The following is a 56543-nucleotide window of genomic DNA, read 5'->3' as shown; positions in this document are numbered from 1 at the left end:
GAGAAGCGGGCGGCGCTCCGGCACCTGTTCCTCACGCGCACGACGACGATGCAGCGGCGGGCGGTCGGGCGGCTCCTCGACCGGGCCGGCCTCCTGCTGCGGCCGGAACCGTCTGCGTGCCGAGGCGACGCCGCGGCCCTGAGCCGGCGGTTCCTGGCCGGGGCGGCACACTCGGACCTCATCGCCTTCGTGGAACGCCTGGGGATCGAGACGCGTCCCGTGCTGGTTCTGGCCTGGGCCCTCGGTCTCGCGCGCGCGGCACCGGGCCAAGCCCTGCCGTGTCTCGAAGACCTCGACCCGGACCTACCCTTCGTGACACCGATAGGCCCCAGCCCTATGGAAGCGGTCATCGACCTCGACGCCATCCTCGAAGAGGCCGATGCGGCCAGCCTCGGTGCATCAGTCGAATTCTCTTGAGGGTGGTGAGCGGTCTTCACCTCATGGCCGGAAAGCGGTTCTTGGCTCCACTCTCACTACGTGAGGTTCAAACCTCCATCTGAGAGCAAGATCTCCCCGGTGAGATAGTCCGACACCGCCAGCAGTGCGACGGCCTGGGCGATATCCTCCGGCTTGGCAGCCCGGCGCATGGGCGAACGCTCCCGCCACAGCGTCTGGGCGGCCGTCCAATCCGCCGTCAGGGGGGTATCCACCAAGCCTGGGGCGACGGCATTCACCCGGATGTCCGGGGCTAACGATACAGCGAGCAGACGGGTCATGTGGTTCAACGCCGCCTTCGATGCGGCATAGGGGATCGATGCGCCTTTGGGTCTGACCCCGGCATGCGAACTGACGTTGACGACGCAGGCCGGCCGACCGCGCCGGGCGGCAGCCCGCAAGGCGGTTTCGGCTTCTGCCACGAGGCGGAACGGTGCCACCACGTTGACCTCGTGCAGCTCGTGCCAGACCGCCGGCGAGGCGGACTTGAGGTCGGCGTGAGGGATGACCCGGCTGATGCCGGCGTTGTTGACCAGAACATCGAGACGACCCCAGCGGGCGGTGGCCTGCCGCACCAGCCTGACCCTGTCGGCGTCATCGGCAAGATCGGCCTGGACGTAGGCGGCCTTCCCGAGTTCGGCGGCAAGCGCGTGTCCCGTGTCCGCAGAATTGCGCGAGTGCAACACGACCGCGTAGCCATCGCTGGACAGCCGGCGAGCTATTGCCGCCCCGATGCCGGAGGTGGACCCGGTCACAAGGGCGACGGGCGGCTCATCATCAGGGGTTTGGCTCAAGGGCTATCCTCCACTCTGCGGCGATGCGGTCTCGGACCTAATGGCGAAAGCGCGGCGGCGGCGTCGGCATCGGATACCAGAGTTAGCGTGCCCAGAGGCAGACATTCAGGACGGCTGCTCCGGGTCGCAACCAGTCGTTGGGCAACCGCACGACCCGTGCGGACCCCGCGGCGGAGCCGCACGGTCAGCCCTTGTCGGGTCGGTTGCGGCGGGGCACCCACAGGGCCGCAGCGAAGCAGAGGACCCCGCCGCAGGCGGGGTTGCGGCGTCGCAGCCGGCCCGGCACCACTCACGCCGCCGCGTCCGTCTCCGCCACCTTCGCGCGCTTGGCCAGCTTCGCGATGGTCGCCCGGCTGCATCCCGTAGCCGCCTGGATCGAGGACCAGGACTTCCCCGCCTGAAGCAGAGCGACGATGCCGGCATTCCGTTTCACGTCCTCGGCCCGGCCCCGGTAGAGGCCCGCCGCCTTGGCCTTCGCCTGCCCCTGGGCCTGCCGGCGGCGCCGGTCGTCGTAATCCTTGCGCGCCACCGCTGCCAGCATGTCGAGCATCATGCCGTTGATGGCATCGAACATCCGGGCGGTGAACGCGTCGGCCGGCGCGCTCGCCATGGGCCAGGAGGTCGGCAGGTCCATGGCGACGACGCGGATGTGGCGGGCGGCCATCTCGGCCTTGAGGCGCTCCCAGTCCTCGGCGGTGAGGCGGGAGAGGCGGTCCACCTGCTCCACCAGCAGCGCGTCGCCGGGGCGGGCATCCCCGAGAAGGCGGAAGAGTTCGGGCCGGGCGAGCTTCGTGCCCGAGGCGGTCTCGACGTAGCTCGCCGCGATGGTGAGGCCGCGCTCGGTGGCGAAGCGCTCAAGGTCGGCCCGAGCCCGGGACGCATCCTGGTCGTCGGTGGAGGCGCGGAGGTAGGCACGCACGAACATGGGAGGACCGCTGAGTTCGGTTAGGATGGTTCACATCCTACCAGTTCAATTTGAAACGGCCAAGCTCGGAAAGTGAACCGGCGTGAGGGCGGTACGTGAAGGGCATACCCAAAGCGGACCGACTGGGCGGCCGCTCGGGGGAAACGGACAACACGCTTAAGGTGCGTCCGCTGTCCGCAGCAAACTCCGCCATACCGCGATCAACTCCGACTCGCCGACATCTCGGACCGGCTTCAAGCGCACCGCGGTGTGCACGAGCACCAGGTGCGTGGCCGGGTCGATGAAGATGCGCTGCCCCTCGATACCCTCCATGACGAAGGTCCGCCGGGGGGCGGGCATCAGCCAGACCTGATAGCCGTACCCCCAGGGATGCGGCTTCTGCTCCACCGCGAGGGGAGACCCGGCCGTCACCGGCTGCGTCGCGTCCAGCACCCATTGCCGGGGAACGATCTGTCTGCCGTTCCAGGCACCATCATGCGCGAGCATGAGCCCAAAGCGCGCGTAGTCCCGCAGCGTCGCGTTGAAGCAGCAGTAGGCGATCTCCTGGCCGGTGTGGTCCACGATCCAGTTCGCGTCGGCCTCCGCTCCCATCGGCTGCCAAATGCGGCTCTGGAGGTATGCTGACATTGTCATGTGCGTGGCGTGGGCCAGGACCAAACCCAGCACTTCCGGATCGGTGTTGGCGTAGTGCCAAAGGGTGCCGGGCGGGCTGACGCGGGTGTTGAACCGCGATACTGCCTGGACGGTCGACACGTCAGACGGCCCGAACAGCAGCCGGTTCAGCGTGGCGTCGTCGTCAGAGCCGCTGTAATCCTCGCTGAACTGGATGCCGGAACTCATGTGCAGCAAGGCGCGGATCGGCGTGCGGCCGAGTTCAGTGCCGGTCAGTTCCGGCACGTAGGTCTGCGCAGTGTCGTCGATGGAGTGGATCGCGCCCTCGTCGATCGCGATGCCGATCAGCATGGCCGTGATCGTCTTGGCCATAGACTGCGAATAGAAGCGGTCATGGTCGGTGCGACCGTATTGGTAATGCTCGAACAGGATGGTGTCGTCCCGCGCGATCAGCAGGCCGGTCGTTGGGTTGCGGTCCAGGTAGTCCTGGATCGTGTGGCGCTGTCCCTGGAAGGTGTAGGTCAGCGCTAGTTCCTGAGAAGCGCGCGAGAGCGACGATGGCTGGCCGGATGCGGCCACCAGATGCGTCGGCTTGAGCTGATCGGCATGGCTGTAGTTGCCGACCATATTACTCTGTCGCTTGAGTGGCTGAGCAACCGGATAGCCTTGCGCAATACCATAAGCCGCGGCATCAGGCCCGGACTGCGAAAAGACTGGAATTGCCCCTTGTGCTAAAGCCGATGTAGCCGCCCCAAACAAGCATGGGCCGAGCGCCGCCAACACAACCAGCTGGACCCCAGCAAACTGACGCATGGTGGTTAATCCCGTCCAGAGCAGTAGGCAGATATAGAGCACGGTGGGGCCTTCGTCCGTCAACTCAGGAGAGGCATCTTGCTCGGGCGAATGCCGTGTCAACGCCCTCAAGGACGGGGCGCCTGTGGCTGCGGAGACTACCACCGCTTCCTTCGCCCGCTAGGTGGACGAAGTCGATGCCACTATGGCTCGGGGTCTCGTGGTCAGGGTGATGCTGTACGGCACGGGCGCCGCAGTCGAGGAAGCGTACTGAAGCCACGGGGTCGGCCAATTCATCGCCCCGGCGGGCCACGTTGGACGCCTGACGATGGTGATGGAGGGGGCGCCGTCGAGGCGATGCCGTCCTAGCTCTCGGTGACGATGGCGCAGGACCGCCACAAGGAGGCCGTCTGACCTAGCGGATGGCCCGACGAAATGTCCGGCCCGAGATGGTCCCGGACTGGCACGGGAGCCAGCGAGGCGACGCCGAGACGCCGGGATGGCGACGTGATCACGGGGGCTCCGCAGTCGGCTTGGCGAGCCGGCGGGCGATGGCTCTTGGAAGCCGGCCAAGGGGGCCTGGGGGCCACGCCGCGAGCATCCACGTCTTCCGGGGCGGGAGAGCGCGCAAGGCCCCCCTGGCGGCTTTCCTGGGCGCAAAGGTGACTGGGGCAGCCGGCACCACGGGGCACGGGGCCAAAGCGGTTCGGGGCGGCATCGGATCGGCGGATGGGGAATTACGGCGGTACTCGCCGTAGGCGAGGTCTACGCGCACGCGCGACGGGGCCTGGGCCCCGGCATCGATTCCGTGGGCGTTCTTCGCAGCCCGCGGGCGCTTGACGACCGCGCACAGGGTCTCCTCACCCGCAACCCTCCTTTTCGCGATGGCAACCACCCGACCCGCCTCCACCGCCGGTCCTGGGCGCTTGGCAGCCTTGCAGCGGGGGCCAAGGTCCGGACGCTCTTCGACCATGACGCGGTGGCCCTCGCGCCAGACCTTCTTGCCCTCAAGGGTGCCACGGTAGACGCGGAAGGCCCCGGCTGGCCGCATCAGGCGGACCCGCGGCAAGTTCCAGACTTCCAGGATAGCCTCTTCGGGCCACGTCATGATTTCGCGGTGGTCGATGACGCGAGAGACGCAGTAGTTCGCTGCGGCGCCCGGCCTCTTGACCTTGTTCCCGTCCATCCACTTGTCCGCGAACTTCGTGCCGAGGCCCATCCACATGGCATCGACCTTGTCGTCCGCTACGGCCCACAGGGCATGGGCGTGGATATCCCACAAGCCGAGCGTCACATCGTAGCGGATGTGGACGACCGACAGCATCGGGCGGATCGTGCCGGCCGTGACGAGGCGCCCCACGCGCCGGTCGTAGTCCCGGGCGAAGGCGGCAAGCGCCTGGGCGAGGGTCCCGGGTCGGGCCTTCCCCTGCCGGGGCCGCAGGCCGATGAGGCGCAGGTTCCCGAGGTCGTGGCGCTGGCGGTAGGCGTCGAAGGTCAGGCACATGGCCGCCGCCCGGCACCGCAACTGGGCTGCGAAGAGTGGCCTGTCCCGGGTCTCCTTAAGGGGATACTGCGCCCCCGTGGAGAGGGCCACAAGGACGGTTTCGTAGGCAGGGCGGAAATCGATGTTGTGGGCTTCGAGGATCGTGCAGGTGCGGGTATCGGCACGGGCCGCCTCGGCGCGGGTCAGCGCGGGCTTGCGCGACCGCCGTCGTTCCCTGCGCGCATGGGGCGCCGAGCCGTGGTCGGGAGCAGCGGAGGATGGGTCGAGGAGCATGGGCGGGCATCGGCAGCCCGCCACGGCGACGGGGTATTACCCAAGCTTGACGATTTGCATGCATATGTCGATGGCCCGTTCCCACCGCCATCAGCGTCGCGGCTTTCTGGCCCTTCCCGCACGCGTTGCCTTCAACTGCATGTCCCGCTCGGCGAGGGCGACGAACTCCCTGCGCTCCTCGGCCGCGCCGGGCGCCGCCACGCCCCGAGGACCGTGGTAGTCGAGATGGGTGAGGTCCACGCCGATCTCGATGCGGTCGAGGGTCTCCTTGAGGTGGCTCATGAAGACACCCTTGGCGTAGCGCTGGCGCTCGCTCGCCCGAATAGGGCTGTCGTGACCCGTGATCTCGTCGGCCCAGCCCATGTTCAGGCCGGGCATGTTCTGCAAGTCGGTCGAGACGTTGTGCCGGAATGAATGGAAGTCGACCAGCGCCTTGTAGGTTTCGGTCCTCACTCGGTAGTACGTGAACCACCCAGAGAATGCCGCAGAGCGGCGCTTTCCTGGACCTTGCGGGATCAGCTCAGGAAACAAGGGCTCCTTCGGGTCGCGCCCGAAGTACCGATGTTCAAGAAAACCCATGCGGAGCAGGGCTTCGGGAACCGGAAGGTCGCGCGGGCTTTCTACGGTCTTGCTGGCCCGAATGCGCAGGATGGCGATGTTGGCAACGAACTCAATATCGCCCACGACTCGCGAGCAGATCTCGTCCTCGCGCGCACCTGTGAGCCGCCCCCAGAGCGTGACCCAGAACCGGGCATCCCGGTAGACCATCGATCCTGCAACGGTTCGACGTTGTAGATTCTTGCAGCCCGAGAACACCGGTGAGGTGAAGAGCTTCTCGACCATCGCCTGCGGCCAAGCATCCCGCTCGTGCCGGGCATGCCGCCCCTTGGGCTTGGACTGAATGAAGCCTTCGAACGGGTTCGTGTCCGCCTGGGGAACGTGACCGTTCGTATGCAACCAGTCCCAGTACTCCTGAAGGTTGCCGAAGTGCTTGTCCACGGTGGCGAGCTTAAGGCGAGCCACGGGCTCAACCCCGGGTTCGGCCACCGCATCCCGAGCGTCGGCGGACTGGATAATCTCGCGCACGGGGAGGTCACGCCAGTCGCGTGCCTTGTCGTAGAGCCGTGGGAGGCGGAACAGGAGGGCACGCCACTCCGACGCGTCCTGCCGCTTCACCGCCGACGCCGCCTTCTCGCCCATGAGCCCAAGGAAGAGTTTGCGGGACGAGGCCGCGTTCGAGGCCGTGTCGGCCTTCCAGCGGCCGTCGTTGCGCTTCGCTGTCTCAAACTCGGTCCACCGCGACAGGAACGGGATCGAGGGTGGCGGGGCCGCCGGCTTCTCAAGCCGGCGGGGCGCCACATGGCGCGGTACAGGCGTGAGGCTGCCACGCTCGGCCTCGGCACGCTCGTCAAGGAGGGTGGCAAACCCCCGCAGGATGGTTCGGGCGAGGAAGTGGCCGTCCGGGCTGTCCCGGTCGATCTCCGGCGCGATGTCCTCCATGGCCCCCGCCACGACGGGCTCAAGGCTCTGCAACGCGTCGGGCCGGCGCCCCGAGAGCGCCGCCTGGGCCGTGGCCTTCAGCCGGGGGCGGACCATCATGTCGCCGACGACCCGCATCAGGTCGTCCATCTCCCGAGACTGGGCAGGTCCCATCACCTCGCCCTCCGCCTTCGTGAAGTAGGCGAGGCCGCCGGTGGTGGCGATGTTCACCTCCCACTCCTGAGCGTGCCGGTCGATCCAGCCGCGAACCAGACGGTCGGCTTCGGGACGGTCGAGGGTCAGGGCGAGGTCGGTCAAGAGCGGATCCAGAGCTACGCGGAGCGCCCGCGCCCGCGTGATAGCGAGGGGCCGCGAATTCGTCTTCAGGTTCACGACAATCTCGCCCGGCAGGGTGAATGGCGCAATCCCGGCCGGCAGTCGTACCCGGAACCGGTAGCGGTCGCCCCGCTTCTGAAGGTAGTGCCCGTGCCGCACCCCGAAGCCCCTGATGTGGACCAGCGATGTGGACCACTCAGGCGCCACCCAAGGGTGGTTCCGCCTAACCTACGGGATCGGCACGCGAAATCGGGGGATGGCTGGGGCGCCAGGATTCGAACCTGGGAATGGCGGTACCAAAAACCGCTGCCTTACCACTTGGCGACGCCCCAAGGTGAGCGGAGGCTGTCTAGACGCCGCGCCCGCCCCTGGCAAGCGGCGGATCGCGGCCTCCCGGCCCCCGCAAGCCGTCGCTCAGCGGCGCTCGGGCGTGCCGTCGATCCGGCGGGGCAGGCCCAGCGGGTTGGCGGCCTGGAGCGCCGCCGGCAGCAGGGCGTCGGGGACGTCCTGGTAGCTCACCGGCCGCAGGAACCGGTCGATCGCGAGGCTGCCCACCGAGGTCGTGCGCCCGTCCGAGGTCGCCGGGTAAGGCCCACCATGCACCATGGCGTGCGCCACCTCGACGCCGGTCCCGAACCCGTCCACCAGGATCCGGCCGACGCGGCGCTCCAGGAGCGGCAGCAGGTCCCGGGCGGCCGCGTGATCCTCCGGCGCGAGGTGCAGCGAGGCCGTGAGCTGACCCTCCAGACGCTCCAGGACCGCCCGCATCGCGGCGAAGTCCGCGCAGCGCACCACGAGCCCCGAGGCGCCGAACATCTCCTCCTGCAGCTCGGGATCCGCCAGGAACACGTCCGAGTCCGCGGCGAACAGGGTCGCCCGGCCCTGGGTCGCCCCGCCCTCCGTGCCCTCGGCGATGCGGGTGACGGCGGCGTGGCCGGCCACCCGCGCCACGGCCTCGCGGTACGCGCGCTGGATGCCGGGCGTCAGCATGGTCGCGGCCGGGCTCTCGCGCAGGGCCGCGCCGGCCGCCTCGAGGAAGGCGTCGAGACCCGGACCCGGCAGCGCCAGGATCAGGCCGGGATTGGTGCAGAACTGCCCGGCGCCGAGCGTCAGCGAGGCCGCGAATGCCTTGCCGATCGCGGCACCCCGCGCGGCGAGCGCGCCGGGGAACAGCAGCACCGGGTTGATGCTGCTCATCTCGGCGTAGACCGGGATCGGCGACGGGCGCCCGGCCGCGATCGCCATCAGGGCGGTGCCGCCCCGGCGCGAGCCCGTGAAGCCGACGGCCGCGATCCGGGGATCGGCCACCAGCCCCTGCCCGATCGACTGGCCGGCATCGAACAGCAGCGAGAAGGTCCCCTCCGGCAGGCCGCAGGACGCAACCGCCTTCTGGACGGCGCGGCCGACGAGCTCCGAGGTGCCGGGATGGGCGGGATGGGCCTTGACCACCACCGGGCAGCCCGCCGCCAGGGCCGAGGCGGTGTCGCCCCCCGCCACCGAGAAGGCCAGCGGGAAGTTCGAGGCGCCGAACACCGCCACCGGGCCGACGGCGATCCGGCGCAGGCGCAGGTCCGGACGGGGCAGCGGCTTGCGGTCCGGCAGGGCCGGGTCGATCCGCGCCTCGACGTAGCTGCCCTCGCGGACGACGCCGGCGAACAGGCGCAGCTGGCCGACCGTCCGGGCGCGCTCGCCCTCGATCCGCGGCCGGGGCAGCCCCGTCTCGGCCATGCAGCGGGTGACGAGGTCATCCCCGATCTCCAGGATGTTCGCGGCGATCGCTTCCAGGAAGCCGGCCCGCGCCTCCGGGTCGGTCTCGCGGAAGGTGTCGAAGGCGGCCTCGGCGAGCGCGCAGGCCCGGTCGAGGTCGCTCCGGCTCGCGCCCGGGAAGTCCGGCTCCAGGGCCTGTCCGGTGGCCGCCTCGACGGCCCGGAAGGCCGCCTCGGTGCCGCGCCGCGCCTCGGCGCCGATCAGGTTCTCGCCGCGCAGGGTCATGAGCTGCTCCTCTCGGTGGGGGTGCGGGCGGGCCGCACCGGGACGGCGCGCGTGCGGGCGGTCAGCCCCGCTGCGCCGCCAGGGCCTTCTCGCGGATGGCCGCGAGGGTCATGGTCGGGGTCAGCGCCTCGGGATCGACGAGGCAGTGGATCATCGCCGGCAGCCCGGAGGCGAGGCCGCGCTCGAAGGCGGGGGCGAACTCCTCGGTGCGCTCCACCCGTTCGCCGTGGCCGCCGAAGGCGCGGGCCAGCGCCGCGAAGTCGGGGTTGCGCAGCTCGGTCGCCGAGACGCGGCCGGGATACTCGCGCTCCTGGTGCATCCGGATCGTGCCGTACATGCCGTTGTCGAGCACCACCACCACGACGGCGATCCCGTACTGAACCGCGGTCGCGAATTCCTGCACGGTCATCATCACGTCGCCGTCGCCGGCCAGCGCCACGACGATCCGTTCCGGGCGGCTGCGCTTCGCCATCACGGCGGCGGGCAGGCCGTAGCCCATCGAGCCGGAGGTCGGTGCGAGCTGCGTGCCGAAGGCGCGGAACCGGTAATAGCGGTGGACCCAGGTGGCGAAGTTGCCGGCGCCGTTGCAGATCACCGCGTCCGGCGGCAGCCGCTCGCGCAGCCACGCGATCGCCGCGCCGTACTGGAACGCGCCGGGCTTCGGCTCCGGCGTCTCGGACCACGCGCGGTAGGCGGCATGGGCCTCGGCGGCGCGGCCGGTGCCGGTGGCCTCGAACTCCGGCAGGACCGCGCAGAAGGTCTCGGGCGCCGCCTCGATCGCCAGCGCCGGCTGGTAGACCCGGCCGAGTTCCGCCGCGTCGGCGTGGACGTGGACCAGCGGCAGGCCGGGATCGGGGATGCCGAGCAGGCCGTAGGACTGCGCCGGCATCTCGGAGAGGCGCCCGCCCACCATCAGCAGCAGGTCGGCCTCCCGGATCCGGGCGAGCAGCGCCGGGTTCGGCCCGATCCCGAGCTCGCCCGCGAAGTTCGGGTGGTCGGCGGGGAAGAGCTGCGCCCGCCGGAACGAGACCGCCACCGGCAGGTCGTGGCGCTCGGCCCAGGCGGCCAGGGCGGCGACGGCGCCTTCCGTCCAGCGGGAGCCGCCGAGCAGCACCACCGGCCGCCGCGCCTCCGCCAGCATGGCCCGCAGGCGCGCGAGATCGTCCCCCGACGGGGCCGGCGCGGCCGGGACGACGCGCGGCGCGTCCGGCACGGCCGCGACGTCGTCGAGCATGTCCTCCGGCAGGGCGACCACGACGGGGCCCGGGCGGCCCTGCAGCGCGACCCGGAAGGCCCGGGCGAGGATCTCCGGGATGCGCGCCGCGTCGTCGATCTCCACCGCCCACTTGGCGACGCCGCCGAACATCTGGCGATAGTCGACCTCTTGGAAGGCCTCGCGGTCGCGCATGCGCCGGGCGATCTGGCCGACGAACAGGATCATCGGCGTCGAATCCTGGCGGGCGATGTGCACGCCGGCGGAGGCGTTGGTGGCGCCGGGCCCCCGGGTCACGAAGCAGATGCCAGGGCGGCCCGTGAGCTTGCCGGCGGCCTCGGCCATGATCGCCGCGCCGCCCTCCTGCCGGCAGACCAGCACGTCGATGCCGCTGTCGCGCAGGGCGTCGAGCACCGCGAGATAGCTCTCGCCGGGGACGCAGGTCACGCGCTCGACGCCCTGCGCGCGGAGCTGGTCGACGAGCACCTGCGCGCCGGTGCGTGGGGGCAATCCGCTCAAGCCGTTCCTCCCTGGCGCTCGGGCCGCGTCCGGGGCATGGCGCCGGGATCGGCCGTGGATCCGCCCGCCGCTGAGATGCGTCTGATATCCCAGTCTCAGGATAGGGGCGGGTTCGGGGCGGTCAACCTGTCAGACCAGGGGGCGCCGGTCGAGGGCCCGGCGCGTCATCCGGTCGAGAAAGTCGAACAGCGTCCCGATCCCGGCAAGGGCCGCCCCCGCGTCGCGCGCCGCGATGCCCGACACGATCGCCGCGTGGATGGCGGCGCAGTCCGGGAAGCTCGCGGTCGGCTCGTAGGTGTACCAGAACCGGCGCGACTGCGCGTGCAGCGCCGCCATGGTGCCGGCGAGCGTCGGGTTGTAGGCGGCGCCGACCAGCCCCTCGTGCAGGGCGCGCTTGTGCCGGAAATACGCTTCCCGGTCGCGGGCCTCCGCGGTGCGGCGCAGCCCGCCGACGCGGTCCAGCAGCCGCGCCATGTCGTCCTCGGTGCCCCGCGCGATGGCGCAGCGGGCCACGGTCTCGTCGAGGGGCCGCCGCACCTCCAGCAGCTCGAGGTGCCTGATGATGTCGACCTGGGTGACGAGGACGCCGCGGCGCGGGTGGACCTCCACGAACCCGATCGTCTTCAGCCGTGCCAGGGCCTCGCGGACCGGGGTCCGGCCGAGGCCCAGCTCCGCGCCGAGTTCGCCCTCCGAGACCATCGCGCCCGGCGCGAGGCGGCGGCTGATGATCATCTGCTCGATGGCGTCGTAGGCGGTCTCGGCGAGCGAGCGCGGCCTGCGCGCCTCCGCCGCCGAGGCGCTGCCGCCGCCCACAAAGTCCAATTCGGCCAAGGGCTTCCCCGTCGATCTCCGCCCGTGTCTGTCGCGACCCGCGCCGGTTGACAATGGCGCGGCGCCCCGTGTTACTCAAGAGCTGGGATATCAGTCCGCGCCCAGCGCGGGCGGGAGCCAAGGCCGGCGCAAGCGACGCGTGATTGTCACCGTCCGCGGGTGCCGAGACCGAGGCCCGGGGAGGAGAAGCGGATGTCCGGGTTGTCCCCTGAGACGCGCGCCAAGCTGAAGACCGTCAGCACGGCCACGCTGATGACCGCCCTCTACAAGCGCGGCTTCCGCAACCAGATGATCCAGGGCGTGCTGCCCCTGAAGGCCGGCGGCCCGACGATGGTCGGCGAGGCCTACACCCTGCGCTACATCCCGGCCCGGGAGGACCTGAACCCGATCACGGTGTTCCGCGACCGCGCGCACCCGCAGCGCAAGGCCGTGGAGGAGTGCCCGTCCGGCGCCGTGATGGTGATCGACAGCCGGAAGGACGCCCGGGCCGCCTCCGCGGGCTCGATCCTGGCGACCCGGCTGATGGTGCGCGGCTGCGCCGGGCTCGTCACCGACGGCGGCTTCCGCGATGCCGACGAGATCGCCCGGCTCGAGATGCCGAGCTACCACGCGCGCCCGTCGGCGCCGACGAACCTCACGGTCCACCAGGCGATCGACATCAACGTGCCGATCGGCTGCGGCGACGCGCCCGTCTTCCCCGGCGACGTGATCGTCGGCGACGGCGACGGGGTGGCGGTGATCCCGGCCCACCTCGCTGACGCGGTCGCCGACGAGGCCGTGGAGATGACCGCCTACGAGGATTTCGTCACCGAGGAGGTACGCAAGGGCCGCACAATCCTCGGCCTCTACCCTGCCACCGACGAGCAGAGCCTCGCCGATTTCGCCGCCTGGCGGACGCGGACCGGCCGCTGAGCGTGCCGCACCGGCCCGCTCCGGCCCGGCCCGCGATCGGCAAAGGGCCGGGACGCGTCGGATTCGGCTCGGGGGGACGCCATGGCGGCGGGATTGCGCGGGGGCGATGCGGCGCCGGAGATCGAGCGGCGGACGGTCGCCAAGGTGTCGCGGCGTCTGCTGCCGCTGATCGTCCTCATCTACTTCGTCGCCTACATGGACCGGACCAACGTGGGCTTCGCCGCGTTCGGGCTGAGCCGGGAGTTCGGGTTCTCCGCCACGGTCTACGGCTGGGCGGCCGGCATCTTCTTCCTCGGCTACGTCATCTTCGAAGTGCCGAGCAACGTCCTCCTGGAGCGCGCCGGGGCGCGGCTCTGGATCGCCCGGATCATGGTCACCTGGGGGCTGGTGGCGGGCAGCATGGCGCTCATCACCGGCCCGACGAGCTTCCTCGCCCTGCGCTTCCTGCTGGGCGTGGCCGAGGCCGGCTTCTTCCCCGGCGTGATCCTCTACTTCACCTACTGGTTCCCGAAGCGGTACCGGGCGCGCGTGGTCGCCGCGCTGTTCCTCGCGGTCCCGGGCTCGAACGCCCTAACGGCGGTGATCTCTGGGGCGCTGCTCCAGCTCGACGGGGCGCTCGGCCTGCACGGCTGGCAGTGGCTGTTCCTCCTCGAGGCGGCGCCCTCGATCTTGCTGGCCTTCGCGGTCCTGGCGCTGATGACCGACCGGCCCGAACAGGCCGCGTGGCTCACGTCCGAGGAGCGGTTGTGGCTCGGGACCGCGATCGCGGCGGAGCGGGACGGCACGGTCCGGGCCCACGGGCCCTTCACTCTGGGGCAGGTCCTGACCGACCGGCGCGTGCTCGCGCTGGGCGCGATATACTTCAGCATCGGTACCGCCACCTACGGCATCACCTTCTTCCTGCCGCCGATCCTGAAGAGCCTGCACCTCACCGACTGGGAGACGGGGGTCGCGACGGCGGTGCCCTACGGCGTCGGGACCCTGGGCATGATCGCCTGGAGCTGGTCGTCGGACCGGCGCGACGAGCGCCGCTGGCACTTCGCGATCGCCGCGCTGGTCGCCGCCCTCGGCCTCGTCGTCTCCGGCCCCATGCTCGGCAGCCTCTGGGCGCTCGCGGCGATGTCGGTGGCCACGATCGGGCTCTACGGGAGCAAGCCCGCCTTCTGGGCGATGCCGGGGGAGTTCCTGGCCGGGCCCGCGGCCGCCGGGGGGATCGCGCTGATCAACGCGATCGGCAATCTCGGCGGCTTCGTCGGCCCCTACGTCCTGGGCTGGCTGAAGGATTACACCGGGACCTACGAGGCCGGCCTCTATTTCCTGGCGGCTTGCGCGCTCGCCGCCGCGGCGATCACGCTCGTCGCGGGCCGCCCGGCCGGGTCGAACGCGTGAGACCGGAGACAGAGCGATGACCGCGCGCAAGAAGACCCTGGAGGATCTGCGCAGCCAGCGCTGGTTCGGCGCCACCGACCTGCGCAGCTTCGGCCACCGCTCGCGCATGCTGCAGATGGGCTACGAGCGGGCGGATTTCACCGGCAAGCCGATCGTCGGCATCATCAACACCTGGAGCGACATCAACCCCTGCCACCAGCATTTCCGCGAGCGCGTCGAGCACGTGAAGCGCGGCGTCTGGCAGGCGGGCGGCTTCCCGATCGAGCTGCCGGCGCTGTCGCTGTCGGAGAACTTCGTCAAGCCGACCACGATGCTCTACCGCAACCTCCTGGCCATGGAGGTGGAAGAACTGCTGCGCCAGCACCCCGTGGACGGCGCGGTGCTGATGGGCGGCTGCGATAAGACCACACCCGGCACGGTGATGGGCGGGATCTCCATGAACCTGCCGATGGTGTTCCTGCCGGCGGGACCGATGATGCGCGGCCATTTCGGCGGGACGATCCTGGGCTCGGGCTCGGATGTCTGGAAGTACTGGGCCGAGAAGGAGGCCGGGAACATCACGACGCAGGAATGGAACGACATGGAGGCGGGCATCGCCCGCTCCGCCGGAACCTGCATGACCATGGGCACGGCCTCGACCATGACGGCGATCACTGAGGCCCTGGGTTTATCGCTGCCCGGTTCGGCCTCGATCCCGGCGGCCGACGCCGACCATCCGCGCATGGCCGGCGCCTGCGGCCGGCGGATCGTCGAGATGATCTGGGAGGACCTGAAGCCGTCCGACATCCTCGACCGCCGCTCGGTCGACAACGCGCTGGTGGTCCACAACGCGCTCGCCGGCTCCACCAACGCGATGATCCACCTCGTGGCCATGGCCGGTCGGGCCGGTATCCCGGTCAAGCTCACCGAGTTCGACGAGTTCGCCCAGAAGGTGCCGGTCATCGCCAACCTCCGGCCCTCGGGTCAGTGGCTCATGGAGGATTTCCACATCGCGGGCGGCATCCGCGCCCTGATGGCGCGCCTGTCCCCCCTCCTCCACCTCGACGCCCGCTCGGTCACCGGCGGAACGATCGGCGACGGGCTCGCCGGCATGCGGGTGTTCAACGACGACGTGATCCGCCCGCTCGACCGGCCGATCGTGGCCATGGGCGGGACCGCGATCCTGTACGGCAACCTCGCCCCGGACGGCTGCGTGATCAAGCCGCCGGCCGCCGACCCGCGGTTGCTGCAGCACACCGGTCCCGCGCTGGTCTTCGACAGCTACGACGCGATGAGCGCGGCGGTGAACGACCTCGACCTCGACGTCACGCCCGACCACGTGATGATCCTGCGCAATGCCGGCCCGATCGGCGGCCCCGGCATGCCGGAATGGGGCATGCTGCCGATCCCTAAGGTGCTGCTCCGGCAGGGCGTGCGCGACATGGTCCGCATCTCGGACGCGCGGATGAGCGGCACGAGCTACGGTGCCTGCATCCTGCACGTGGCGCCGGAATCGGCCGCGGGCGGTCCGCTCGCGGCCGTGCGCGACGGCGACCTCATCACCGTGGACGTGCCCGGGCGGCAGATCCACCTGCACCTCGACGACGCCGAGATCGCGGCGCGGGTGAAGGCGTTCCAGCCGCCGGACCGGTCTTATCCGCGGGGCTACAACCGGCTGTTCGCCCAGCACGTGCGGCAGGCCAACGAGGGCTGCGATTTCGACTTTCTGGAGGGCGCCGGGGGGATCCCGGAACCCGAGATCCACTGACCGGCCCGAGCCGTCGGCAACAGGCGGCGGGCCCAACCACAGGGAGGTAACATGGTGACGATCGCACGCAGGGGCCTGCTCGCCGGAGCGGCCCTGCTCGGCGCCGCGCGGGCGGCCGGGGCCGGCTGGGAGCCGTCGCAGCGGGTGCCGGACCCGGCCGTCGAGATCCTCGACCCGGCCTTCGCCAAGTACCGGCTCGCCTCGGCAACGGTGGAGCGGGTCGCCACCGGCTTCCGCTGGGCCGAGGGGGCGGTCTGGTTCGGCGACATGGGGTCGCTGCTGTTCAGCGACGTGGTCAACGACCGGATCATGAAATGGGAGGAGGCGTCGGGCACGGTCTCGGTGTTCCGCAAGCCGTCGAACTACGCCAACGGCAACACCCGCGACCGGCAGGGCCGGCTGATCACCTGCCAGCACAGGACCCGCAGCGTCACCCGCACCGAGCATGACGGCACCATCACCACGCTGCTCGACCGGTTCGACGGCAAGCCGCTGAACTCGCCGAACGACGTGGTCTGCCATTCCGATGGGGCGATCTGGTTCACCGATCCGGCCTTCGGGCCGAACCCGCACGAGTCGATGGCGGCGCCGGAGCTACCGGGCTACATCTACCGGATCGATCCGAAGACGGGACAGGCCAGCGTCGCGGTTGAGGGCGTGGCGGGGCCGAACGGCCTGTGCTTCTCGCCGGACGAGTCGAAGCTCTACGTGATCGAGGCCCGGGCGAAGCCCAACCGCCTGATCCGCGTCTACGACGTGGTCGAGAACGGCACCAGGACCGCCAACGGCCGCGTCTTCTACGATGCCGGGACCGGCACGCCGGACGGCTTTAAGGTCGACGTCGACGGCAATCTCTGGTGCGGCTGGGGGATGAGCGAGGCCGAGGACGGGGTCATCGTGCTCTCGCCTCAGGCCAAGCTGATCGGCCGGATCCGCCTGCCGGAGCGCTGCGCCAACCTGTGCTTCGGCGGACTCAACCGCAACCTGCTGCTGATGACGTCCACGCACTCGGTCTATTCACTGTACGTGAACACGCGGGGTGCGGGGACCTGCTGAGGTTGGATGGGCGGCTCGCGCCGCCCTGCCGTCCTTGCGAGAGGAGCGAAGCAATCCAGGGGCGTCACGCCGACAGATGTCGTGCGGCCCTGGCTCGCTTCGCTACGCTCGCGATGACGGTGGTGCCCCGCCCCTACTCCGCCGCCTGCGGCATGTACCGCGTCGGATCGTAGTTCAGGATCGGGCCGAGCCAGCGCTCGACGTCGCGGACATCCATCCCCTTGCGGGCGGCGTAATCCTCGACCTGATCCCGCTCCACCTTGGCGACGCCGAAATAGTGCGCCTCCGGGTGGGCAATGTAGATCCCCGATACCGAGGAACCCGGCCACATCGCGTAGGACTCGGTGAGCTTCACGCCGATCCGGCTCTCCGCCTTCAGCAGGTCGAACAGGGTGGTCTTCTCGGTGTGGTCGGGCTGGGCCGGGTAGCCCGGGGCCGGGCGGATGCCGTCGTACTTCTCCAGCACCAGCTCCTCGGGGGCGTAGGCCTCGTCGGACGCGTAGCCCCAGAACTCCTTGCGCACCCGCTCGTGCATCCGCTCGGCGAAGGCCTCGGCGATGCGGTCGGCGAGCGCCTTCACGAGGATCGCCCGGTAATCGTCGTTGGCCCGCTCGAACCGCTCGGCGATCCGCACCTCCTCCAGGCCCGCCGTCACCACGAAGCCGCCGACATAGTCGGCGATGCCGGTCTCGGCCGGCGCCACGAAGTCCGACAGGCAGGTGTTCGACCGGCCGTCGCGCTTCGAGAGCTGCTGGCGCAGGCCGTGGAAGGTGGCGAGCCGCTCCGACCGGCTCTCGCCCGTGTAGAGCGCGATGTCGTCGCCGACGCTGTTGGCCGGCCAGAAGCCGATCACCGCCTTCGGATTGAACCAGCGCTCCTCGACGATCTGCTTCAGCATCGCCTGCGCGTCCTCGTAGAGGGCGCGGGCGGCCGGGCCCTGCTCGGGATCGTCCAGGAGCGCCGGGAAGCGGCCCTTGAACTCGTAGGTCTGCAGGAACGGCGTCCAGTCGATGTAGGGCACGAGGTCGGCGACCTCGTAGGAGCCGTAGACCCTCGTGCCGGTGAAGGAGGGCTTCGCCGGCTTGTAGCCCGACCAGTCGATCTTGAACGCGTTGGTCCGCGCCTTGGCGAGCGGCAGCCGTTGCTTGTCGGCCTCCGAGCGCCTGTGGGCGTCGGCGACCTTGGCGTACTCGGCCCGGACCTTCTCGATCGTCGGCCCACGGGTCTCCTTCGAGATCAGGCTCGACACCACGCCGACCGCGCGGCTCGCGTCGGTGACGTAGACCGCCTGACCCTTGGCGTAGGCCGGGTGGATCTTCACCGCCGTGTGGACGCGGCTCGTGGTGGCGCCGCCGATCAGCAGCGGCACGTCGAGACCCTCGCGCTCCATCTCGCCCGCCACGTGGACCATCTCATCGAGCGACGGTGTGATCAGGCCGGACAGGCCGACGATGTCGACCTTCTCGGTCTTGGCGGTCTCCAGGATCTTGGCGGCCGGCACCATCACGCCGAGATCGATGATCTCGTAGTTGTTGCAGGCCAGCACGACGCCGACGATGTTCTTGCCGATGTCGTGGACGTCGCCCTTCACGGTGGCCATCAGCACCTTGCCGGCGGCCTGTCGCTTGCCGTCGCCGCCGTTGGCGCGCTTCTCCTCCTCCATGAACGGCTCGAGATAGGCGACCGCCTGCTTCATCACGCGGGCCGACTTCACGACTTGGGGCAGGAACATCTTTCCGGAGCCGAACAGGTCGCCGACCACGTTCATGCCGGCCATCAGCGGGCCCTCGATGACGTGGAGCGGGCGCTCGGCCTTCTGTCGCGCCTCCTCGGTGTCGGCCACGATGTACTCGGTGATGCCGTTGACCAGCGCGTGCTCGATGCGCTTCTCGACGGGCGCCTCGCGCCACGTCAGGTCGGCGGTCTTGGCCTGGGCCGAGGCGCCGGTCTTGAAGCGCTCGGCGGCCTCCAGCAGGCGCTCGGTGGAATCGTCGCGGCGGTTGAGGACCACGTCCTCGCACAGCTCGCGCAGCTCCGCCGGGATCTCGTCATACACGGCGAGCTGGCCGGCATTGACGATGCCCATGTCCATGCCGGCCTTGATGCAGTGGAACAGGAACACCGCGTGCATCGCCTCGCGCACCGGCTCGTTGCCGCGGAACGCGAAGGACAGGTTCGAGACGCCGCCCGAGATATGGGCGTGCGGCAGGGTCTCGCGGATCGTGCGGGTCGCCTCGATGAAGGCCACGCCGTACGGGTTGTGTTCCTCGATACCGGTGGCGACGGCGAAGATGTTCGGATCGAAGATGATGTCCTCGGGCGGGAAGCCGACCTGCTCGGTCAGGATCCGGTAGGCCTTGGTGCAGATCTCGACCTTGCGCTCGTAGGAATCCGCCTGCCCCTGCTCGTCGAAGGCCATCACCACCACGGCGGCCCCGTAGGAGCGGCAGACCTTGGCGGCCTCGATGAACTTCTCCTCGCCCTCCTTCATCGAGATCGAGTTCACGATCGGCTTGCCCTGGATGCACTTCAGGCCGGCCTCGATCACCTCGAACTTCGAGGAATCGACCATCACGGGCACCCGGGCGATGTCGGGCTCGGCGGCGACGAGGTTCAGGAACTCGACCATCGCCTTCTGGGAGTCGAGCAGGCCCTCGTCCATGTTGACGTCGATCACCTGGGCGCCGGCTGCCACCTGATCGCGGGCGACGTCGAGCGCCGCCGCGTAGTCGCCGTTGGTGATGAGCTTGCGGAACTTGGCCGAGCCGGTGACGTTCGTGCGCTCGCCCACGTTCACGAAGGGGATTTCCGGCGTGAGGACGAAGGGCTCCAGGCCCGAGAGCCGCATCAGGCGCGGCACCTCGGGGATCGGCCGCGGCGCCTTGCCGGCGACGGCCTCCGCGATGGCGCGGATATGGTCCGGGGTGGTGCCGCAGCAGCCGCCGACCATGTTGACGAGGCCGGATTCGGCGAACTCGCCGACCAGCTTGCCCATCGCCTCCGGGCTCTCGTCGTAGAGGCCGAACTCGTTCGGCAGGCCGGCATTCGGGTAGGCGCAGACCAGCGTGTCGCAGATCCGCGACAGCTCGGCGATGTGGCCGCGCATCTCCCGGGCGCCGAGCGCGCAGTTGAGGCCGAAGGTCAGCGGCTCGGAATGGCGCAGGGAGTGCCAGAAGGCCGCCGGCGTCTGGCCCGATAAGGTGCGGCCCGAGAGGTCGGTAATGGTGCCGGAGATCTGGATCGGCAGGCGGATGCCGGTCTCGTCGAAGACTTGCCACGCCGCCGCCACTGCGGCCTTGGCGTTCAGCGTGTCGAAGATGGTCTCGATCAGGATCAGCTCGGCACCGCCGTCGATCAGGCCGCGGACCTGCTCCACGTAGGCCTGCTTCACCTGGTCAAAGGTCACGGCCCGGAAGCCCGGGTTGTTCACGTCCGGCGAGATCGACAAAGTCCGGTTCGTCGGGCCGATGGCGCCGGCCACGAAGCGGCGGCGTCCGTCCTTCTGCTCGGCGAGCTTGGCGGCCTCACGGGCGAGCCGCGCTCCTTGAGCGTTCAGCTCGTGGATGATCGACTCCATGCCGTAATCGGCCTGGGCGATGGTGGTGCCCGAGAAGGTGTTGGTCTCGCAGACGTCGGCGCCGGCCAGGAAGTAGTCGAGGTGGATCTGCCGGATCGCGTCGGGCTGGGTCAGGATCAGGAGGTCGTTGTTGCCCTTCTGATCGTGGCCGTGATCCTTGAACCGGTCGCCGCGGAAATCCTCTTCCGAGAACTTCAGCCGCTGGATCACGGTGCCCATCGCCCCGTCGAGGACGAGGATCTTCTCCGCGGCGCGCTGGCGCAGGGCCTTCGCGATCTCGGTGCCGTCGACGGGGGCAAAATCGGTCATCGTGCGTCCTGTCAGATCACCTCGTCCCGAGGTGCCGGAGCGAAGCGGAGGCCTCGCAGGAGGCCGCCTGATATCTCGGTGTTCCCTGGAGCCCTCCTTCGGGGCCGCTCACGCGGCCCCTCAGGACGAGGTGGAGGGGGATCTTCGGTCTCTCGTGCGTGCCCTGGCTGCTGTCTCGGACACAAGCCGTCTTTGCGAGCGCAGCGAAGCAATCCAGCCGCGCCACGCTCACGGATGTCGCGCTACCCTGGGTCGCTTCGCTGCGCTCGCGATGACGGACCGCGGCCCCGAGAATTTAAGCCGCGGCCTTCGCGGCCGCCAGCTTCGGCGCCTGGGCGCGCAGGCCGAGCAGGTGGCAGATCGCGTAGACCAAGTCGGAGCGGTTCATCGAGTAGAAGTGGAAGTCGTTGACGCCCTCGTCCACGAGGTCGAGCACCTGCTCGGCCGCCACCGCGCCGGCCACGAGCCGGCGGGTCTCCACGTCGTCCTCCAGCCCCTCGAACCGGGCGGCCAGCCAGTAGGGCACCGAGGCGCCGGTGCGGCGGGCGAAGTTCGCCGCCTGCTTGAAGTTCTGCACCGGCAGGATGCCCGGGATGATCGGGATGGTGATCCCGGCCGCCCGGACCTTCTCCAGGTAGCGCAGGTAGATCTCGTTCTCGAAGAAGAACTGGGTGATCGCCTGATCGGCCCCGGCATCGACTTTGGCCTTCAGGGCGTCGATGTCGGCGTCCAGCGAGGCCGCCTCGGGATGCTTCTCGGGGTAGGCCGAGACCGAGACCTTGAAGTCGCCGATCCGCTTGATCCCCTGCACCAGCTCGGCGGTCGAGGCGTAGCCTTCCGGATGGGGCCGGTAGGCGTGGCCGACGCCCTCGGCCGGGTCGCCGCGCAGGGCCACGATGTGGCGCACGCCCGCGTCCCAGTAGGACTGCACCACCGCGTCGATCTCGTCGCGGGAGGCGTCCACGCAGGTGAGGTGGGCGGCGGGCTTGAGGCCGGTCTCGCGGACCATCCGGGCGACCGTGTTGTGGGTGCGCTCGCGGGTCGAGCCGCCGGCCCCGTAGGTCACCGAGACGAAGCTCGGCTGCAGCGGCGCGAGGCGCTCGATGGAGTTCCAGAGGATCTTCTCCATCTCGTCGGTCTTCGGCGGGAAGAACTCGATCGAGACGCGGATCGGGTGGTAGCCGTCGCGGCTGGCGCGGTGGGTGGAGCGGCGCATCGGGGTCTCGTCCTCTATGTCGGTCGGTTCAGACGAAGTCTGCGGAGTTCGGTGTCTCAGGCGACGGCGCGCTGAGGCTGTTCTGTGTCGGTCAGCCCGTCCTGGGCCAGCCAGAGGGTGACGGTGAGCTGGCCGGACTCGCGCGGCGCCAGATCGCGGGTGGCGACCGTGGCGAGGCCGGCCTCGGCGAGCCAGCCGGAGACCTGGTCGGCCGAGAAGCCGAGGCGCCGGTGGGCCTGTCCGGTGCGCAGGAACTCCAGATCGTGCGGCGCGAAATCCACCACCAGCAGGCGGCCGCCCGGCGCCACGAGCCGCGCGGCGCCGCGGAGCGCCCGGGCCGGGTCGTCGAGATAATGCAGCACCTGATGGACCACGACGAGGTCGAAACTCGCCCGCGCGAAGGGCGGCGCGTGAATGTCGCCCTGCCGCAGATCGACCCGCGCGAGGCCCTGGCGCTCCAGGTTGGCCCGGGCGACGGACAGCATGGCGTGGCTCGAATCGAGGCCGGTGGCCCGGCCGGCCCGGGGCGCCAGGAGGCCGAGCATCCGGCCGGTGCCGGTCCCGAGATCGATCAGGCTGCCGATCGGGCGGTCGCCCAGGGCGTCGAGCACCGCGGCCTCCACGATCGCCTCGGGCACGTGCAGGGAGCGCAGCTCGTCCCATTTGGGAGCCAGCCGGGCGAAGAAGGTCGTGGCCGCCTCGGCCCGCTGCGCCCGGACGGCATCGAGCCGCGCGCGGTCCTCCGAGAGCGGCGGCGCGGTCCGGTCGAGCCCGGACAGCAGCGGGTCCGCCAGGCCGGCGCGGGCGTCGGACAGCCGGAAGAACGCCCAGGCCCCCTCGCGGTGGCGCTCGACCAGCCCTGCCTCCACCAGGAGCTTAAGGTGGCGGGAGATCCGCGGCTGGGACTGGCCGAGGATGTCGGTGAGGTCGGAGACCGACAGCTCACCCTCGACGAGGAGCGCCAGGATGCGCAGGCGCGTCTCCTCCGCGGCCGCACGCAGGACGCCCAGGGCTTCCGGAAAGGGGATCGACCCCGCCTCTTGCCTGCGTTCGATAGACATAAAGATATGTTTATGTCCGTTTCGACGCGGACGCAAGCGCGATCTTGAATCGGCCTGAGGCGATCGTGCCGAGCCGATGAGACGGTAGCGCGGCGGCCGCATTGACGGCAGGATCGATGGCAGGGCCGCGGACCGCGCGCCCGGGAGGCGCCCATGGCCGAGAGCCCGTTCCCGCAGATCACGCTGGTCCGCCACGGCGAGACCGCCTGGAGCCGGTCCGGTCAGCATACCGGGCGCAGCGACATCCCCCTGACGCCGGAGGGCGAGGAGGCGGCGCGCGCCCTCGCCCCGCGCCTGGCGGCCCGCACCTACGCGGAGGTCTGGTCGAGCCCGTCGAGCCGGGCGGCCACGACCTGCGCGCTGGCGGGTTTCGGCGACCGCTGCACGATCGACCCGGATCTCGCGGAGTGGGATTACGGCGCCTACGAGGGCCGGACCACGAAGGCGATCCTGGCCGAGCGGCCGGACTGGCGCCTGTTCCGCGACGGCTGCCCCGGCGGCGAGACGGCGGCGGACGTCGGTGTCCGGGCGGACCGGGTCATCGCCCGGGCCCGCGCCCGCGACGCCGACCTGATCGTGTTCTCCAGCGCGCATGTCCTGCGCGTGCTCGCCGCGCGCTGGATCGGCCTGGAGCCGCGGGGCGGCGCACTCCTCGTCCTCGGCACCGCGAGCGTCTCGGTGCTCGGCTACGAGCACGACCGCACCGAGCCCGTGCTGCGTGCCTGGAACGGGTAGGCGCTAGCGCAGCCAGTACCCGTCGGGCGCCAGCGCCTGGGGCATCGGCTCGCCGAGCGCGTGGTGGACGATGCGGTCCACGGCGCGGACCATGGCGTCGAGGGGCAGGTCGTTGGGCTCGGTGCCGAACGGCTCCTCGAGCTCGTCCCCGAGAGCGTCCAGACCGAAGAACGTGTAGGCCACGAGCGCCACCACGACCGGGGTCGCCCAGCCGAGCGAGCCGGTGAGGCCCACCGGCAGGAGCAGGCAGTAGAGCCACGCCGTCCGGTACACGAGCAACGTGTAGGCGAAGGGCAGCGGCGTGTTGGCGAGCCGCTCGCAGGCGGTGTGCACGCCCGACAGCGCCTCGATCCGGGCCTCGAGGATGCCGAACTGGATGTCGCTGAGCCGGCCCGCGCGCGTCAGCGCGGCGAGGTCGCGGGTGATGGCGGCCAGGACCGAGTCGGTGGGATTCGGGCCGGACAGGTCCGATCCCGGGCTCGTCCGGTCGACGGCGGCGGCCTCGTCCAGGTCGCGCAGCCGGGCGTGGAGGCCGTGCGCGAAGGCCGACAGGCGCCGGAGCTGGAGCGCGGCCTCCCGCTCGGGCAGCAGGGCCGGGAGGGCGCGGGCGAGGTTGCGCACCTCGCCGATCAGGTTGCCCCAGTGCTTCCGGGCCTCCCACCAGCGCTCGTAGCAGGCGTTGTTGCGAAAGCTCAGGAAGATCGAGAGGGCGAGGCCGACCACGGTGAACGGCGTCACCCCCGCGCTGACCGGGAACAGCGCGGGCCACCGCGATTCCGCCCACACCACCGCGCACGAGACCGCGACGATCCCCGCGAGCTTGGGCGCCACCCGCGGCACGATCGAGCCGCGCAGGGTGAACAGCAGGGTCAGTAGGTTGGGCCGGGTGCGGACGATCATCGGGGCTTCGGCGGTGCGGTGCTGCCGTCCTGCCCTGCCCCCTCCGGACCCGCAAGCGACGTCTGTGTGAGCCGGGCCGTCCGATCGAGTCCGGGCAGACCTTCGAGCGGGCTCAGACGGTCTGCGTCTCCCACAGCCACGCCGCCCCGCGCACCCCCGAGGCGTCGCCGTGCAGGCTCGCCCGCACGGGCGTGTCGAAGGCGTCGGAGAAGACGTGGGGGGCGATCGCCGCCGGCAGGCCCGCGATCAGCTCCGGGATGCGCGACAGGCCGCCGCCGATCACGATCACGTCCGGGTCGAGGAGGTTCACCACCTGGGCGGCCGCGCGACCGAGGCGCTCGAGGTGGACGGCGAGCGTCTCCCGCGCCGCCGGGCTTCCGGCCCGGGCCTCGGCGACGACCGCCTCGGCGCTGAGGTCGCCGCCGTGCCGCCGCGCGTGGTCGGCGGCCAGCCCGGGACCGGACAGCCAGGTCTCGACGCAGCCCCGGCGGCCGCAATAGCAGGCGGCGCCCGGCCGCTCGTCGTCGCGGGGCGCCGGCAGGGGGCCGTGGCCCCACTCGCCCGCGATGCCGTTGCGGCCCGTGAGCACCCGACCGTCGAGGGCGATGCCGGACCCGACACCGGTGCCCAGGATCACCGCCCAGACCACGCGGGCCCCGGCGCCGGCGCCGTCGATCGCCTCCGACACCGCCAGGCAGTTGGCGTCGTTCTCGATCCGGAGCGGGCGCTTAAGGCGCGCGCCGAGATCGGCCGCGAACGGGTGTCCGTTGAGCCAGTGCGAGTTGGCGTTGCGCACGAGGCCCGTCGCCGGGGACAGGCTCCCCGGCATGCCGATGCCGACGCTGCAGGGCGCGCCGGCCTCGGCCTCGAGACGCAGGACGAGGTCGGCCACGGCCTCGACGGTGGCCCGGTAGGCGCCCCGCGGGGCGGGCATCCGCGCCTCGGCCAGGGTCGACCCGTCCCGGCCGAGCACGATCCCGGCGATCTTGGTGCCGCCGAGATCGATGCCGAGGCGCGGGCGACCCGCGTTCTTCGCCGTCGGCGATCCCATCACTCGGCGGCGGCGACCTTGCTGTCGGTGCCCATCGGCTGCGGCGACTCGTCGGCGATGTGGGTGCCGATGGCGACCGGGTGGGCCATCACCTCGTTGAGCTTGGCGACGTCGAGCTCGCCTTCCCAGCGGCTGACCACCACGCAGGCGACGCCGTTGCCCACGAGGTTGGTGAGCGCGCGGCACTCGGACATGAACTTGTCGATGCCGAGGACCAGGGTCATGGCGGCGACCGGCACCGGGCTGTTGGGGATCGCCGAGAGGGTCGCCGCCAGGGTGATGAAGCCGGCACCCGTGACGCCCGATGCGCCCTTCGAGGTCAGCATCGCCACCAGGATGATGGTGGCGTACTGGCTGATCGACAGGTCCACGCCCACGGCCTGCGCCAGGAACAGCGTCGCCAGCGTCATGTAGATGTTGGTGCCGTCGAGGTTGAACGAGTAGCCGGTCGGGACCACGAGACCGACGACCGAGTCCGAGGCGCCGAGGCGGCGCATCTTGGTCATGAGCTGCGGCAGCACCGTCTCGGAGGACGACGTGCCGACCACGATCAGCAGCTCGTCCTTGATGTAGGCGAGGAAGCGCAGGATCGAGAAGCCCGCGACCCGGGCGATCGTCCCGAGCACCACGAGCACGAACAGGATCGCCGTGATGTAGAAGGTGCCGACCAGCCACGCGAGGTCGTAGACCTTCTGGATGCCGTACTCGCCGATCGTGAACGCCATGGCGCCGAAGGCGCCGACGGGGGCGAGCTTCACGACGATGCCGATGATCCGGAAGAAGATCTGGCCGGCGGTGTCGATCGCGTGGTTCACCGAGGCCGCGCGCTCGCCGAGATTCGTCACCACGACGCCGGTGAGGATCGAGATCAGCAGCACCTGCAGCAGGTCGCCGGTGGCGAAGGGGTCGAGGAAGCTCTTCGGGATGATCGCCAGGATGTGGGCGACGGTGGAATCGGCGGCCGCCTTGCTGGCGTAGGTCGCGACCTTGCTGGCGTCGAGCTTCGACGGGTCGGCGTTGAAGCCGGCGCCGGGCCGGATCACCTCGCCGACGATGACGCCGATCAGCAGCGCGATGGTGGACACCACCTCGAAGTAGACCAGCGCCTTCAGGCCGACGCGGCCGACCTTCTTCAGGTCGCCGATCGACGCGATGCCGTGGACGATCGTGCAGAAGATGATCGGCGCGATCATCATCTTGATCAGGCCGATGAAGGCGTCGCCGAGCCACTTCATCGACTTGCCGGTGGCCGGGTCGTACCAGCCGAGCAGGACGCCGAGCGCGATGGCGATCAGCACCTGGATGTAGAGCACCTTGTACCAGGGCTCGCGGGGCGCTGCGGCGGGAGCCGTCGCCTGGATTGCCTGTGCCATGTCCATCCCGTGCGACGACCGCGCACCCTCCCGATTTGCCGGCACGCTAGCGACTATCACCCGGCGCCTCAACGGCTGCACGCTTATCCGCCCGGAACCATCCGTGACAAAAACCTGTCATTCCCGGACGAAGATCTCTCGTATCCGAGAGCCGCGGACCCGCGAAAACAGACGGGCCGCAGCGCGATCTGCGCTGCGGCCCGGCCGTGCCTCGCGTCGTTGCGACGCGGGTCAGGTCTGCTGCTGGGTCCGGCGGGGGCGGACGGTCCAGCGCTCGAACATCGAGGCGGGATCCTCGCTCTTCCCGTCCTTGTTCTCGGCGGCGGGATCGGGCTGCTGGTGGATCGCCGCGCCGAGGGCCTGCGACAGGCTCTCGATGACGTCGTCGATGCGGGCATCCCCGTGCAGGGCGTCGCCGCTGCCGGATTGCGGGGCGGGCGTCTCAGCGGCCGGCGCGGCGTGCGCGGCCGCTTCCGGCGCGGGCTCCGGCTGCGGCTCGGGCTCGGGGTGATGCTCCGGGGCCGGCTCGGGCGGGCGCGGGGCGGCAGCGGCGGGCTCGGGAGCCGGCGGCGGGGCGGCGACGACCGGCGCGGCGGCGGCCAGCGCCGCGGGAGCCGCGGCCCGGCGCATAGCACCCATCGCACCCTCGTCGGACTCGGTGCTCCGGCTGCTGCTGCTGCTACCGTAACGGCCGAAGCCGAAGCGCGGCTCGATCAGGTCCAGCACCGCGTCCAGCGCGGCGTTGCTCAGCGCCACCTCCTCGGCCGCCGGCACGCCCTGGATGGCCAGGGCCGCCCGCTCGAAGGCCGGCTCGCTGCTGACCTCGCGGCCGAACCAGCTCGGGGCGTGGAAGCCGGCGGCCTCGCCGTCATCGTCGAAGGTGACGCTGATCAGGTCCAGGCTGCCGGGGGTGACGTAGCGGTCGATGGCGATCTCGCGCCCGCCGGCATTCAGCGTGGTGCGGTCGTAGGCGGCCTTGCCGGGGCACACGTCCAGCAGGGCGTCGCCGTGGGCGCGCGGGACGTCGGTGCGCTCCTCGACCGGGACTCCGTCCGGCCCCTTGTTCACCAGGACCAGCTGGCAGACCTGGCCGTCGACGCGCACGTAGGAGGCCCGGCCGCCCTGGGGCGCGAAGTGACCCTCGGTGATGCGGGCGCCACCCCGCTCCTTGCGGATCAGGCGGACCAGGGATGGTGCGACCAGAAATCGGCGAACGGTGCTCATGAACTCAAAACCCCTCCCGCTTGGTCGGCGGCGCGCCGATCCGGCGGACAGCCCTCAGCGCCGCCGGGCCGCACGGAAGGGGGCACGTGGAGCCGGCCCGCACGGCGTATAAGCTGACTGCCACGCCGTATTCGCCAGAGCCTGACCACTTCCGTCGCCAATCACCGGACAGCGACATCCTGAGACTATAGAGCGCTAAGCAAAAACGCGACGAAATCAAGACCGGATCCGGCCGAGGATCCGGCCCCGGCGGTCCCTGTCCCCGATATCCCGGCTTTCGCGCCGCGTTTCCGAACCCAGGTTAGCGGCCCCCGCGATTCATTCAGCCGGCTCGAAATTCATCGCCGCGCCGTTCATGCAGTAGCGCAGGCCGGTCGGCGCCGGGCCGTCGTCGAAGACGTGGCCCAGATGGCCCTTGCAGCGGGCGCAGTGCACTTCGGTGCGGACCATCCAGTGGCTGCGGTCCACCGTGGTCTCGACGGCGCCGTCGAGGGGCTCGAAGAAGCTCGGCCAGCCCGTTCCGGACTCGAACTTGGTGCCCTGCTCGAACAGCGGCTGACCGCAGCCGGCGCAGGTGAAGGTCCCGGCCCGCTTCTCGGCGAGCAGACAGCTCGTGCCGGCCCGCTCCGTGCCGTGCTCGCGCAGGACCCGGTACTGCTCCGGTGTCAGCGCCGAGCGCCACTCGGCGTCGCTGCGGGTCTCCGGGCTGGTGGTCGGCGTGTCGGCCATGGCGATCTCCCTTCTCGCCACGCTATATAGGGATCGCGCGCCCTATCCGGCAGTCCCGGAGGATGCCGCAGGGCGTCTCCGGGATCGGAGACGCGGCGTTCAGGCGGCGGCGCCGACGGTGTCGGCCATCCGCGCCCGGCGCGCGCCCATCGGCAGCGGCGCGCCCGTGGTGGTGTCGCGGGCGGTCTGGTGCTCCAGCTCCGCGTTGATCTCGCCTCCGAGCAGCACGATCGTCGAGGAGATCCAGATCCACGTCATGAAGCCGATCACGGCGCCGAGCGACCCGTAGGTCTCGTTGTAGGTGCCGAAATTGGCGACGTACCAGGAGAACAGGAGCGACGCGGCGAGCCAGAGTAGGCCCGCGACGACGCTGCCGAACCCGACCCAGCGCCAGCGGGCGTGCTCCCGGCTCGGCCCGAACCGGTAGAGCACCGACAGGCCGCCGAGCAGGACGATCAGGATCGCCGGCCAGCGCAGGGCCGCGAGCAGCCACGCGGTCGAGCCGAGGCCCAGGAAGTTCAGCATCACCGGCACGACGACGATCACGTTGAGCGCGACGATGATGAACAGCAGGGCGCCGACCGTGAAAGTGAGCGAGCGGAGGTTGAGCCAGAAGAAGTTTCGCTTCTCCTCCTCCTCGTAGACGACGTTCAGCGCGTCGAACATCGCCTTCATGGCCGCGTTGGCGCTCCAGATCGACAGGAGCAGGCTGGAGAAGAACGTGATGCTGAGGGAGCCGCTGCCCTTGGCGGCGATGCGCTTGACCTGGTCGCCGATGAGCTCGACCGCGCCGGACGGCAGGACCGCGTGCAGCTGGGCGAGGTGATCGTTGATGACGGTCACGTCGGCGAAGAGGCCGTAGCAGGAGACCAGCGCGGCGATGGCGGGGAACAGCGACAGCAGCGTGTAGAAGGTCACCCCGGCGGCGACCGCCAGGACCCGGTCCTTGTTGAACTCCAGGTAGACCCGGACGACGATGTCCTTCCAGCCGGACCGCGTCATCTCGACGGGGCTGTCGGCGGCGCGGCCGCGCTCCGGCTGGGTCGCGGCGGTGAGCTGCGCGGCGCGCCCCGAGATCGAGCGCGCCCCCGCGGCGACGCCCTTCCGCAGGCCCCGATCGTCGCAGGACGGATCGCGGTCGAGCGGCGGCGCGTCGGCGGGGAGAGCCGCCGGCACGCGGCGCCGCGCCGGCGCCGCCGCGAGGGCGACCAGTGCCGAACCGAGCATCAGGATCCAGAGGATCGAGCCGCCCTCCGAGGGGCCGGTCGAACGCGACGGTGACGGGGGCATGGATCGGGGCCAGTGCGCGGAACTGCCGCGCTCGGGACTCCCAACGTCGTCGTGCCGCGGCCGTTCCGCGCGTCGCGCGGGGACGCCGCGGCCCTCCGCGCGTTGTGCTCGTTATGCGCGATCAGCCCCGTCTCGGATTCTGCTGCAAGTTCGTCCTGGACGAGCCGCCCGGCACCCATGCCACCCTCAAGGCGGAGCGGGAGGCCACGCTGCACATGAACCTCACCAGCGTGACCATGGCCCATCTCACGAAGCTGGAGCCGGCCGCCCGGCGGGTGAAGCTCACCGGGCTCGTCGCCCACAACCTCGACGCCCTCGCCCGCCAGATCGCCTGGGTCGGGGCCCGGCCGCCGCTGGAGCGTCTCCTGCGCATGGCGAGCAACGTCCTTCCGGGCTACACCCACCCGATCGCGCAGCCGCTCTACGCCGAGCCCGAGATGGCGGCGCTGGTCGAGCGCGGCCTCGCCGAGGCCGGCGCGCTGGCCCGCCGGCTCGGGGTGCGCCTGAGCTTCCACCCGGGACCGTTCTGCCTGCTGGCGAGCCGCAACCCGGCGGCGATCGCCAACGGCCTGTCCGAGCTCGACTACCACGCCGAGATCTTCGACCGGATGGGCTACGGCGGCGGCTGGCATCCGCACGGCGCCCATATCAACATCCATGTCGGCGCGGGCGACCCGGGGGTCGAGGGCTTCCGCGAGACCCTGCCCCGGGCGAGCCGGGTGGCGCGCGACCTGGTGACGGTCGAGAACGACGAGAACGTGTTCGGCCTCGACGCGGTGCTGCGGCTCGCCGACCTCGTGCCCGTGGTGCTCGACCTGCACCACCACTGGGTCGAGAGCGGCGGGGAGTATCTCGAGCCGGACGATGCCCGGATCGCCCGGGTGCAGGAATCCTGGCGCGGCGTCCGGCCCGTGGCCCATATCAGCGTGTCGCGCGAGGCGGTCTCCGCCGCCTGCGATCCGGACGCCCTGCCCGACTTCCCGGCCCTGCGCGCGGCCGGCCACGCGGTCCGGGACCTCGCGGCCCATTCCGACATGATGTGGAACCGGGCGGTGAACGACCTCGTCGCCCGGCACCTCGCCTGGGCGGATTTCGAGATCGAGGCCAAGGCGAAGAACCGCGCCTCCGTGCAGATCGCCCGACACATCCTGGCCCTCGAGGGAGCGGCGCCGATCGCGGCCGAATGACGGGACGGTCTCGACGCGTCCGTCGGTCCGCACTAGGCATCCCGGTATGAAGACCGCCGACTGCGACATCCTCATCGTCCCGGGGCTCGGGGGCTCCGAGGAGGACCATTGGCAGGCCCGCTGGGCGGGCCGCCTCGCTACCGCGCGCGTGGTCGAGCAGGACCAGTGGCACGAACCGACCCCGGAGGCGTGGTGCGGCCGCATCGCCGAGGCGGTCGCGGCGGCGACGCGGCCGGTCATCCTGATCGCCCACAGCCTCGGCGTGGTGGCGTGCGTCGAGGCGGTGCCGCGCTTCCCCGCGGGGGTGGTGCGCGGCGCCCTCCTGGTGGCGCTCCCGGACGTCGAGGAGGCGCCGGGCCTGCCCGACGCGGTCCGGGCCTTCGCGCCGGTGCCGCGCGATCCCCTGCCCTTCCCGGCCCTGCTGGTCGCCAGCCGTACCGACCCGTACTGCCGCTACGAGCGGGCGGACGACTTCGCCCATGCCTGGGGGGCGCTCACGGTCGACGCGGGCGAATCCGGCCACCTCAACGTGGCGAGCGGGCACGGCCCCTGGCCCGAGGGACTGATGCGGCTCGCCGGGTTCCTGAAGGGGCTCTGAGCCTGCGAGCCCTGCGGCGCGCGAGGACGATCGGCGTCCCCGGGGCTCGGCGGGATGGGACCGGCACGGGTCGTATTAACGCGCTGTTTACCACCGCCCTCTTCAGTGGCGGCACGGGCGGTCCTTCGTCCCGAAGCCGCCCCTGGAGAGCACCGTGACGCGCAAAGAGCTTCTCGAACGACTCGAAGCGGTGCAGACCGCCCTCGGCCCCCGGGCCCAGAGCAACTTCAACAGCTCGCTGTTCAACGACGTGACGCTGCTCAAGCGGATCGAGGCCTTCGAGGCCAAGCTCGGCGAGCCCGAGAAGCCGAAGACCGCCGACTACACCGGCAACATGTTCTCGCGCATCGCCAACCGCCGCGCCGCCGCGGGCGCCAAGTAGTCCCGCCCCTATTTCGGCTCGGCCCCGGCCGAGCGCAGCAGCTCGCCGGCAACGTCGGCGAGCCGCGGCGGGGCCTCCCGCACGAACGGCAGCGGCCGGCAGACGTTGAGCGCCGCGAGCCCGAACCGGGCGGTCATCAGCCCGTTGAGCACGCCCTCCCCCAGCTTGGCGGAGACCCGGGCGGCGATCCCGAGCCCCAGAACCTGCTGCATCACGCTCTCGCCCACCGCCATGCCGCCGGTGACCGTGAGATGCGCGAGCGCCGCGCGCCCCAGTCGCAGGAAGCCCAGGAAGCCCGGCCGGCCGCCGTAGATCGCGGCGATCCGGCGCAGCAGACGCACCGCCGCGAACACCACGAAGGCCACGTCGACGATCGCCCGCGGGCTCAGCGCCGTCACCGCCGAGACCTGCTTGGCCGTCGTCGCGATGGCGTTGCGCGCCTGCCGGTCGAGGCCGGCGAGCAGTTCGTGCTCGGCCAGTCCGATCCGGTCGTCGACGTCGAGGATCGCGTCGGCGGCGGCGTCGATCCGGGCGCGGCCCGCCGACAGGGCGTCGCGGTCCGCGTAGAAGGTCGAGAGCGCCTGCACCACCGCCTGCGCGCCGGTGTGGTCGCGGGTGGCGAGGGCGTCCAGCGCCGACTGGCGCAGCCGCTCGATCTTGCGCTCGCGCCGCAGGCCGGCGAGTTCCCGCACCACGATCGCCAGCAGCGCCAGCGCGGCGAGGCCCAGCAGCGCGAGCGCGACCCAGCCGAGCCAGGGGGCGGCCTGGAACAGGTCGCTGATCATCCGCTCGACCGACAGGCCGACGCCCAGGGAGACGAGGCCGCCCACCGCCGAGAAGAACAGGGCACCCCAGGGCGAGCGCGAGCGCGGCGCCACCGGCACGGCGACGCCGTCGGCGGCGTCGAGGATCTCGAAGGGTTCCTCGACGATCCGGGCCTGCGGCGGCCGCGGTCCGAGCGGCGTCGTGGTCACGCTCGGCTCGCCGACCGGTTCGGGGCTGATCCGGAAGGCGCGGGGTTTCTGGCCGGAGGTCATGGTCGCGGGCTCCGCATCGCACACATCGTCACGCCAGCCGGTCGCCGATCAGGAACTGCATCGCCCGGTCGAGCCGGATCTGCGGCAGGTGCCCCGCGCGGCCGAGCCCGTCCGGGCGCACCAGCGGCGGCCGGAAGCGCGGGAAGCGCAGCGAGCCCGGCTCGACCGCCCCCTCCAGCACCGCCTCGGCGCGGGCCGGCAGCTCGCCCGGGAAGATCGCGGCCTCGCTGTTGCCGTCGAAGACCTCGTCGCCAACCACCTCGCCGGCTTCCGGCGTGCCGGCCACCGCCCGCAGCGTCTCCGACCCGTCGTGGACGGTGGTCTCGCGGGTGGCGCGCACCGAGGCGAGCGCCACCGTACCGACCCGGGCGCCCGCGGCCTCGGTCCGCCGCATGGCCCGCGACACGAGCAGCCGCAGCAGCGCGTCGAGCCGGTCGTGGCTCGTCTGGTGGAGATGGTCGGCCTTGGTGGCGGCGAACAGCACGCGGTCGGCCCGTGGCGCGAACAGCCGCGACAGCACCGTGTTGCGGCCGATGTTGAGGCTGAGCAGCACCGCGTCCAGCGCCTCCTCCAGCTCCGCCAGGGCGGTCGGCCCGGCATCGACCGCCGACAGGACGTCCACCAGCACGATCTGCCGGTCGACCCGCTGGAAATGGTCGCGGAAGAACGGCGTCACGACCTTGGCCTTGTAGGCCTCGAAGCGCCGCTCCATCAGCCCGGCGAGGCTGTCGGGGGCGATCGTCTCGGTGAGCCGGTCGAGGGGCGCGAAGGTGAGCGCCGGGGAACCCGCGAGGTCGCCCGGCATCAGGAACCGGCCCGGGGGCGTCGTCGCCACGGCTTCGGGGCCGGCGCGCAGGCCCGCGAGGTAGGTCTTGAAGGCGTCGCTCGCCCGCTCGGCCGCGACCTCGTCGAGGGGGCCGTTCGGGTCGAAGCCCTTGAGCGCCTCCAGCCAGGGCGCCGCCACGGCGGCGCGGCCGGGCCGGCGGGTGCCGCCGATCGTGGCCCGGGACCACGCCGTGTAGCTGGTCTCGATCAGCGCGAGGTCGAGGAGCCATTCGCCCGGGTAGTCGACCACGTCGAGCATCAGGGTCGCGGGGCCGGAGCGCCAGCCGGCGGCACGCTCGTAGGCGATCTCCAGGCGGAACTGGCTGATCCGGTCGGTGGAGCGCGGCCAGCGCCGCGCCTCGGTGAGCGTCGCGAAATGCTCCTCGAAGGGGAAGCGCGGCACGTCGTCGTCGGGCTGGGGCACCAGCTTGGCGCGGCGCAGGCGACCCTCCTGGGCGGGCGCGAAGGCCGGCAGCGCGTGGGTCTCCACGAGGTGGTGGATCAGCGCCGTGGTGAACACGGTCTTGCCCGAGCGCGCGAGCCCGGTCACGCCCAGCCGCAGGGTCGGCTGGACCAGCAGGTCGTGCGAGGCTTCGGCGAAGGCTTTGACGGCCGAGCCGGCGCGCGCGGCAAGGTCGATCAGGGGCACGGGCGGGCTCGTGGTGAGGGGAACGGGCCGGGCAGAGGTGGCGCGGGCGGGCCGGAACCGCAAGGCTTGCCGCCCGGGAAGCCGCCCCTAGGGCGGCGCGGTGCTGGCGGCCGGCGTGGGCGGCTTCAGCCGGGCGATCGCCCCGGCGACGAGGTCCGGGCCGGCGCGCAGCGTGCCGAGCTCCACCGCCGACATTGCCAGCATCACGGGCGCCAGATTGGCGCGCGGCGCGCCGTCCGGCCCGAACAGGTCGAGGTCGTCGCCGGGCTTCAGGCCGACGCTGGCGCTGATGCGGTTGGCGTAGGCCTGGATCCGGACCTCGTCGCCGGTGCAGAGCGGAGCCGGCAGGCGTAGGTCGAGGACAGGCAGGCCGGCCGCGATCGCCGGCAGCAGCGCGGATTCTGCGACCATCCGGTCGGCACTCGGGACGCGACTTGGCTTCCGGTCGAGCAGCGCCGACGGGTCGGCGACGCTCCCGGCCGGGCGGCCGGTGGAGGCGGAGATGCCCGCGGCGATGTCGGGAACCGGCTGGAGCATCGCCACCCGCGGGATGGCGGCCGGGCGTCGGGTCGGGCGGCCGGCCATCCGGGCGAGCGGCGACCAGGGCTGAACCCGCAGGGCCGCCCGGCCCCGCGGCGCGCCGCCGGGGCGGTGCGCGGCGAGGTAGCGCGCCCGCAGGGTCCGCCCGAGCCCGCGGGGCGCGAGGGCCGCCGAGACGACCGGCGCCGCCGCCGGCCGGCCCGGCCGCGCGGGCGCGGCACCGACGCGGCACTCGGCCGGCGCCCAGCGGCGCACGATGGCCAGCGCCGTGCGACGGCCGTAGTCGCGGTAGTAGCGCCGCAGCAGGCTCGCGGCGGCGTCGGCGCCGTCGTCGAGGGTGGCGAAGGCGGTGTGGCCCTCCCCGTCGGCGCCGATCTCGCCGGACCAGCGGGCGGACTTGATGCACCAGCCGTTGTTGAGCCGCACGCAGCGGGCGACGTAGGGCGGATCGTCGGTCAGCGAGGCGGTGATCGCCAGCGCCCGCGGCGTCAGCTGCGCGCCGGTCTGGGCGTGCCAGTTGGACACGGAGCGGGTCGCGGGGTCGAAGCGCGGGGGTGGGCTGCCGGCCTGAGCGGAAACGGTCGCCGGGGGCGGAAGGGCGCGCGCGAGGGCGTCCGCGCCGGCCTCGGCGCTCGGCACCAGGGTCGTGATCAGGATCAGCGCGTTCAGCAGCACGCGGTCGGGCCTTCGCGGCGGCGGACGGGCTCGATGCGGACGCGCGTCACGGGTTCAGAACCTTGAGCGCGGCCTCGTGCAGCCGCGGGTCGCCGGCCGCGATCACGCGGCCGCCGCCGGCGGCCGAGCCGCCGTCCCAGGCGGTGACCCGCCCCCCCGCCCCCTCGACGATCGGGATCAGCGCGACGATGTCGTAGGGCTTCAGCCCGGCCTCGACCACGAGGTCGATCTGGCCGGCCGCCAGCATGCAGTAGGCGTAACAATCCGCGCCGTAGCGGGACATCCGCACCTGGCCTTCCAGCGCCCGGAATCGCTCGGCCTCGTCGCCGGCCGCGAACAGCCGGGGATCCGTGGTCGCCAGGATCGCCTGGGCGAGGTCACCGCAGCGGCGGGTGCGCAGGGTCCGCTCGCCCGCCGGCGCGCGGAGCTTGGCGCTGCGCCCGTCCCCGGTGAACCGCTCCGCGAGATAGGGCTGGTGCATCATCCCTCGCACCGGCACGCCGTTGCGGGTCAGCCCGATCAGGGTTCCCCAGGTCGGCAGGCCGCCGATGAAGGCGCGGGTGCCGTCGATCGGGTCGAGGACCCAGACGCACTCGGCGTCGGTGCGCTCCGCGCCGAATTCCTCGCCGAGGATGCCGTGGCCCGGGAAGGTCTGGCCGATCATCGCCCGGAGGACGACCTCGGCGGCCCGGTCGGCCTCGGTGACCGGATCGAACGGCGCCCCGCCGCGGGCCTTGTCGTCCAGGCCGAACTGGGCGCGGAAGAACGGCAGGATCGCCTTCCCGGACGCGTCCGCGAGGTCGTCCATGAACCGGCCGAGTTCGACGACGCTCATCCGTTCCGTCCCCTGTTGCGCCCGAAGGCCGCCCGGCCAAACGGCCCGTCCCGACGAAACCGGCGCGCGCCCCTGCCCGTCAAGCCCCCGCCCCCGCGCATCCGCGACTCACGCCCCGGCCGGCGCGGGCAGACGCGCCGCCTGGCCGCGGGCGTCCGACGTGCCCTCCGATGCGTCCGTCGATGCGTCCGTCGCGGTCGCGCAGGTCGCGTCCTCCTGCGCGGCCGCCAGGATAGCCTCGACGGCCTCGCGCAGCGATCCGACCTGCGCGTCGGCCTCGGCGCCCCCCGGCCCGCCGGCGAGGCGGTTCGCCCCGCTGTCCTGGGCGAGCCACAGGCCGAGCAGGACCGGAACGCCCGGGACCCGGCCGCGCAGCCGGCGGATCAGGCGGCGCAGGTGCGTCGGCTCGCCGTCGAGCGCCAGGGAGACCACGCAGGCGATCCGCGCCGGCCCGGTCGCGAACCGGCCGATCCGCACGGAGGCCGTCTCGGCGAACGGGACCGTGCGGACGCCGAGGCCGCGCTTCTCCAGGATCTGCGCGAGGATCGCGGCCGCGGCCTCGTCCAGGAAGCCGCGCCCCGCCACGCACAGCACCGCGCCCTCGCGCGTCCAGGCGGCGGGCAGCGCCTCCGCGGGCGGCCCCATCGGGAGCGGGCTGCAGGCGCTCTCCTCGCCGTCGCCCGTCGCCCCCGCGACGGCGTCGCTCCGGTCGGAGAGGTCGGCGATCAGCTCGGTGAGCGCGGCGCGCATCGCGCCCTTCTGCTGCGCGGTCAGCACCCCGCGGGCCGCGTCGCGGGCCGCGAGTTCCAGCGCCTTGAGCACGACGTCGTCGTAGTAGGACGAGAGCGAGCATTGCTGCAGGATCAGCTCGGCATGGCCCAGCACCTCCTCGGAATCGCCCGCCAGGATGCGCTGGTAGAAGTTCTGGACGGGCGTCAGCGCCGGCCGGTCGCCGAACAGCACGTCCAGGAACTCCAGGTGCTCGACGTAGCGTCCGAGCACCACGAGGCAGACGGTCAGGGGCGTCGAGAGCAGCAGGCCGACCGGCCCCCACAGCCACGTCCAGAACAGGGCCGAGACCAGGACCGCGAAGGGCGAGAGCCCGGTGGATTGCCCGTAGAAGATCGGCTCGAAGACCTGGCCGGTCAGCGGCTCCAGGACGACGAACAGGATCGCCACGGCGATCATCATGTTCCAGCCGGGATCGACCGCCGCGGCGAGCGCCATCGGGAGGATCGCCGACAGGACCGCCCCGAGATACGGCACGAAGCGCATCAGGGCCGCGAAGATCGCCCAGAGCACCGGGTTCGGCACGCCGATAAGGTAGAGGCCGATGCCGATGACCACGCCGAAGGCGGCGTTGAGGGCGAGCTGGACCACGAAGTAGCGGCTCAGGCGCTTGGCCGCGTCGTCGATGGCCACGGTGGTCCGGTGCAGGTCGCTCGATCCGGCCAGCCGGATCATGCGGTCGCGCAGGTCCTCGCGCTGCATCAGCACGAACAGCAGCACCACGAAGACGATGCCGACCGTGGCCAGGGGATGCATCACCGGCGTGAGCACGGTCGAGAGCATCTCCAGGGAGCCCGGCGGGGTCGTGGCGACCTCGACGAGGACGGGCTTGGGCGCGGCCTGGGCCGGCTCGGGAGCCGCCGAGGGCGTCGACGGCGGCGATGCCGGCGACGTTGACGGCGGTGGCGCGGCCGGCTGCGCCTCCGGGCTCCCGGCCTCCTTGGCGCCGCCGTGCAGCGCCCGGCCGATATTGGCGACGTATTCCGTGACGTGGCCCACGGGCGAGTCGCGCAGGCCGTTGATCTTGCGCTCGATCGTGGCCCGGTAACGCGGGACGTCCCCCGCGAGATCGGCCGCCTGGATGCCGATCAGCGTCGCCAGGGAGGCCACGATGCCCACGGTCAGGAGCACGCTGACGCCCACCGCCACCAGCCGCGGCAGCCGCAGCCGCCGCAGGCGGTTCACCAGCGGCGTCAGCACGAACGACAGCAGCAGCGCGATCGCGATCGGGATGAAGATCTCGCGGCCGAAATACAGGGCGGCGATGATGGTGGCGCCGACCACGACCGGCGACGCCATGGCGGCCCGCGGCGTCTCGGCCGCGGCGACGCGGGTCGGCCGCGGCGGGATCAGGGGAGTCCCGGGCCGCACTGCCGGTTCGACCCCGACCGGGGTTCTCGTGCCCATACCGTGATCCACGTCCCGAACGCCACGCGCGGGCGGCCGCCGGGAGCGGCGGAAGCCTCGCGGACGGGGAACGGCACAGGACGCGAAATCGATCCCGAGGGTTTCGCGTTCAGGTTAGGCGCCCGCGACGCCGGCCCGCGCCACGTCGCCCGCATCCTTCAGCTCGGGCAGAGACCAGCACAGCTGCATCACCTTCCTGGCCTGCGCGTCCGGCAGGATGCCGGCGGCGAGGTCGGTGAATTTCGCCTCCAGCTGCGCGTCCGACATCGGCTTCTCGACGCTTCCGATGGCGTGCTCGATATGCCGGTGGAAGGTCCGCCCGTCGTTCAGCGTCACGGTCATGTCGACCTGCGCGGGATCGACGCCGGGGGTGATCACCGGGACCACCTTCTGGCGCAGGGCCACCACCCGCGGATCGTTCACCGACCGGTCGCTGAACTGCTTCTCGCCGCCCGCGCCCTCCACGAAGGCCACCGCGGCGGCGTGGTAGATGCTGAACTTGCCCTCCAGGCCGGTCTTCGGCGCGGTCTTGCCGGTCAGCTCCAGGACGAGCGGGTGGACCTTCAGGTCGACGCGCTGGATGTCCTCCGGCCTGACGTGGTCCTGGTCGCGGATCTGGATCGCCGCGTCGATCGTCGGGTGCATGACGATCCCGCAGGCGAAGGGCTTGTAGGTGTTGAGCTGCGCCTCGTAGCGGGTGCCGAGGCCGTCGGTGATCTGCGACCAGTCCTGCTTGGTGGAGATCGTGTTGGCCCAGCCGCGCTTGGCCTCGATCATGCCGTCCGACGAGGTGAAGCCCTTGGCCGCCAGGATCGCGGCGAACAGGCCGTTGGACGCGGCCCGGCCCGGGTTGAAGCTCTTGTTCATCGAGCCGAACGACTCGCGCAGGCCCACCGGCTGCGAGGCGGCGAGCCCGAGGGCGTAGACCATCTGCTGCTCGGTGAGGCCCATCAGCTTGCCGGCGGCGGCGGCCGATCCGAACACGCCCGCGGTGCCGGTGATGTGCCACCCGGCATCGTAGTGGTTCGGGTAGACCGCGTTGCCGATCCGGCATTCGGCCTCGATCCCGACCACCAGGGCTTCGAGGAAGTCCTTGCCGGAGACCGGTTTCATCGCCGCGTAGGCCAGGATCGCCGAGGCAACCGGGCCGGCCGGGTGGATGATCGTCTTCAGGTGGGTGTCGTCGAAGTCGAAGATGTGGCTCGACACGCCGTTGAGGAAGGCGGCGTTCATGATGTCGAACCGCTCGGTCCGTCCGAACAGCCCGGCCTGCGGCGGCCCGGAGAAGGGCTGCAGCGCCGAGACCGCCACGTCGACGGTCTCGTGGTGCGAGCCGCCGATGGCCACCCCGACCCAGTTGAGGAAGCTGCGCACGCCCTCGCGGCGGACGGGCTCCGGCAGGGTGTCGTAGGAGGATCCCAGGATCCACTGCGCGAGGATCTTCGTGACGTGCGGCGGCGCTGCCTTCGCGGCCGGCTTCGCGGCCTCGGCCGCCTGCGCGCCCTGCAGGGCGGGCGCCGTCAGGGCGAGGCCCGCGGCCCCGATGAGCGAGCGGCGATTCATCGACATGGCGTTCTCCCGGACAGGGCCGCCCGAGGCGCCCCGATTGCCGGACATGATAATGAATTCATCCCTGGGGCGGCGGCCTCCGTGTTTCACCGCGGCGGGTCTGATACCGTTTCCGGTTGAACGCTTCGGTCGGTGCGGCCCGCTCCGTCTTTGCGAGTGCAGCGAAGCAACCCAGGGCTGCGGGACAGCAGGGGGCGTGGCGCTATCTGGATTGCTTCGCTCCGCTCGCAAGGACGGCGGAACCGATCTGATCAACCGAAAACGGTACGAACCCCCTTCACACCACTACCGGGAGGGCCTCCTGCGCGCCCACGCCGAAGACGCGCCGGTACCGGGCGACCTCGTCGGCCGGGCCCTGCGCTTTGGTGGGATTGTCGGAGAGCTTCACGGTCGGCCGGCCGTCGGCCTGCGTGACCTTGCAGACGATGGAGACCGGGTCGAGCTTGCCGTCCGGCAGGAGCCCGCGGAAATCGTTGGTGAGCAGCGTGCCCCAGCCGTAGCCGATGCGCATGCGCCCGTGGAACCGGGCGTGGATGCGCTCGATCTCGTCGATATCGAGGCCGTCCGAGAAGATCGCGAGCTTCTCCCGCGGGTCGTGCCCGCGATCCTGCCAGAAGCGGATGACCTCCTCGCCGCCCTCGATCGGGTCCTTCGAGTCGATGCGGATGCCGGTCCAGTCGCTGACCCAGTCGGGGGCGTTCGCCAGGAATCCGGTGGTTCCGTAGGTATCGGGCAGGATCACCAGCAGGTTGCCGCCGTAATCCTCCTGCCAGTCGGCGAGCACCGCGTAGGGCGCGGCGGCGAGCGCCGCGTCGTCCTCGGCGAGCGCCGCGTAGACCATCGGCAATTCGTGGGCGTTCGTCCCCACCGGCTCGACCTCCTGCCGGGCCGCGATCAGGCAGTTGGAGGTGCCGAGGAACGCGCCGTCCAGGCCCTCCGCCATGGCCTGGACGCACCAGTCCTGCCACAGGAATCCGTGGCGCCGACGCGTGCCGAAATCCGCCACCGACAGGTCCGGAAGCCTCTGCAGCCGCTCGATCTTCTCCCAGACCCGGGTCATGGCGCGGGCGTAGAGCACCTGCAGGTCGAGCTTGCCGAGGCCCCGCAGCACGGCCCGCGCCCGCAGCTCGTTCAGGATCGCGAGTGCCGGGACCTCCCACATGGTGGTCTCGACCCAGGGGCCGTGGAAAGTCAGCTCGTACTGGCCGTCATGGACGGCGAGCTCGTATTCGGGGAGCTGGAAGGTCTCGAACCAGGAGACGAATTCGGGGCCGAGGATGCGTCCCTGGCCGCGGAACACGTTGCCCCGCAGCCACGTGATCTCGCCCTTGCTGAGGCGCAGCGTTCGGGCGTGGTCGAGCTGTTCCCGCAGCAGCCCGGCATCGACCTCGTCGGCGATCCGGATCCGGCGGGTGCGGTTGGTGATGCCGAAGGTGGTCTGGATGTCGGGGTGCCGGCGCAGGATCGTCTGCGCCATCAGGAGCTTGTAGAAATCGGTGTCGAGGAGCGACCGCACGATCGGGTCGATGCGGAAACTGTGATCGTAGACCCGTTTCGCCAGATCGAGCATTCGTCAGGCACTCTGCCGCGCTTGGAGCGCGCAGAGCGCATGCCGGGACCGCACACGTCAAGAAGACGGGCGGCCTCCGCCCGGAGACCGCCCGCGAAACCGCCGATCCTGACGACCGATCCTCAGGCGAGGTCGACCTTCTTGGTCTCGGTCTTCGGGCTCTCGCCGGTGAGCGAGGCCTTCACGTAGCCGTAGAGGTGCAGCATCGTGCTGTTCGGGCTGTCCCAGTACTCACCCTTCTCCGGGTGGACACGGATCAGAGCGACCTCCGGATCGTCCTTGCCGTTCGGGAACCAGGTCTTCAGGCTCTCATTCCACTTCGCGTCGATGATCGACTGGTCGCGGACGATCTCCGCCTTGCCGGCCACCGAGACGTAGTTCTGGCTCGACGGGTCGGAATAGGCGAGGTTGATCTGGTTGTCCTTGCTGATCTCGGCCGTCTTGGGCGAGTGCAGCTTGGTGAAGAACCACAGGTCGCCGTTCTCGTCGGCGTCGTTGTTCCACATCGGGCGGCTGTTGAGCGTGCCGTCGGAGTCGACGGTGGTCATCATGGCGATCTTCACGTCCTTGATGAGCTCGAACAGCTTCTTCGCACCCTCGTGGTCGCGGTGGTTGCCCTGATGCATGAAAGTGGTCTCCTACGCGTCGTTTTGGTCCCGGCGGGGTCTCCGGAGGGTGCCCCGGCCGAAGGCTGCCCCGACAACGGATCAGTCTCCGGTTGGTTCAGCTTGCCCGTGCGGTGAGGAGGTTCGTATGCGAGGTGTTCGGAGATTGGGGCGTACGGCCGCGGCGCTCGCGCTGGGCGCGCTCTGTCTCGGCGCTCGGCCGGCCGGCGCCGAGGTGCGCTTCGGCCCGGGCGTGCGCATCGGCGGCCACGACTTCTCGAACCGCCGCTACGGCAGCGTCCACATCGAGCGCGTGAAACGCCTGCGTGGCCCCCTCGGCTGCCGTCGCCTGCGCCACGGCCTCTACCGGCGCGGCGACGGGACCGTGGTGCGCGGCCCGATGGAGGTGTGCAACCTCATCGCCCGGCCGCACTGACGCCGGCACGGTCCGGGCGGCGCCCCGCTCCGGCGCGCGATGGCCGCGGGGACGCGGGCCACCGGCGCGCGCCGATCTCGGGCTCGGGGTCTGGTGTTCTGGGCCCGCTCGGTTACATGCACTGGCATACCTGCTTGCCCCGGTGGAGAACGATTTTGGCGATCACCCGCGACGACGTGCTGAAGGCGCTCGCCGACGTCACCGTCGATGCCGCCGGCACCACCCTGCCCGGCTCGGGACGGCTGTCCCAGGTCGTGGTCGATCCGAACAGCCGCGTGATGTTCTCGATCCTCGTCGATCCCAGCGAGGCCGAGCGGTTCGAGCCGGTGCGGCGCCAGGCCGAGGGGCGCGTCCTGAAGATGCCGGGCGTCTCGGGCGTGTTCGCGAGCCTCACCTCCGAGCGGAACCAGAGCCACCCGGCCCAGAGCGGCGCCGCTCCCCGGCCCGTGACGCCGCCGCCGGTGGCGCCGCCGCGGCCCGGCGCGCCGCCGAACCAGGGCCCGCAAATCGCGGGCGTGCGCCACATCGTGGCGGTCGCCTCCGGCAAGGGCGGCGTCGGCAAGTCGACCACCGCCTGCAATCTCGCCCTGGCGCTCCAGGCCCAGGGACTGAAGGTCGGCCTCCTCGACGCCGACATCTACGGCCCCTCCGTGCCGAAGCTGTTCGGGCTCTCGGGCAAGCCCAACGTCGTCGACAACAAGGCCATGGAGCCGATGGTCGGCTACGGCCTCAAGGTCATGTCGATCGGCTTCCTGATCGAGCCCGAGACGGCGATGATCTGGCGCGGCCCGATGGTGCAGTCGGCCATCACCCAGATGCTGCGCGACGTGCTCTGGGGCGAACTCGACGTGCTGCTCGTCGACATGCCGCCCGGCACCGGCGACGCGCAGCTCACCATGGCGCAGGCGACGCCGCTGTCCGGCGCCGTGATCGTCTCCACCCCGCAGGACCTCGCGCTGATCGACGCGCGGCGCGGCGTGACCATGTTCAAGAAGGTCGCGGTGCCGATCCTCGGCGTGATCGAGAACATGGCGACGTTCGTCTGCCCGAATTGCGGCCACGCCTCGCACATCTTCGGGCACGGCGGCGCGCGGAACGAGGCGCAGCGGCTCGGCGTGCCGTTCCTCGGCGAGGTGCCGCTGAACATGACCATCCGCGAGACCTCGGATGCCGGTCGGCCGGTGGTGGCGACCGATCCGGAGGGGCCGCACGCCAAGGTCTACCGGGACATCGCCGCCCAGCTCTGGGCGAACCTGTCCGGCGCTCCGGCCGGGCGGACGGCGCCGAAGATCGTCTTCGAGTGATCCTGTGCCCTCCCCGCCTCTTCCGCCGCCGGTCCTGGGCCTGATCCTCGCCGGCGGGCGGGCGCGGCGGATGGGCGGGGGCGACAAGCCGCTGCTGCGGCTCGGGGGGCGGACCCTGCTGGAGCGGGTGGTCGAGCGGCTCGGGCCGCAATGCGGGGCGGGACTGGCGCTCAGCGCCAACGGCGACCCGGCGCGGTTCTCCGGCTTTCCAGGTCCGGTCCTGCCGGACCCCGTGCCGGATCAGCCGGGCCCGCTCGCCGGCATCCTCGCCGGGCTGGAGCACGCCGGCGCGCGGGGTATCGCGCGGGTGGTGAGCGTGTCGGGCGACGCGCCGTTCCTGCCGGAGGATCTGGTAGCGCGCCTCGGCGCGGCCGGACCGGAGACCGGCATCGCGCTCGCGGCCTCAGGGGAGCGGCAGCACTACACGATCGCGCTCTGGCCGACGGCTCTGAGCGACGCGCTTCGGGACTATCTCGAACGCGGCGAGCGGCGCGTCGGCGCCTTCATCGCGCGCCACGGGGCCGCGGTCGCGACCTGGCCGATCGAGCCGGTGGACCCGTTCCTCAACATCAATTCGCCGGCGGATCTGGCGGCGGCGGAAGCCCTGGACCGCGGGTGATGCGGCCCGTCGTCATCACGAGCGAAGCGAAGTGACCCAGGGCAGCGCGACGCGTGAAGACGCGGCGCTACTGGCTCGCTTCGCTCCGCTCGCAAAGACGGTACAGCCGAAGCCATCGAGAGATGGCTTCGGCTGTGAGGCTTGATCCGAACTCAGGCCGCCGCGACGGTCGCCTTCACGATCTTGTCCGGCGAGCGCGGCGGCTCGCCCTTGTTGATCGTGTCGACCACGTCCATGCCTTCCACGACCTTGCCCCACACCGTGTACTGCTTGTCGAGGAAGCGGGCGTCGTCGAAGCAGATGAAGAACTGCGAGTTCGCCGAGTGCGGGAAGTTCGTCCGCGCCATCGAGCAGGTGCCGCGCACGTGCGGCTCGGCGTTGAACTCGGCCTTCAGGTCCGGCAGGTCGGAGCCGCCCGAGCCGGTGCCGGTCGGGTCGCCGGTCTGGGCCATGAACCCGTCGATCACCCGGTGGAACGGCACGCCGTCGTAGAAGCCCTGGGCGGCGAGCGTCTTGATGCGCTCGACGTGGCCCGGGGCGAGGTCGGGGCGCAGCGCGATCACGACGCGGCCCTTGGTGGTCTCCAGCACGATGGTCTCGTTGTCGGCCATAGTCTTTCCTTCCGGTTGGGGGAACTGTATCGGCGCGTGCCGGATCCGGCCAGCGCCCGTGTCGGTCTCGCCGGCGCTCAGGCCGGCGGGCGGTAGACGAAGCGGAGCGCCACCGGCCGCCCCGCGATCGCCCGGCCCAGACCCGGCGTGATGTGGACCGGGGTGCAGCGCGCGAGGGCGTCGAGGGTCCCGCGCACCAGGGTATTCCGCCGATCGCCCGCGACCCCCGCCGCGTAGGTGACGCGGGGCGGCCCGATCAGGCTGCCGTCGCGCCGCAGCGCGAGCCGCAGGGTGATCTCGATGTCGTCGGACCCGCCGCTCGGTCGGCCGAGGCCGCCCGGTGCCTGCCAGCAGGCGGCGAGCGCCGGGTAGAGCTCGGCCAGGGTGTCGGCGGGCTTGGTCGCCATCCGGGCGACCGGGACCGGGACCGTGGCGCGCAGGGTCTGGGGCAGGCTCAGCGGGTAGCCGCCCCCCGGCTCCTCGGCGTAGCCGTAGAACGGCGCGCCGTCATAGGCCGCGGCGGCCGCCGGGATCAAGCTCAGCAGGAGGATCGAGGCGGCGCGCCGGCCCGGCATGCGGCCGCTACTTGGCCTTCTCGGCGAGCGTCATGCTGACGATCTTGTCGGGATCCTGGACGGCCCCGCCCGGCGCGCCCGGGGCGGCCTTCTTGATCTTGTCGAGGACGTCGAGCCCGTCCGTGACGTTGCCGACGATCGTGTACTGGCCGTTCAGGAACGGCGCGTCGCCGAGGCAGATGAAGAACTGCGAGTTCGCCGAGTTCGGATCCTGCGAGCGGGCCATGCCCACGGTGCCGCGGCGGAACTGGGCCGACTGCGTGAACTCGGCCGGGATGTTCGGCAGGCTGGAGCCGCCGGTGCCGTTGCCCTTCGGGTCGCCGGTCTGGGCCATGAACCCGTCGATGACGCGGTGGAACTTGAGGCCGTTGTAGAAGCCCTGCGAGACGAGGGTCTTGATCTGCTTGACGTGCTTGGGCGCGATGTCGGGCCGCAGCTCGATGGTGATCCGCCCGTCCTTGGTCTGGAGATAGACCGTGTTGGCGTCGGCGGCCCGGGCCGCCTGAGCGGTGCCGAGCGTCAGGGCGAGCGCGAGGAGGGCGTGGCGTCGGTTCATCGAAGTCCTTCCAGGGTCGGGCCGGTGTCAGGAATGGGCGGCGAAGCGCTGCCGGAGCCGCGCGGCGACCGCCGCGGGCACGAAGGGCGAGACGTCGCCCCCCATGCCGGCGATCTGGCGCACCAGCGTCGCGGTGATCGGGCGGGCCTGCGTCGAGGCGGGCAGGAACACGGTCTGCACCTCGGGCGCCATGGCGCCGTTCATGCCGGCGAGCTGCATCTCGTAGTCGAGATCCGTGCCGTCGCGCAGGCCGCGGATGAAGATCGCGGCGCCGCAGCGCCGGGCGGCCGAGACGGCGAGATCGTTGAAAGTGACGATCTCCAGCGCCGCACCCTCGGCCTGGGCCACCGGCCCGCAGGTCTCGCTCAGCAGCGCCGCCCGCTCCTCGGCGGAGAACAGCGGGGCCTTGCCGGGGTGGACGCCGATGGCGATCACGAGGCGGTCCACCAGCCGGCAGGCCTGGCGGACCACGTCGAGATGGCCGTTCGTGACCGGATCGAACGAGCCGGCGTAGAGGGCGGTGCGGGTCATCGCGACCCGACCTAGAGCATTTTCGCGCCGGACGGAACCGGGCGGCGCCTCAGGCCTCCTCGCCGCCCTCGGGACCGGCCTCGGCGCCCTCGTCCTCGCCCTCGATGTGCTCCACCGAGACGACCTTCTCGTCCTTGGCGGTGTTGAACACCGTCACGCCCTGCGAGGCGCGGCCGACGATGCGGATGTCGTCCACCGGCACGCGGATCAGCTGGCCGCCGTCGGTGACCAGCATGATCTGGTCCGAGGCCTCGACCGGGAAGGACGCCACGAGGCTGCCGTTGCGGGCATTGACCCGCATCGCCGTGATGCCCTTCCCGCCGCGTCCCGAGGTCCGATACTCGAACGACGAGGAGCGCTTGCCGAAGCCCCGCTCCGACAGGGTCAGCACGTACTGCTCGGCCGCGCCCATCTCGTTGTAGCGGTCGAGCGAGATCGCCGCCGCCTCGGCGCCGTCCTCGGGCTCCGCGTCGCCGTTCTCCTCGGCCTCGCCGGTCACGGCGCGGCGCATCTTCAGGTAGCCGGCCCGCTCCTCGGCGCTGGCGTCGAAGGCGTTCAGGATGGTCATCGAGATGACCCGGTCGTCCTTGGCCAGCAGGATGCCGCGCACGCCGGTCGAGTCGCGGCCCTTGAAGACGCGCACGTCCTCGACGGGGAAGCGGATGCACTGACCCAGAGCGGTGGTCAGCAGCACGTTCTGGTCCGGCCGGCAGATCTCGACATGGACGATGTGGTCGCCCGGGTCGAGCTTCATGGCGATCTTGCCGTTGCGGTTCACCGTGGTGAAGTCCGAGAGCTTGTTGCGCCGGACGTTGCCGCGCGCGGTCGCGAACATCACGTCGAGCGTCTCCCAGGACGCCTCGTCCTCGGGCAGCGGCATGATCGTGGTGATGCGCTCGGAGGTGTCCTGCAACTGCAGGATATTCACCAGCGCCTTGCCGCGGGCGTTCGGGGCGGCCATCGGCAGCCGCCAGACCTTCTCCTTGTAGGCCTGGCCCTGGCTGGAGAAGAACAGCACCGGCGTGTGGGTGTTGGCCACGAACAGGCGGGTGACGAAATCCTCGTCGCGGGTCGCCATGCCGGAGCGGCCCTTGCCGCCGCGGCGCTGGGCTCGGTAGGTCGAGAGCGGCACGCGCTTCACGTAGCCGGCGTGCGACACGGTCACCACCATGTCCTCGCGGGCGATCAGGTCCTCGTCCTCGACGCTGCCGTCGAAGTCGACGATCTCGGTCCGGCGCGGGGTCGCGAACTGGTCCCGGACCTCGGCGAGCTCGCCCTTGACGATGCCCTGGATGCGGGCGCGCGAGCGCAGGATGTCGAGGTAGTCGGCGATCTCGTCGGCGAGCGTCTTCAGCTCGTCGCCGACCTCGTCGCGGGCGAGCGCCGTGAGGCGCTGCAGGCGCAGGTCGAGGATGGCGCGGGCCTGGGTCTCGGACAGGCGGTAGGTCCCGTCCTCGGCGACGCGGTGGCGCGGGTCGTCCACCAGCGCGATCAGCGGCGCGATGTCGTGGGCCGGCCAGTCGCGGGCCATCAGGGCCTCGCGGGCCGTGTTCGGGTCCGGCGAGGTCCGGATCAGGCGGATCACCTCGTCGATGTTGGCGACCGCGATCGCGAGGCCGCACAAGACGTGGGCGCGCTCGCGGGCCTTGCCGAGGAGGAACTTGGTCCGCCGGGAGACGACCTCCTCGCGGAAATCCACGAAGGCCTGGAGCAGGTCCTTCAGGTTCATCAGCTCGGGGCGGCCGCCGTTCAGCGCCACCATGTTGCAGCCGAAGGAGCTCTGCAGCGGCGTGAACCGGTAGAGCTGGTTCAGCACCACGTCGGCCATCGCGTCGCGCTTGATCTCGACGACGATGCGCATGCCCGTCCGGTCGGATTCGTCGCGCAGGTCCGAGATGCCCTCGACGCGCTTCTCCTTCACCAGCTCGGCGATCTTCTCGACGAGCGTCGCCTTGTTCACCTGATAGGGGATCTCGGTGAAGATCAGCGCCTCGCGCTCCTTGCGCAGCTCCTCGACATGCGACTTCGCGCGCATGATCACCGAGCCGCGGCCCGTCGCGTAGGCCTGCCGCGTGCCGGCGCGGCCGAGGATCATGCCGCCGGTCGGGAAGTCCGGGCCGGGCACGATCTCGGTGAGCTGCTCGATGGTCAGGCCCGGATCGTCGATCAGCGCCACGCAGGCGTCGATCAGCTCGCCGAGATTGTGCGGCGGGATGTTGGTCGCCATGCCGACCGCGATGCCGCCCGCGCCGTTGACCAGCAGGTTCGGGAAGCGGGCCGGCAGGACGGTCGGCTCCTCGCGCGACTCGTCGTAGTTCGGTCCGAAATCGACGGTGTTCTTGTCGATATCGGTGAGCAGCGCGGTGGCGGGCTTGGCCAGCCGCGATTCGGTGTAGCGCATGGCGGCCGGCGGATCGCCGTCCACCGAGCCGAAATTGCCCTGCCCGTCGATGAGCATGAGGCGCATGGAGAAGTCCTGCGCCATCCGCACGAGGGCGTCGTAGATCGATTGGTCGCCGTGCGGGTGGTACAGACCGATCACGTCGCCGACGATGCGGGCCGACTTGACGTATTTCCGCTCGGGCAGGTGCCCGGATTCGAAGGCGGAGTAGAGGATGCGCCGGTGCACCGGCTTGAGACCGTCGCGGGCGTCGGGAAGCGCCCGGCTCACGATCACGCTCATCGCGTAATCGAGGTAGGAGCGGCGCATCTCGTCGGTGATGGAGACGGGGCGGATGTCGCTGGCGGGCGGGGCGGCGCCAGTCGGATCGTTCTCGGCCAAGTCGGTATCCGTTCTGAAGCCCGGACGGGCGGTGCTCACGGCCGTTCCCGGGTGGCGCGCGATGCGCCGGAACGGCCTCTCGGAAGAGCAGTGATATCAGACGGTTAAATAAGGTTTTCCGAGGCCGCCCGCAAGGTCGCAGCGCGGCTGCCGGCGCGCGTCCCGGCAGGGATGCGCCCCGGCCCGATCGGGCCGGGGCGCGCAGGGCTGCGCTCAGTAGAACGTGACGTGCCGGTGGCCGTACGGACGGGCGTACGGGCGGCCATGCCAGACGTGGTGGCGGTGCCAGTGCCGGCGGAAATGGTGGTGCCGGTGCCAGTGATGGCGACGGTGCCAGTAGTGGCGGCGGTGGTGCCAGTGGCGGCGCCAGTGGTGGCGGCGGTGCCAGTGGCGGCGGTGGCGCCAGTGGGCCTGCTGCACCGCGGGGGCGGGCGCGGCGGCCTCGGCGCTCGCGGGGACCGGCAGGGGCGCCGCGCGCGCGGGCGCACTCGCCAGCCCGCCGAGCAGCGCGGCGAGGAGGACCAGGATCGGCCAGGGTCGCATCGTTTCTCTCCCGTGTGAGCGCCCGTCCGAGTCCAGCGGATCCGGGCCGGCACGAGGCTCGCGCCGTCGCCTGAAACGGCCAAGGTCGGCAAACGGTTCGATCCGTTCCGACTGCGCAGACGCGCCGCCCTCGCGCACCACCCTCGCGCACCACCCTCGCGCACCGCCCTTGCGCGGGGCCGGAAAGCGCCCAGTTTCCGGAGCAGGCGCTTCCGGGCCGTCTCCCGCCCGGCTTCCCGACGAGCCGCGTAAGACTCCCATGGCGTTCGCGTTCCCCGACACATTCCGCGCCCTCCTCCCGCGCCGCTTCCGGGACCGACGCCCGCGGGTCGCGGTGGTCCGGCTGTCGGGCACGATCGGGGCGGTCTCGCCGCTCCGGCCGGGGCTCTCGATCGGGGGCGTCGCGGGCAGCCTGGAGCGCGCCTTCGGGATGCCGGGGGTGAAGGCGGTGGCGCTGGTGATCAACTCGCCCGGCGGCTCGCCGGCGCAGTCGCACCTGATCCACCGCCGCATCCGGGCGCTGGCCGAGGAGAAGGGCGTGCCGGTGATCGCCTTCGTGGAGGATGTCGCGGCCTCCGGCGGCTACATGATCGCCTGCGCGGCCGACGAGATCGTCGCCGATCCGACCTCGATCATCGGCTCGATCGGCGTGGTCTCGGCCGGGTTCGGCTTCCACGGCCTCCTGGAGAAGCTCGGTGTCGAGCGCCGGGTGCACACGCAGGGCGAGGCGAAGTCGATGCTCGACCCGTTCCGCCCGGAGGATCCCGCCGACGTGGAGCGCCTGAAGCGCATCCAGGCCGACGTGCAGGACCTGTTCACCGGCCTCGTCACGGCCCGGCGCCCGGGCCTGTCGACGTCCGAGAACCTGTTCACCGGCGCGGTCTGGACCGGGCGGCAGGCGCTGCCCCTCGGCCTCGTCGACGCCCTGGGCGACGTGCGCACCGCGATGCGCGCGCGCTTCGGCGAGAAGGTCGACCTGCGCCTCGTCGCCGAGGCGCGCGGCGGCCTGCTCTCCCGCATCCTGCGCCGGGGCGGCGCGCCGGGCGGGATCGACCTGGCCGAGGGGGCGATGGCCGCGTTCGCGGAGCGCGCGGCCTTCGCCCGCTACGGGCTCTGAGGGCTCAGGCCGCGACCTGACCGAGGAAGCGCTCGATCTCGCCCTCGAGGTCGGCCGCGACCGCGTCGACGGTCTGAGCCGCCTCGGTGACCGTGGCGGCCATGCGGGCCGAGCGCCGCGCGGCGCCGGCGACCGTGGTCAGGCCGCCCGCGATGGCCTCGGTGGCGCCGGCCGTGTCGGCGACGTTGCGGGAGATCTCGGCGGTGGCCGCGCCCTGGGCCGAGACCGCCGACGCGATCCCGCCCGTGGTGGCGCTGACCGCCCGCATCCGCTCGCCCATCCGGCCGATGGCCGCCACGGCCGCCGTCGTCGAGGCCTGCACGCCGGCGATCTGGCTGCCGATCTCCTCGGTCGCCCGCGCGGTCTGCGACGCCAGCGCCTTCACCTCCGCGGCCACCACGGCGAAGCCCTTGCCGGCGGCGCCCGCCCGGGCGGACTCGATCGTGGCGTTGAGCGCCAGCAGGTTGGTCTGCTCGGCGATCTGGCGGATCAGCCCGACCACCGCGCCGATGCGCCCCGCGGCCTCGGCGAGCTCGCCGATCTCGGCGTTCATGGCGTCCGACTCCGCGGCGGCCGTGGCCACCAGGGCCTCGGCCTGGTCGAGCTGGGTCCCGATCTCCGCGATGGAGGCGGAGAGCTCCTCGGCGGCGCTCGCGACGGTCTGGACGCTGGCGGAGGTCTCGTGCGAGCCGCGCTCGGTCTCGGCGACGGCGGCCTCCGCCTCGGCGGAGCTGGCCGCCATCTCGCCGGCCCGGGCGCGCATCGCGCCGGTGCTGGCGGTCAGCGCGTCCTTCAAGCGGACGATCTGGCCCCGGAACGCCTCGATGGCGCGGTCGAGCGCGGCCCGCCGCCGCGTCTCGTCGGCCGCGCCCGCGCTCTGCAGGCTCTCGAGTTCCCGGGTCCGCAGGCCGGAGACGCGCAGCACTTCGAGGGCGCGCGCCACCGTGCCGATCTCGTCGCCGCGCGCCGCGTGGGGGATCGCCGAGTCCAGGTCGCCGGCCGCGAGGGCCTCGATCCGCGCGGCGATCGTCGCGAAGGGCCGGAACAGTCGCGCCGCCGCCAGCCCCACGAGGGCGCAGGCCAGCACCGCGATGATCAGGGCGGCGACGCTGAGGCTCGTCATCGTCTGGGCGTGGGCGTCGAAGTACATCTCGATCGGCAGGCCGACGAACAGGATGCCGTTCACCTTGCCGGCGGCGTCGACCGTCGGCTGGTACACCGTGTGGTAGCGCCGCCCGAACAGGGTCGCCGGCCCCTCGTAGGTTCGCCCGGCGCGGATCGCGGCCTGGGCCGGGCTGTCGGCGGCGAGCGCCGTGCCGACCGCGCGGGTCCCGTCCTCCCGGCGCACGGTGGTCTGGCGCCGTACGAAGCTGTCGGAGGCGGGCTCGTAGCTGAACACCGTCGCCAGGCCGCCCGAGTAGGCGACGGCGTCGTCCACGACGCGGGCATCGGCGAAGCCCGACAGGCTCGGCGTCGACACCCGGGCGACGCGCGCGCCGTCGAGATCCGCCGCCGCGCCCTCGACCCGCGCCGCCAGGACGAGCGCCAGAGTTCTCAGGTTGCGCTCGCCGTTGGTGCGCTGGCGCACCTCCATCTGCGACCAAGTTTGTCGCGAGACCGTAATCCAGATGGCGCCGGCGGTGAGTGTCACGGCGAGCATCGCCAGCAGGATGACTTTCGTCGACAGAGTCATCCTGCGCAGCGAATAGGAATGTGTGCGCATCTATTGGTATCCGTGCCTATAGCCGGCCGGACACTCTGTCGTGAGGTTGAAATGACGGGTTAAGGTTCGCCAGAAAGGCGAGCCATTGCCGCAGATTTCAACCCTGCCCTGCGCGCCGGGCGGAGACGCGGGCGAGCGCCGCCAGATCCTTCTCGCCGTCGCCGTGGCTGATCGCCTCGATGAGACCGTCCCGCAGCACGCTGGCGAAGGGCATCGGCACCCCGGCGCCCTCGGCCGCCTGCAGGGCGAGCCGCACGTCCTTGGCCCCGAGCCTGAGGATGAAGCCCGGCGGCTCGTAGCGGTTCTGTGCGATCGAGGCGCCGTAGCCCTTGTAGACCGGCGAGGCGAACAGCGTGTTGGTCATCAGGTCGAGGAACTCGGCGCCCGGGACGCCGTGGCCCTCCGTCAGGGCGCAGGCCTCGGCCATGGCCTCGATCGCCGAGATCAGCATGAAGTTGCCGGCGAGCTTGACGGCGTTCGCCCGCGTCGGGTCGTCGCCGAAGCGCCAGGTCCTGGCGCCCATCGCGTCGAGGAGTGGGCCGGCGCGGTCGATGAGGGCTCCCTCTCCCGCCGCAACGATGTTGAGCTTCCCGGCCTCCGCCACGTCCGGCCGCCCGAAGACCGGGGCCGAGACGTAGGGGACGCCGGCCCGCGCGTGGACGGCGGCGAGCTGCTTCGCCAGGGCCACCGAGACCGTGCTCATCCCGATATGCAGGCCGGGGCGCTCCGGCCGGTCGAGGAGGCCGCCGGCCACGATCACGGCCTCGAGTGCCGCGTCGTCGGCCAGCATGGTGATCACGGCGTCCCCGGCGAACGCCTCGGCGGCGCTCGCCACGGGGGTGACGCCGTCGATGCCGCGCGCGGCCTCCGGCGAGCGGTTCCAGGCGCGCACCGTGTGGCCGGCCCGGGCGAGATTGGCCGCCATGGCGCGACCCATCCGCCCCATCCCGATGAATCCGACGTCCATGCCGTGCTCCTCGACGCGCTGTGCCGTCTGCCAACTGGGAAATCCCGGCCGGCGGTCAACGGCCCCGGCCGGATTTGCGGCGCTCGCACGGCGTGGCAAGCTCGATCCATGCTGCAGAATCGCATCACCGACATTCCCGGCCTGCGGGTCGGCCACGCCACCGACCTGCGGCTCGCCAGCGGCGTCACCGCGATCGTGTTCGATGAGCCGGCCATCGCCGCGGTCGACGTGCGCGGCGGCGGGCCGGGCACCCGCGAGACCGACCTGCTCGACCCCGAGCGCACCGTGGAGCGGGTCGACGCCTTCGTGCTCTCCGGGGGCTCGGCCTTCGGCCTCGACGCGGGGGCGGGCGTGGCGGCGTGGCTCGCCGAAGCCGGGCGCGGCTTCCCGGTCGGCGCCATGCGGGTGCCGATCGTCCCCGGGGCGGTCCTGTTCGATCTCCCCAACGGCGGGGACAAGGCCTGGGGCCGCTATCCGCCCTATCGCGAGCTGGGCTTCGAGGCCGCCGCGGCCGCGGCGGAGGATTTCGCCCTGGGCTCGGTCGGGGCCGGGACGGGCGCGCGCACCGGGCGACTGAAGGGCGGGATCGGATCCGCCTCGGCGCAGGTGCCGGGAACGGGCTTCCGCGTCGGGGCGCTCGCGGCCGTGAACGCCTTCGGCAACGCGACGATCGGCGCCGGGCCGCATTTCTGGGCGGCGCCCTTCGAAGAGGGCGACGAGTTCGGTGGTCTCGGCGCGCCGGTCCGGGTGCCGCCGGAGGCACTCGCCTTCCCGGCCCGGGCGCTGCCGGGCGCCGCCACGACGCTGGCCGTGGTGGCGACCGACGCGGCGCTGACCAAGGCGCAGTGCCGGCGCCTCGCGGTAGCCGCGCAGGACGGCCTCGCCCGCGCGCTCGTGCCGGCGCACACGCCCCTCGACGGCGACCTAGTCTTCGCCGCGGCGACCGGCGCCGTGCCCCTCGCCGAACCGGTGGTCGACCTCGCCCGCCTCGGCGACGTCGCCGCGCGCGTCCTGGCCCGGGCGGTGGCCCGCGGCGTGTTCTCGGCGACGAGCCTGCCCGGACACGCGCCGTCATTGCCCCTGGCCGGTACAGGGCTTCCACCGGCCTGGCGCGACCTGTTCGGCGCCTGATCGGCGGCCCCGCCCGCGCGCGGAACGATGCCGCAGGCCCGGGGTTACTGGCCGCGGCCGGAGGCCGCGACGCGGCCCGGATCGCACCGGGCCGCGCCCTGTGCTTAGCGGGAGAGAATCTCATGAGAATGACCGGCCTGATCGTCGCCGCGTCCGTCGCCCTGTTCGCCGGCGGAGCCCAGGCGATGCCCGTGGCACCGCTGACCGGCGGCGACGCCGCCGTCACCCTCGTCCGCGGCGGCTGCGGGTTCGGCGCCCATCGCGGGGCCTACGGCGGCTGCCGCCTGAATCGCGGCCCGCGCGGTGCGATCCGCCGCGCCGTCACCGGCGCTCCCCGCGGCTGCCCGCCCGGCCTCTATCGCGGCCCGCGGGGCGTCTGCCGCCGCTGAGTGACGGCGCTGGCGCCGCCCCCTGGGGTGGCGCCAGCGCGGGTTGCGGCTCTCGAGGGATGGCGGTCAGCGCAGGGGCGAGCGCCCCTGGGGGAGCGCGATCGTCGCGGTCGCCTCGGCGATCTGGTCCGGGCCGCCCTTCGGCGGCCAGATTCCCGCCTCGTAGGCGCGGGACCGCAGCGCGGCCCGCTCCTCGAGGCTCGGGAAACCCCAGATGTGCGTGATGCGCGGCGCGCCGTCGAGGGCGTACATGTTGACGACGAGGTGCTGCGTGTAGGCGCGTGCCGGCTCGATCGCGGCCTCCCAGGCCGCGAGGG

At 71.6% G+C, this 56543-nt stretch carries 49 protein-coding genes, 1 tRNA gene and 1 pseudogene (2 of these 51 running past the window's edge); 15 read left to right on the top strand and 36 right to left on the bottom strand.

Annotation, left to right across the window (positions count from 1 at the left end; translation table 11 throughout):
* On the top strand, positions 1 to 417 hold the 3' portion of the coding sequence (locus ABIC30_RS20830) for a hypothetical protein (RefSeq protein WP_354456050.1). It extends 132 nt beyond the left edge of the window; only the last 417 of its 549 coding nucleotides appear in the window; its start codon lies off the left edge, out of view; the stop codon is at positions 415 to 417.
* A 56-nt stretch (positions 418 to 473) separates the two neighbouring features.
* Here the strand turns inward: ABIC30_RS20830 and ABIC30_RS20825 are convergent, their stop codons facing one another.
* The 10 genes and pseudogenes from ABIC30_RS20825 to ABIC30_RS20780 all read right to left on the bottom strand — a co-directional run bounded on the left by ABIC30_RS20825 (position 474) and on the right by ABIC30_RS20780 (position 11705).
* Positions 474 to 1229 carry an SDR family NAD(P)-dependent oxidoreductase gene (locus tag ABIC30_RS20825; protein ID WP_354456049.1) on the bottom strand — a complete coding sequence of 252 codons (756 nt, stop codon included), beginning with the start codon at positions 1227 to 1229 and terminating at the stop codon, positions 474 to 476.
* Positions 1230 to 1518: 289 nt separating this feature from the next.
* Positions 1519 to 2154 carry a recombinase family protein gene (locus ABIC30_RS20820; protein ID WP_354456048.1) on the bottom strand — a complete coding sequence of 212 codons (636 nt, stop codon included), beginning with the start codon at positions 2152 to 2154 and terminating at the stop codon, positions 1519 to 1521.
* Between the two features lie 156 nt (positions 2155 to 2310).
* Entirely contained in the window at positions 2311 to 3393 is a 1083-nt protein-coding gene (locus ABIC30_RS20815; protein ID WP_354456047.1) for a serine hydrolase domain-containing protein, read from the bottom strand.
* 676 nt (positions 3394 to 4069) lie between these two features.
* Positions 4070 to 5335: a hypothetical protein gene (locus ABIC30_RS20810; protein WP_354456046.1), complete on the bottom strand. Its 1266-nt coding sequence runs from the start codon at positions 5333 to 5335 to the stop codon at positions 4070 to 4072.
* A gap of 90 nt (positions 5336 to 5425) precedes the next feature.
* Positions 5426 to 7132, bottom strand: coding sequence for a site-specific integrase (locus ABIC30_RS20805; RefSeq protein WP_354456078.1), 1707 nt, complete (start codon positions 7130 to 7132; stop codon positions 5426 to 5428).
* A gap of 9 nt (positions 7133 to 7141) precedes the next feature.
* Positions 7142 to 7309 (bottom strand): annotated as a pseudogene (locus tag ABIC30_RS20800) (DUF6538 domain-containing protein); the annotation flags it as partial.
* Between the two features lie 98 nt (positions 7310 to 7407).
* Positions 7408 to 7482: transfer RNA gene (locus ABIC30_RS20795), tRNA-Gln, on the bottom strand.
* Between the two features lie 82 nt (positions 7483 to 7564).
* Entirely contained in the window at positions 7565 to 9142 is a 1578-nt protein-coding gene (locus ABIC30_RS20790; RefSeq protein WP_091680364.1) for an aldehyde dehydrogenase (NADP(+)), read from the bottom strand.
* Between the two features lie 61 nt (positions 9143 to 9203).
* Entirely contained in the window at positions 9204 to 10874 is a 1671-nt protein-coding gene (locus ABIC30_RS20785; RefSeq protein WP_091680365.1) for a thiamine pyrophosphate-binding protein, read from the bottom strand.
* Between the two features lie 129 nt (positions 10875 to 11003).
* A complete protein-coding gene (locus ABIC30_RS20780; RefSeq protein WP_354456045.1) occupies positions 11004 to 11705 on the bottom strand; it encodes a GntR family transcriptional regulator in 702 nt (233 codons plus the stop codon).
* Between the two features lie 192 nt (positions 11706 to 11897).
* Here ABIC30_RS20780 and ABIC30_RS20775 point away from each other — a divergent pair, with 192 nt between their 5' ends.
* The 4 genes from ABIC30_RS20775 to ABIC30_RS20760 all read left to right on the top strand — a co-directional run bounded on the left by ABIC30_RS20775 (position 11898) and on the right by ABIC30_RS20760 (position 16809).
* A complete protein-coding gene (locus ABIC30_RS20775) occupies positions 11898 to 12617 on the top strand; it encodes a ribonuclease activity regulator RraA (protein WP_354456044.1) in 720 nt (239 codons plus the stop codon).
* An 81-nt stretch (positions 12618 to 12698) separates the two neighbouring features.
* On the top strand, positions 12699 to 14006 hold the full coding sequence (locus ABIC30_RS20770; RefSeq protein ID WP_354456043.1) for an MFS transporter: 1308 nt from the start codon (positions 12699 to 12701) through the stop codon (positions 14004 to 14006).
* Between the two features lie 16 nt (positions 14007 to 14022).
* Entirely contained in the window at positions 14023 to 15753 is a 1731-nt protein-coding gene (araD, locus tag ABIC30_RS20765) for an L-arabinonate dehydratase (protein WP_354456042.1), read from the top strand.
* A 51-nt stretch (positions 15754 to 15804) separates the two neighbouring features.
* Entirely contained in the window at positions 15805 to 16809 is a 1005-nt protein-coding gene (locus tag ABIC30_RS20760; RefSeq protein WP_354456041.1) for an SMP-30/gluconolactonase/LRE family protein, read from the top strand.
* Between the two features lie 133 nt (positions 16810 to 16942).
* Here the strand turns inward: ABIC30_RS20760 and metH are convergent, their stop codons facing one another.
* From metH to ABIC30_RS20745, 3 genes are all read right to left on the bottom strand, one after another.
* Entirely contained in the window at positions 16943 to 20695 is a 3753-nt protein-coding gene (gene metH, locus ABIC30_RS20755) for a methionine synthase (protein WP_331326807.1), read from the bottom strand.
* A gap of 295 nt (positions 20696 to 20990) precedes the next feature.
* Positions 20991 to 21911: a methylenetetrahydrofolate reductase [NAD(P)H] gene (metF, locus tag ABIC30_RS20750; protein WP_331326808.1), complete on the bottom strand. Its 921-nt coding sequence runs from the start codon at positions 21909 to 21911 to the stop codon at positions 20991 to 20993.
* A gap of 56 nt (positions 21912 to 21967) precedes the next feature.
* On the bottom strand, positions 21968 to 22972 hold the full coding sequence (locus ABIC30_RS20745; RefSeq protein ID WP_331326809.1) for an ArsR/SmtB family transcription factor: 1005 nt from the start codon (positions 22970 to 22972) through the stop codon (positions 21968 to 21970).
* Between the two features lie 153 nt (positions 22973 to 23125).
* On the opposite strand from ABIC30_RS20745, the gene ABIC30_RS20740 reads away from it, so the two are divergent.
* Complete coding sequence (locus tag ABIC30_RS20740) at positions 23126 to 23707, top strand: histidine phosphatase family protein (RefSeq protein ID WP_354456040.1); 582 nt, start codon at positions 23126 to 23128, stop codon at positions 23705 to 23707.
* A gap of 3 nt (positions 23708 to 23710) precedes the next feature.
* Here the strand turns inward: ABIC30_RS20740 and ABIC30_RS20735 are convergent, their stop codons facing one another.
* The 6 genes from ABIC30_RS20735 to ABIC30_RS20710 form a co-directional block, all read right to left on the bottom strand.
* Positions 23711 to 24607, bottom strand: a complete 897-nt coding sequence (locus ABIC30_RS20735) for a bestrophin family protein (protein WP_091927527.1) — start codon at positions 24605 to 24607, stop codon at positions 23711 to 23713.
* A 112-nt stretch (positions 24608 to 24719) separates the two neighbouring features.
* Positions 24720 to 25658, bottom strand: coding sequence for an ROK family protein (locus tag ABIC30_RS20730; protein ID WP_354456039.1), 939 nt, complete (start codon positions 25656 to 25658; stop codon positions 24720 to 24722).
* Positions 25658 to 27031, bottom strand: a complete 1374-nt coding sequence (locus ABIC30_RS20725) for a dicarboxylate/amino acid:cation symporter (RefSeq protein WP_026605282.1) — start codon at positions 27029 to 27031, stop codon at positions 25658 to 25660. The genes ABIC30_RS20730 and ABIC30_RS20725 overlap by 1 nt, the downstream gene beginning before the upstream one ends.
* Positions 27032 to 27262: 231 nt before the next feature.
* Positions 27263 to 28255, bottom strand: a complete 993-nt coding sequence (locus tag ABIC30_RS20720; protein ID WP_354456038.1) for a hypothetical protein — start codon at positions 28253 to 28255, stop codon at positions 27263 to 27265.
* A gap of 318 nt (positions 28256 to 28573) precedes the next feature.
* Positions 28574 to 28984, bottom strand: a complete 411-nt coding sequence (gene msrB, locus ABIC30_RS20715; RefSeq protein ID WP_020095375.1) for a peptide-methionine (R)-S-oxide reductase MsrB — start codon at positions 28982 to 28984, stop codon at positions 28574 to 28576.
* A gap of 99 nt (positions 28985 to 29083) precedes the next feature.
* Positions 29084 to 30274: a YihY/virulence factor BrkB family protein gene (locus tag ABIC30_RS20710; RefSeq protein WP_020095376.1), complete on the bottom strand. Its 1191-nt coding sequence runs from the start codon at positions 30272 to 30274 to the stop codon at positions 29084 to 29086.
* 113 nt (positions 30275 to 30387) lie between these two features.
* Between ABIC30_RS20710 and ABIC30_RS20705 the strand changes: the two genes are divergently transcribed.
* From ABIC30_RS20705 to ABIC30_RS20695, 3 genes are all read left to right on the top strand, one after another.
* Complete coding sequence (locus tag ABIC30_RS20705) at positions 30388 to 31461, top strand: apurinic/apyrimidinic endonuclease family protein (protein WP_020095377.1); 1074 nt, start codon at positions 30388 to 30390, stop codon at positions 31459 to 31461.
* Positions 31462 to 31507: 46 nt separating this feature from the next.
* On the top strand, positions 31508 to 32059 hold the full coding sequence (locus tag ABIC30_RS20700) for an RBBP9/YdeN family alpha/beta hydrolase (protein ID WP_042675936.1): 552 nt from the start codon (positions 31508 to 31510) through the stop codon (positions 32057 to 32059).
* A gap of 154 nt (positions 32060 to 32213) precedes the next feature.
* Complete coding sequence (locus ABIC30_RS20695; protein WP_012319110.1) at positions 32214 to 32441, top strand: hypothetical protein; 228 nt, start codon at positions 32214 to 32216, stop codon at positions 32439 to 32441.
* Positions 32442 to 32449: 8 nt separating this feature from the next.
* Here ABIC30_RS20695 and ABIC30_RS20690 read toward each other — a convergent pair whose 3' ends face one another.
* The 8 genes from ABIC30_RS20690 to ABIC30_RS20655 form a co-directional block, all read right to left on the bottom strand.
* A complete protein-coding gene (locus ABIC30_RS20690) occupies positions 32450 to 33478 on the bottom strand; it encodes a YcjF family protein (RefSeq protein WP_020095379.1) in 1029 nt (342 codons plus the stop codon).
* Positions 33479 to 33506: 28 nt separating this feature from the next.
* Positions 33507 to 34952 carry a YcjX family GTP-binding protein gene (locus ABIC30_RS20685; protein WP_020095380.1) on the bottom strand — a complete coding sequence of 482 codons (1446 nt, stop codon included), beginning with the start codon at positions 34950 to 34952 and terminating at the stop codon, positions 33507 to 33509.
* Between the two features lie 87 nt (positions 34953 to 35039).
* Positions 35040 to 36167 carry a serine/threonine-protein kinase gene (locus ABIC30_RS20680; protein WP_020095381.1) on the bottom strand — a complete coding sequence of 376 codons (1128 nt, stop codon included), beginning with the start codon at positions 36165 to 36167 and terminating at the stop codon, positions 35040 to 35042.
* Positions 36168 to 36213: 46 nt separating this feature from the next.
* Positions 36214 to 37002, bottom strand: coding sequence for a histidinol-phosphatase (hisN, locus tag ABIC30_RS20675; protein ID WP_012319114.1), 789 nt, complete (start codon positions 37000 to 37002; stop codon positions 36214 to 36216).
* Positions 37003 to 37110: 108 nt separating this feature from the next.
* The gene (locus ABIC30_RS20670) at positions 37111 to 39198 is read right to left on the bottom strand and encodes an AI-2E family transporter (protein WP_354456037.1); all 2088 of its coding nucleotides are present in this window, start codon (positions 39196 to 39198) and stop codon (positions 37111 to 37113) included.
* A 114-nt stretch (positions 39199 to 39312) separates the two neighbouring features.
* Positions 39313 to 40767: an MmgE/PrpD family protein gene (locus ABIC30_RS20665; protein WP_020095383.1), complete on the bottom strand. Its 1455-nt coding sequence runs from the start codon at positions 40765 to 40767 to the stop codon at positions 39313 to 39315.
* A 277-nt stretch (positions 40768 to 41044) separates the two neighbouring features.
* Positions 41045 to 42337 carry a nicotinate phosphoribosyltransferase gene (pncB, locus tag ABIC30_RS20660; RefSeq protein WP_091680394.1) on the bottom strand — a complete coding sequence of 431 codons (1293 nt, stop codon included), beginning with the start codon at positions 42335 to 42337 and terminating at the stop codon, positions 41045 to 41047.
* 122 nt (positions 42338 to 42459) lie between these two features.
* Positions 42460 to 42963, bottom strand: coding sequence for a pyridoxamine 5'-phosphate oxidase family protein (locus ABIC30_RS20655; RefSeq protein ID WP_024830124.1), 504 nt, complete (start codon positions 42961 to 42963; stop codon positions 42460 to 42462).
* A 127-nt stretch (positions 42964 to 43090) separates the two neighbouring features.
* Between ABIC30_RS20655 and ABIC30_RS20650 the strand changes: the two genes are divergently transcribed.
* The 3 genes from ABIC30_RS20650 to mobA all read left to right on the top strand — a co-directional run bounded on the left by ABIC30_RS20650 (position 43091) and on the right by mobA (position 45301).
* On the top strand, positions 43091 to 43378 hold the full coding sequence (locus tag ABIC30_RS20650) for a hypothetical protein (protein WP_354456036.1): 288 nt from the start codon (positions 43091 to 43093) through the stop codon (positions 43376 to 43378).
* A 155-nt stretch (positions 43379 to 43533) separates the two neighbouring features.
* Positions 43534 to 44682, top strand: a complete 1149-nt coding sequence (gene apbC, locus ABIC30_RS20645; RefSeq protein ID WP_020095387.1) for an iron-sulfur cluster carrier protein ApbC — start codon at positions 43534 to 43536, stop codon at positions 44680 to 44682.
* Positions 44683 to 44752: 70 nt separating this feature from the next.
* Entirely contained in the window at positions 44753 to 45301 is a 549-nt protein-coding gene (gene mobA, locus ABIC30_RS20640; RefSeq protein ID WP_419544793.1) for a molybdenum cofactor guanylyltransferase MobA, read from the top strand.
* A gap of 152 nt (positions 45302 to 45453) precedes the next feature.
* Here mobA and ABIC30_RS20635 read toward each other — a convergent pair whose 3' ends face one another.
* From ABIC30_RS20635 to ABIC30_RS20610, 6 genes are all read right to left on the bottom strand, one after another.
* Positions 45454 to 45912, bottom strand: coding sequence for a peptidylprolyl isomerase (locus ABIC30_RS20635; RefSeq protein WP_010686120.1), 459 nt, complete (start codon positions 45910 to 45912; stop codon positions 45454 to 45456).
* Between the two features lie 77 nt (positions 45913 to 45989).
* A complete protein-coding gene (locus tag ABIC30_RS20630) occupies positions 45990 to 46487 on the bottom strand; it encodes a UCP034077 family protein (RefSeq protein WP_020095389.1) in 498 nt (165 codons plus the stop codon).
* A gap of 7 nt (positions 46488 to 46494) precedes the next feature.
* On the bottom strand, positions 46495 to 47043 hold the full coding sequence (locus tag ABIC30_RS20625; protein ID WP_020095390.1) for a peptidylprolyl isomerase: 549 nt from the start codon (positions 47041 to 47043) through the stop codon (positions 46495 to 46497).
* A 27-nt stretch (positions 47044 to 47070) separates the two neighbouring features.
* Positions 47071 to 47574, bottom strand: coding sequence for a pantetheine-phosphate adenylyltransferase (gene coaD / locus ABIC30_RS20620; protein ID WP_020095391.1), 504 nt, complete (start codon positions 47572 to 47574; stop codon positions 47071 to 47073).
* A 49-nt stretch (positions 47575 to 47623) separates the two neighbouring features.
* Positions 47624 to 50356 (bottom strand): DNA gyrase subunit A, encoded by a 2733-nt coding sequence (gyrA, locus tag ABIC30_RS20615; protein ID WP_354456035.1) that lies wholly within the window; start codon positions 50354 to 50356, stop codon positions 47624 to 47626.
* Positions 50357 to 50569: 213 nt separating this feature from the next.
* Positions 50570 to 50899, bottom strand: a complete 330-nt coding sequence (locus tag ABIC30_RS20610; protein WP_020095393.1) for a hypothetical protein — start codon at positions 50897 to 50899, stop codon at positions 50570 to 50572.
* A 259-nt stretch (positions 50900 to 51158) separates the two neighbouring features.
* On the opposite strand from ABIC30_RS20610, the gene ABIC30_RS20605 reads away from it, so the two are divergent.
* Complete coding sequence (locus tag ABIC30_RS20605) at positions 51159 to 52016, top strand: S49 family peptidase (RefSeq protein ID WP_020095394.1); 858 nt, start codon at positions 51159 to 51161, stop codon at positions 52014 to 52016.
* A 4-nt stretch (positions 52017 to 52020) separates the two neighbouring features.
* Here the strand turns inward: ABIC30_RS20605 and ABIC30_RS20600 are convergent, their stop codons facing one another.
* Positions 52021 to 53739 carry a methyl-accepting chemotaxis protein gene (locus ABIC30_RS20600; protein ID WP_020095395.1) on the bottom strand — a complete coding sequence of 573 codons (1719 nt, stop codon included), beginning with the start codon at positions 53737 to 53739 and terminating at the stop codon, positions 52021 to 52023.
* Positions 53740 to 53836: 97 nt separating this feature from the next.
* Complete coding sequence (locus ABIC30_RS20595; protein ID WP_326491901.1) at positions 53837 to 54862, bottom strand: NAD(P)-dependent oxidoreductase; 1026 nt, start codon at positions 54860 to 54862, stop codon at positions 53837 to 53839.
* Here ABIC30_RS20595 and ABIC30_RS20590 point away from each other — a divergent pair.
* Together ABIC30_RS20590 and ABIC30_RS20585 are read left to right on the top strand one after the other, a co-directional pair.
* Complete coding sequence (locus ABIC30_RS20590; protein ID WP_020095397.1) at positions 54815 to 55837, top strand: P1 family peptidase; 1023 nt, start codon at positions 54815 to 54817, stop codon at positions 55835 to 55837. The genes ABIC30_RS20595 and ABIC30_RS20590 overlap by 48 nt on opposite strands.
* 122 nt (positions 55838 to 55959) lie before the next feature.
* Positions 55960 to 56226, top strand: a complete 267-nt coding sequence (locus tag ABIC30_RS20585; protein WP_100252347.1) for a GCG_CRPN prefix-to-repeats domain-containing protein — start codon at positions 55960 to 55962, stop codon at positions 56224 to 56226.
* A gap of 66 nt (positions 56227 to 56292) precedes the next feature.
* Here ABIC30_RS20585 and ABIC30_RS20580 read toward each other — a convergent pair whose 3' ends face one another.
* Positions 56293 to 56543, bottom strand: partial view of an NIPSNAP family protein gene (locus tag ABIC30_RS20580; RefSeq protein WP_020095399.1) — the end only. 364 nt of this gene lie beyond the right edge of the window; the window shows 251 of its 615 coding nt (coding positions 365-615); its start codon lies off the right edge, out of view; the stop codon is at positions 56293 to 56295.

The organism is Methylobacterium sp. 1030, from assembly GCF_040544715.1.
Classification (GTDB): domain Bacteria; phylum Pseudomonadota; class Alphaproteobacteria; order Rhizobiales; family Beijerinckiaceae; genus Methylobacterium.
The sequence above is the reverse complement of the archived record's forward strand: the minus strand, read 5'-3'. Positions and strand labels throughout refer to the sequence as shown.

Bases quoted from the DNA above. Each gene is read 5' to 3' on its own strand.
- ABIC30_RS20820 (WP_354456048.1), bottom strand. From the start codon at position 2,154: ATGTTCGTGCGTGCCTACCTCCGCGCCTCCACCGACGACCAGGATGCG.
- mobA (WP_419544793.1), top strand. From the start codon at position 44,753: ATGGGCGGGGGCGACAAGCCGCTGCTGCGGCTCGGGGGGCGGACCCTG.
- metF (WP_331326808.1), bottom strand. From the start codon at position 21,911: ATGCGCCGCTCCACCCACCGCGCCAGCCGCGACGGCTACCACCCGATC.
- ABIC30_RS20655 (WP_024830124.1), bottom strand. From the start codon at position 42,963: ATGCATCAGGGCAACCACCGCGACCACGAGGGTGCGAAGAAGCTGTTC.
- ABIC30_RS20815 (WP_354456047.1), bottom strand. From the start codon at position 3,393: ATGGTCGGCAACTACAGCCATGCCGATCAGCTCAAGCCGACGCATCTG.
- coaD (WP_020095391.1), bottom strand. From the start codon at position 47,574: ATGACCCGCACCGCCCTCTACGCCGGCTCGTTCGATCCGGTCACGAAC.
- msrB (WP_020095375.1), bottom strand. From the start codon at position 28,984: ATGGCCGACACGCCGACCACCAGCCCGGAGACCCGCAGCGACGCCGAG.
- ABIC30_RS20710 (WP_020095376.1), bottom strand. From the start codon at position 30,274: ATGCCCCCGTCACCGTCGCGTTCGACCGGCCCCTCGGAGGGCGGCTCG.
- ABIC30_RS20790 (WP_091680364.1), bottom strand. From the start codon at position 9,142: ATGACCCTGCGCGGCGAGAACCTGATCGGCGCCGAGGCGCGGCGCGGC.
- ABIC30_RS20625 (WP_020095390.1), bottom strand. From the start codon at position 47,043: ATGAACCGACGCCACGCCCTCCTCGCGCTCGCCCTGACGCTCGGCACC.
- pncB (WP_091680394.1), bottom strand. From the start codon at position 42,337: ATGCTCGATCTGGCGAAACGGGTCTACGATCACAGTTTCCGCATCGAC.
- ABIC30_RS20600 (WP_020095395.1), bottom strand. From the start codon at position 53,739: ATGCGCACACATTCCTATTCGCTGCGCAGGATGACTCTGTCGACGAAA.
- ABIC30_RS20770 (WP_354456043.1), top strand. From the start codon at position 12,699: ATGGCGGCGGGATTGCGCGGGGGCGATGCGGCGCCGGAGATCGAGCGG.
- metH (WP_331326807.1), bottom strand. From the start codon at position 20,695: ATGACCGATTTTGCCCCCGTCGACGGCACCGAGATCGCGAAGGCCCTG.
- ABIC30_RS20735 (WP_091927527.1), bottom strand. From the start codon at position 24,607: ATGATCGTCCGCACCCGGCCCAACCTACTGACCCTGCTGTTCACCCTG.
- ABIC30_RS20605 (WP_020095394.1), top strand. From the start codon at position 51,159: ATGGCGTTCGCGTTCCCCGACACATTCCGCGCCCTCCTCCCGCGCCGC.
- ABIC30_RS20670 (WP_354456037.1), bottom strand. From the start codon at position 39,198: ATGGGCACGAGAACCCCGGTCGGGGTCGAACCGGCAGTGCGGCCCGGG.
- ABIC30_RS20585 (WP_100252347.1), top strand. From the start codon at position 55,960: ATGAGAATGACCGGCCTGATCGTCGCCGCGTCCGTCGCCCTGTTCGCC.
- ABIC30_RS20650 (WP_354456036.1), top strand. From the start codon at position 43,091: ATGCGAGGTGTTCGGAGATTGGGGCGTACGGCCGCGGCGCTCGCGCTG.
- ABIC30_RS20590 (WP_020095397.1), top strand. From the start codon at position 54,815: ATGCTGCAGAATCGCATCACCGACATTCCCGGCCTGCGGGTCGGCCAC.
- ABIC30_RS20760 (WP_354456041.1), top strand. From the start codon at position 15,805: ATGGTGACGATCGCACGCAGGGGCCTGCTCGCCGGAGCGGCCCTGCTC.
- ABIC30_RS20665 (WP_020095383.1), bottom strand. From the start codon at position 40,767: ATGTCGATGAATCGCCGCTCGCTCATCGGGGCCGCGGGCCTCGCCCTG.
- ABIC30_RS20635 (WP_010686120.1), bottom strand. From the start codon at position 45,912: ATGGCCGACAACGAGACCATCGTGCTGGAGACCACCAAGGGCCGCGTC.
- ABIC30_RS20725 (WP_026605282.1), bottom strand. From the start codon at position 27,031: ATGGCACAGGCAATCCAGGCGACGGCTCCCGCCGCAGCGCCCCGCGAG.
- hisN (WP_012319114.1), bottom strand. From the start codon at position 37,002: ATGAGCGTCGTCGAACTCGGCCGGTTCATGGACGACCTCGCGGACGCG.
- ABIC30_RS20745 (WP_331326809.1), bottom strand. From the start codon at position 22,972: ATGTCTATCGAACGCAGGCAAGAGGCGGGGTCGATCCCCTTTCCGGAA.
- araD (WP_354456042.1), top strand. From the start codon at position 14,023: ATGACCGCGCGCAAGAAGACCCTGGAGGATCTGCGCAGCCAGCGCTGG.
- ABIC30_RS20705 (WP_020095377.1), top strand. From the start codon at position 30,388: ATGCGCGATCAGCCCCGTCTCGGATTCTGCTGCAAGTTCGTCCTGGAC.
- ABIC30_RS20630 (WP_020095389.1), bottom strand. From the start codon at position 46,487: ATGCCGGGCCGGCGCGCCGCCTCGATCCTCCTGCTGAGCTTGATCCCG.
- ABIC30_RS20610 (WP_020095393.1), bottom strand. From the start codon at position 50,899: ATGCGACCCTGGCCGATCCTGGTCCTCCTCGCCGCGCTGCTCGGCGGG.
- ABIC30_RS20740 (WP_354456040.1), top strand. From the start codon at position 23,126: ATGGCCGAGAGCCCGTTCCCGCAGATCACGCTGGTCCGCCACGGCGAG.
- ABIC30_RS20810 (WP_354456046.1), bottom strand. From the start codon at position 5,335: ATGCTCCTCGACCCATCCTCCGCTGCTCCCGACCACGGCTCGGCGCCC.
- ABIC30_RS20775 (WP_354456044.1), top strand. From the start codon at position 11,898: ATGTCCGGGTTGTCCCCTGAGACGCGCGCCAAGCTGAAGACCGTCAGC.
- ABIC30_RS20720 (WP_354456038.1), bottom strand. From the start codon at position 28,255: ATGAGCACCGTTCGCCGATTTCTGGTCGCACCATCCCTGGTCCGCCTG.
- ABIC30_RS20700 (WP_042675936.1), top strand. From the start codon at position 31,508: ATGAAGACCGCCGACTGCGACATCCTCATCGTCCCGGGGCTCGGGGGC.
- ABIC30_RS20730 (WP_354456039.1), bottom strand. From the start codon at position 25,658: ATGGGATCGCCGACGGCGAAGAACGCGGGTCGCCCGCGCCTCGGCATC.
- ABIC30_RS20690 (WP_020095379.1), bottom strand. From the start codon at position 33,478: ATGACCTCCGGCCAGAAACCCCGCGCCTTCCGGATCAGCCCCGAACCG.